Annotated in this window: 55 protein-coding genes and 4 tRNA genes (2 of these 59 only partly in view); 30 read left to right on the forward strand and 29 right to left on the reverse strand. The window is 64.8% G+C overall.

Annotation, left to right across the window (positions count from 1 at the left end; translation table 11 throughout):
• Positions 1 to 302, reverse strand: the start of a protein-coding gene (gene hemA, locus QM470_RS14145) for a glutamyl-tRNA reductase (protein WP_066540550.1). Its footprint begins 991 nt before the window's first position; only the first 302 of its 1,293 coding nucleotides appear in the window; it begins with the start codon at positions 300 to 302; its stop codon lies beyond the left edge, outside the window.
• A 72-nt stretch (positions 303 to 374) separates the two neighbouring features.
• On the opposite strand from hemA, the gene QM470_RS14150 reads away from it, so the two are divergent.
• Positions 375 to 653, forward strand: coding sequence for a hypothetical protein (locus QM470_RS14150; protein ID WP_280011671.1), 279 nt, complete (start codon positions 375 to 377; stop codon positions 651 to 653).
• A 135-nt stretch (positions 654 to 788) separates the two neighbouring features.
• Here the strand turns inward: QM470_RS14150 and QM470_RS14155 are convergent, their stop codons facing one another.
• Positions 789 to 1,721, reverse strand: a complete 933-nt coding sequence (locus QM470_RS14155) for a LysR substrate-binding domain-containing protein (RefSeq protein ID WP_283339707.1) — start codon at positions 1,719 to 1,721, stop codon at positions 789 to 791.
• 171 nt (positions 1,722 to 1,892) lie between these two features.
• On the opposite strand from QM470_RS14155, the gene QM470_RS14160 reads away from it, so the two are divergent.
• The 3 genes from QM470_RS14160 to QM470_RS14170 all read left to right on the forward strand — a co-directional run bounded on the left by QM470_RS14160 (position 1,893) and on the right by QM470_RS14170 (position 4,971).
• A complete protein-coding gene (locus QM470_RS14160; RefSeq protein ID WP_283339708.1) occupies positions 1,893 to 2,879 on the forward strand; it encodes a tripartite tricarboxylate transporter substrate binding protein BugE in 987 nt (328 codons plus the stop codon).
• Positions 2,879 to 3,784: an N-formylglutamate amidohydrolase gene (locus tag QM470_RS14165; protein WP_283339709.1), complete on the forward strand. Its 906-nt coding sequence runs from the start codon at positions 2,879 to 2,881 to the stop codon at positions 3,782 to 3,784. The genes QM470_RS14160 and QM470_RS14165 overlap by 1 nt, the downstream gene beginning before the upstream one ends.
• Positions 3,785 to 3,990: 206 nt before the next feature.
• On the forward strand, positions 3,991 to 4,971 hold the full coding sequence (locus QM470_RS14170; protein WP_283339710.1) for a Bug family tripartite tricarboxylate transporter substrate binding protein: 981 nt from the start codon (positions 3,991 to 3,993) through the stop codon (positions 4,969 to 4,971).
• A gap of 152 nt (positions 4,972 to 5,123) precedes the next feature.
• Here the strand turns inward: QM470_RS14170 and ugpQ are convergent, their stop codons facing one another.
• The 5 genes from ugpQ to ugpB all read right to left on the reverse strand — a co-directional run bounded on the left by ugpQ (position 5,124) and on the right by ugpB (position 10,315).
• On the reverse strand, positions 5,124 to 5,900 hold the full coding sequence (ugpQ, locus tag QM470_RS14175) for a glycerophosphodiester phosphodiesterase (protein ID WP_283339711.1): 777 nt from the start codon (positions 5,898 to 5,900) through the stop codon (positions 5,124 to 5,126).
• Between the two features lie 87 nt (positions 5,901 to 5,987).
• Positions 5,988 to 6,995: a sn-glycerol-3-phosphate import ATP-binding protein UgpC gene (locus tag QM470_RS14180; RefSeq protein ID WP_066540567.1), complete on the reverse strand. Its 1,008-nt coding sequence runs from the start codon at positions 6,993 to 6,995 to the stop codon at positions 5,988 to 5,990.
• A 70-nt stretch (positions 6,996 to 7,065) separates the two neighbouring features.
• Positions 7,066 to 7,914, reverse strand: coding sequence for a sn-glycerol-3-phosphate ABC transporter permease UgpE (gene ugpE, locus QM470_RS14185; protein ID WP_066540570.1), 849 nt, complete (start codon positions 7,912 to 7,914; stop codon positions 7,066 to 7,068).
• 2 nt (positions 7,915 to 7,916) lie between these two features.
• Complete coding sequence (ugpA, locus tag QM470_RS14190; protein ID WP_066540573.1) at positions 7,917 to 8,798, reverse strand: sn-glycerol-3-phosphate ABC transporter permease UgpA; 882 nt, start codon at positions 8,796 to 8,798, stop codon at positions 7,917 to 7,919.
• A gap of 203 nt (positions 8,799 to 9,001) precedes the next feature.
• Positions 9,002 to 10,315: a sn-glycerol-3-phosphate ABC transporter substrate-binding protein UgpB gene (gene ugpB / locus QM470_RS14195; RefSeq protein WP_066540576.1), complete on the reverse strand. Its 1,314-nt coding sequence runs from the start codon at positions 10,313 to 10,315 to the stop codon at positions 9,002 to 9,004.
• Positions 10,316 to 10,667: 352 nt separating this feature from the next.
• Between ugpB and QM470_RS14200 the strand changes: the two genes are divergently transcribed.
• From QM470_RS14200 to QM470_RS14285, 18 genes are all read left to right on the forward strand, one after another.
• On the forward strand, positions 10,668 to 14,567 hold the full coding sequence (locus QM470_RS14200) for a DUF3683 domain-containing protein (RefSeq protein WP_283339712.1): 3,900 nt from the start codon (positions 10,668 to 10,670) through the stop codon (positions 14,565 to 14,567).
• Positions 14,564 to 15,019 carry an HIT family protein gene (locus QM470_RS14205; RefSeq protein ID WP_283339713.1) on the forward strand — a complete coding sequence of 152 codons (456 nt, stop codon included), beginning with the start codon at positions 14,564 to 14,566 and terminating at the stop codon, positions 15,017 to 15,019. Before QM470_RS14200 ends, QM470_RS14205 begins: the two co-directional genes overlap by 4 nt.
• Positions 15,020 to 15,074: 55 nt before the next feature.
• Positions 15,075 to 15,560 (forward strand): gamma-butyrobetaine hydroxylase family protein, encoded by a 486-nt coding sequence (locus QM470_RS14210; RefSeq protein WP_283339714.1) that lies wholly within the window; start codon positions 15,075 to 15,077, stop codon positions 15,558 to 15,560.
• 200 nt (positions 15,561 to 15,760) lie between these two features.
• A complete protein-coding gene (gene ubiE / locus QM470_RS14215; RefSeq protein ID WP_066540580.1) occupies positions 15,761 to 16,492 on the forward strand; it encodes a bifunctional demethylmenaquinone methyltransferase/2-methoxy-6-polyprenyl-1,4-benzoquinol methylase UbiE in 732 nt (243 codons plus the stop codon).
• 89 nt (positions 16,493 to 16,581) lie between these two features.
• A complete protein-coding gene (locus QM470_RS14220) occupies positions 16,582 to 17,565 on the forward strand; it encodes a Tim44 domain-containing protein (RefSeq protein ID WP_283339716.1) in 984 nt (327 codons plus the stop codon).
• Between the two features lie 33 nt (positions 17,566 to 17,598).
• Positions 17,599 to 18,204: a hypothetical protein gene (locus QM470_RS14225; protein WP_280024004.1), complete on the forward strand. Its 606-nt coding sequence runs from the start codon at positions 17,599 to 17,601 to the stop codon at positions 18,202 to 18,204.
• Positions 18,201 to 19,769 (forward strand): ubiquinone biosynthesis regulatory protein kinase UbiB, encoded by a 1,569-nt coding sequence (ubiB, locus tag QM470_RS14230; RefSeq protein WP_283339717.1) that lies wholly within the window; start codon positions 18,201 to 18,203, stop codon positions 19,767 to 19,769. Before QM470_RS14225 ends, ubiB begins: the two co-directional genes overlap by 4 nt.
• Positions 19,770 to 19,803: 34 nt before the next feature.
• Positions 19,804 to 21,267, forward strand: coding sequence for a high affinity choline transporter 1 (locus tag QM470_RS14235; RefSeq protein ID WP_283339718.1), 1,464 nt, complete (start codon positions 19,804 to 19,806; stop codon positions 21,265 to 21,267).
• Between the two features lie 137 nt (positions 21,268 to 21,404).
• On the forward strand, positions 21,405 to 21,683 hold the full coding sequence (locus QM470_RS14240; protein WP_283339719.1) for an FmdB family zinc ribbon protein: 279 nt from the start codon (positions 21,405 to 21,407) through the stop codon (positions 21,681 to 21,683).
• Between the two features lie 8 nt (positions 21,684 to 21,691).
• Positions 21,692 to 22,315, forward strand: coding sequence for a DUF502 domain-containing protein (locus QM470_RS14245; protein WP_283339720.1), 624 nt, complete (start codon positions 21,692 to 21,694; stop codon positions 22,313 to 22,315).
• A gap of 48 nt (positions 22,316 to 22,363) precedes the next feature.
• On the forward strand, positions 22,364 to 24,172 hold the full coding sequence (gene aspS, locus QM470_RS14250) for an aspartate--tRNA ligase (RefSeq protein ID WP_066540609.1): 1,809 nt from the start codon (positions 22,364 to 22,366) through the stop codon (positions 24,170 to 24,172).
• 296 nt (positions 24,173 to 24,468) lie between these two features.
• A complete protein-coding gene (gene nudB / locus QM470_RS14255) occupies positions 24,469 to 24,951 on the forward strand; it encodes a dihydroneopterin triphosphate diphosphatase (protein WP_283339721.1) in 483 nt (160 codons plus the stop codon).
• Positions 24,948 to 25,748 (forward strand): endonuclease/exonuclease/phosphatase family protein, encoded by an 801-nt coding sequence (locus tag QM470_RS14260; protein ID WP_218332927.1) that lies wholly within the window; start codon positions 24,948 to 24,950, stop codon positions 25,746 to 25,748. Before nudB ends, QM470_RS14260 begins: the two co-directional genes overlap by 4 nt.
• A gap of 164 nt (positions 25,749 to 25,912) precedes the next feature.
• The gene (gene folE, locus QM470_RS14265; RefSeq protein ID WP_066540614.1) at positions 25,913 to 26,641 is read left to right on the forward strand and encodes a GTP cyclohydrolase I; all 729 of its coding nucleotides are present in this window, start codon (positions 25,913 to 25,915) and stop codon (positions 26,639 to 26,641) included.
• Positions 26,642 to 26,644: 3 nt separating this feature from the next.
• Positions 26,645 to 27,067, forward strand: coding sequence for a BLUF domain-containing protein (locus tag QM470_RS14270; protein WP_066540617.1), 423 nt, complete (start codon positions 26,645 to 26,647; stop codon positions 27,065 to 27,067).
• Between the two features lie 125 nt (positions 27,068 to 27,192).
• On the forward strand, positions 27,193 to 28,074 hold the full coding sequence (locus QM470_RS14275; protein WP_280011683.1) for an EamA family transporter: 882 nt from the start codon (positions 27,193 to 27,195) through the stop codon (positions 28,072 to 28,074).
• A gap of 71 nt (positions 28,075 to 28,145) precedes the next feature.
• Positions 28,146 to 28,421, forward strand: a complete 276-nt coding sequence (locus QM470_RS14280) for a hypothetical protein (protein ID WP_280011684.1) — start codon at positions 28,146 to 28,148, stop codon at positions 28,419 to 28,421.
• Between the two features lie 134 nt (positions 28,422 to 28,555).
• Positions 28,556 to 29,203 (forward strand): LysE family translocator, encoded by a 648-nt coding sequence (locus QM470_RS14285; RefSeq protein ID WP_066540876.1) that lies wholly within the window; start codon positions 28,556 to 28,558, stop codon positions 29,201 to 29,203.
• A 65-nt stretch (positions 29,204 to 29,268) separates the two neighbouring features.
• Here the strand turns inward: QM470_RS14285 and QM470_RS14290 are convergent, their stop codons facing one another.
• From QM470_RS14290 to QM470_RS14315, 6 genes are all read right to left on the reverse strand, one after another.
• Positions 29,269 to 30,756, reverse strand: coding sequence for an amidase (locus QM470_RS14290; protein WP_283339723.1), 1,488 nt, complete (start codon positions 30,754 to 30,756; stop codon positions 29,269 to 29,271).
• A gap of 107 nt (positions 30,757 to 30,863) precedes the next feature.
• Positions 30,864 to 32,354, reverse strand: a complete 1,491-nt coding sequence (locus QM470_RS14295; RefSeq protein ID WP_283339724.1) for an ABC transporter substrate-binding protein — start codon at positions 32,352 to 32,354, stop codon at positions 30,864 to 30,866.
• A gap of 105 nt (positions 32,355 to 32,459) precedes the next feature.
• Complete coding sequence (locus QM470_RS14300) at positions 32,460 to 33,353, reverse strand: ATP-binding cassette domain-containing protein (protein ID WP_280011687.1); 894 nt, start codon at positions 33,351 to 33,353, stop codon at positions 32,460 to 32,462.
• Entirely contained in the window at positions 33,350 to 34,378 is a 1,029-nt protein-coding gene (locus QM470_RS14305; protein ID WP_283339725.1) for an ABC transporter ATP-binding protein, read from the reverse strand. The genes QM470_RS14300 and QM470_RS14305 overlap by 4 nt, the downstream gene beginning before the upstream one ends.
• 9 nt (positions 34,379 to 34,387) lie before the next feature.
• Positions 34,388 to 35,293, reverse strand: a complete 906-nt coding sequence (locus QM470_RS14310; protein ID WP_280024001.1) for an ABC transporter permease — start codon at positions 35,291 to 35,293, stop codon at positions 34,388 to 34,390.
• Positions 35,286 to 36,248: an ABC transporter permease gene (locus QM470_RS14315; RefSeq protein ID WP_283339726.1), complete on the reverse strand. Its 963-nt coding sequence runs from the start codon at positions 36,246 to 36,248 to the stop codon at positions 35,286 to 35,288. The genes QM470_RS14310 and QM470_RS14315 overlap by 8 nt, the downstream gene beginning before the upstream one ends.
• A 178-nt stretch (positions 36,249 to 36,426) precedes the next feature.
• Here QM470_RS14315 and QM470_RS14320 point away from each other — a divergent pair, with 178 nt between their 5' ends.
• Positions 36,427 to 36,693 (forward strand): YfhL family 4Fe-4S dicluster ferredoxin, encoded by a 267-nt coding sequence (locus QM470_RS14320; RefSeq protein WP_066540635.1) that lies wholly within the window; start codon positions 36,427 to 36,429, stop codon positions 36,691 to 36,693.
• Between the two features lie 117 nt (positions 36,694 to 36,810).
• Here QM470_RS14320 and pth read toward each other — a convergent pair whose 3' ends face one another.
• From pth to QM470_RS14355, 7 genes are all read right to left on the reverse strand, one after another.
• Positions 36,811 to 37,437, reverse strand: a complete 627-nt coding sequence (gene pth / locus QM470_RS14325) for an aminoacyl-tRNA hydrolase (protein ID WP_283339727.1) — start codon at positions 37,435 to 37,437, stop codon at positions 36,811 to 36,813.
• A 122-nt stretch (positions 37,438 to 37,559) separates the two neighbouring features.
• Positions 37,560 to 38,186, reverse strand: coding sequence for a 50S ribosomal protein L25/general stress protein Ctc (locus QM470_RS14330; RefSeq protein ID WP_280011692.1), 627 nt, complete (start codon positions 38,184 to 38,186; stop codon positions 37,560 to 37,562).
• A gap of 148 nt (positions 38,187 to 38,334) precedes the next feature.
• The gene (locus tag QM470_RS14335; protein WP_066540638.1) at positions 38,335 to 39,294 is read right to left on the reverse strand and encodes a ribose-phosphate pyrophosphokinase; all 960 of its coding nucleotides are present in this window, start codon (positions 39,292 to 39,294) and stop codon (positions 38,335 to 38,337) included.
• Positions 39,295 to 39,335: 41 nt separating this feature from the next.
• Positions 39,336 to 39,412 (reverse strand) — tRNA-Gln (locus tag QM470_RS14340).
• 38 nt (positions 39,413 to 39,450) lie between these two features.
• Entirely contained in the window at positions 39,451 to 40,311 is an 861-nt protein-coding gene (gene ispE / locus QM470_RS14345; protein ID WP_283339728.1) for a 4-(cytidine 5'-diphospho)-2-C-methyl-D-erythritol kinase, read from the reverse strand.
• Positions 40,312 to 40,354: 43 nt separating this feature from the next.
• Positions 40,355 to 40,873: a lipoprotein insertase outer membrane protein LolB gene (locus tag QM470_RS14350; protein WP_283339729.1), complete on the reverse strand. Its 519-nt coding sequence runs from the start codon at positions 40,871 to 40,873 to the stop codon at positions 40,355 to 40,357.
• The gene (locus tag QM470_RS14355) at positions 40,870 to 42,606 is read right to left on the reverse strand and encodes a tetratricopeptide repeat protein (RefSeq protein ID WP_283339730.1); all 1,737 of its coding nucleotides are present in this window, start codon (positions 42,604 to 42,606) and stop codon (positions 40,870 to 40,872) included. The genes QM470_RS14350 and QM470_RS14355 overlap by 4 nt, the downstream gene beginning before the upstream one ends.
• Before the next feature lie 73 nt (positions 42,607 to 42,679).
• On the opposite strand from QM470_RS14355, the gene mutM reads away from it, so the two are divergent.
• Both mutM and mutY read left to right on the forward strand, forming a co-directional pair.
• Entirely contained in the window at positions 42,680 to 43,495 is an 816-nt protein-coding gene (gene mutM, locus QM470_RS14360) for a bifunctional DNA-formamidopyrimidine glycosylase/DNA-(apurinic or apyrimidinic site) lyase (protein WP_283339731.1), read from the forward strand.
• Between the two features lie 248 nt (positions 43,496 to 43,743).
• Positions 43,744 to 44,811 carry an A/G-specific adenine glycosylase gene (gene mutY, locus QM470_RS14365; protein WP_283339732.1) on the forward strand — a complete coding sequence of 356 codons (1,068 nt, stop codon included), beginning with the start codon at positions 43,744 to 43,746 and terminating at the stop codon, positions 44,809 to 44,811.
• Between the two features lie 64 nt (positions 44,812 to 44,875).
• On the opposite strand, the gene rapZ is transcribed toward mutY, so the two are convergent.
• The 3 genes from rapZ to QM470_RS14380 are packed head-to-tail and all read right to left on the reverse strand — an operon-like array spanning position 44,876 to position 48,349.
• Entirely contained in the window at positions 44,876 to 45,745 is an 870-nt protein-coding gene (gene rapZ, locus QM470_RS14370) for an RNase adapter RapZ (RefSeq protein WP_283339733.1), read from the reverse strand.
• A gap of 39 nt (positions 45,746 to 45,784) precedes the next feature.
• Positions 45,785 to 47,440 carry a DNA repair protein RecN gene (recN, locus tag QM470_RS14375; RefSeq protein WP_283339734.1) on the reverse strand — a complete coding sequence of 552 codons (1,656 nt, stop codon included), beginning with the start codon at positions 47,438 to 47,440 and terminating at the stop codon, positions 45,785 to 45,787.
• 3 nt (positions 47,441 to 47,443) lie between these two features.
• Entirely contained in the window at positions 47,444 to 48,349 is a 906-nt protein-coding gene (locus tag QM470_RS14380) for an NAD kinase (protein ID WP_283339735.1), read from the reverse strand.
• A gap of 29 nt (positions 48,350 to 48,378) precedes the next feature.
• On the opposite strand from QM470_RS14380, the gene hrcA reads away from it, so the two are divergent.
• On the forward strand, positions 48,379 to 49,386 hold the full coding sequence (hrcA, locus tag QM470_RS14385) for a heat-inducible transcriptional repressor HrcA (protein WP_283339736.1): 1,008 nt from the start codon (positions 48,379 to 48,381) through the stop codon (positions 49,384 to 49,386).
• A 42-nt stretch (positions 49,387 to 49,428) separates the two neighbouring features.
• Positions 49,429 to 49,505: transfer RNA gene (locus QM470_RS14390), tRNA-Ile, on the forward strand.
• Between the two features lie 202 nt (positions 49,506 to 49,707).
• Here QM470_RS14390 and QM470_RS14395 read toward each other — a convergent pair.
• From QM470_RS14395 to QM470_RS14410, 4 genes are all read right to left on the reverse strand, one after another.
• Positions 49,708 to 50,334 (reverse strand): hypothetical protein, encoded by a 627-nt coding sequence (locus tag QM470_RS14395; protein ID WP_283339737.1) that lies wholly within the window; start codon positions 50,332 to 50,334, stop codon positions 49,708 to 49,710.
• Between the two features lie 142 nt (positions 50,335 to 50,476).
• Positions 50,477 to 50,707, reverse strand: a complete 231-nt coding sequence (locus QM470_RS14400; RefSeq protein ID WP_283339738.1) for a DUF3079 domain-containing protein — start codon at positions 50,705 to 50,707, stop codon at positions 50,477 to 50,479.
• A gap of 420 nt (positions 50,708 to 51,127) precedes the next feature.
• Positions 51,128 to 51,204: transfer RNA gene (locus QM470_RS14405), tRNA-Met, on the reverse strand.
• 23 nt (positions 51,205 to 51,227) lie between these two features.
• Positions 51,228 to 51,312 (reverse strand) — tRNA-Leu (locus QM470_RS14410).
• A 39-nt stretch (positions 51,313 to 51,351) separates the two neighbouring features.
• Between QM470_RS14410 and cysM the strand changes: the two genes are divergently transcribed.
• From cysM to QM470_RS14425, 3 genes are all read left to right on the forward strand, one after another.
• Positions 51,352 to 52,257 (forward strand): cysteine synthase CysM, encoded by a 906-nt coding sequence (gene cysM / locus QM470_RS14415; protein WP_066540674.1) that lies wholly within the window; start codon positions 51,352 to 51,354, stop codon positions 52,255 to 52,257.
• A 116-nt stretch (positions 52,258 to 52,373) separates the two neighbouring features.
• The gene (locus tag QM470_RS14420; protein ID WP_280011704.1) at positions 52,374 to 52,997 is read left to right on the forward strand and encodes an NUDIX domain-containing protein; all 624 of its coding nucleotides are present in this window, start codon (positions 52,374 to 52,376) and stop codon (positions 52,995 to 52,997) included.
• 264 nt (positions 52,998 to 53,261) lie between these two features.
• Positions 53,262 to 53,489, forward strand: coding sequence for a sulfurtransferase TusA family protein (locus tag QM470_RS14425; protein ID WP_066540678.1), 228 nt, complete (start codon positions 53,262 to 53,264; stop codon positions 53,487 to 53,489).
• Between the two features lie 80 nt (positions 53,490 to 53,569).
• Here the strand turns inward: QM470_RS14425 and galU are convergent, their stop codons facing one another.
• Together galU and QM470_RS14435 are read right to left on the reverse strand one after the other, a co-directional pair.
• The gene (gene galU, locus QM470_RS14430; RefSeq protein WP_218332908.1) at positions 53,570 to 54,457 is read right to left on the reverse strand and encodes a UTP--glucose-1-phosphate uridylyltransferase GalU; all 888 of its coding nucleotides are present in this window, start codon (positions 54,455 to 54,457) and stop codon (positions 53,570 to 53,572) included.
• Positions 54,458 to 54,543: 86 nt separating this feature from the next.
• Positions 54,544 to 55,067: the 3' portion of a valine--tRNA ligase gene (locus QM470_RS14435; RefSeq protein WP_283339739.1), read on the reverse strand. Its footprint extends 2,365 nt past the window's final position; only the last 524 of its 2,889 coding nucleotides appear in the window; its start codon lies off the right edge, out of view — the gene reads right to left on this strand; its stop codon occupies positions 54,544 to 54,546.

Here is a 55,067-nt window from a genome sequence, read left to right on the forward strand (position 1 = left end):
GCGACCGAGCCGCTTTCCAGCAGATAGGAATGCTGGCGCAGCACATCGGGGGTGACGCCGCCGGACTGGGCCAGCCAGCCCAGCGTGTGGTCCAGCGCGGGGGCGTCGGCGGCGCAGTAGATCTCGGTGCGGTTGCAGGTGGAGATAATGGCCGTTTCCACCTCGGGGTGGCGGGTGGCGCTGGTCAGCGACTGGCGCAGACCGGTCAATGTCGGTGCAATCTGGTCGAGTGCGAACGCAAACCGGCCCCGTAGATCCAACGGTGCCGTGTGATGGTTGATGCCGAGAGCCCAGACTGCCATAGACCATGATTATAAAATTCAGCGGCCTTTTGCGTTGGACCACAACGCAAAGACTTGATCTGTGTCATTTTCATGCCTGCCCTGACCTTCCTCAACCACCTGCTCAATTTTCTGGCACCGGCCGTTTTTCTGGCGGTGCTGCTGGGCGTGGGAGGGCGAATCTTCTGGCGCTCGGCCACGCCGCTGGTGAACCTGTGGGAGCAGATGCTGCTCAACGCCGTTCTCGGCGCAGCGGTGCTGGGCCTGTGTTTGGCGCTATGGGGGCGTGACGGCAAGCTGGCCACCTACGCACTGCTGGTGCTGGCCATGGGCAGCTGCCAGTGGCTGCTGCTGCGCGGCTGGAAAGCCTAGCGCGGGCGGTGGAAGCGGTGGACAAGCGCTCTGGAGCGGGCCGGCTGGCCGCTCCATATATCTGCTGACCTCAGGGGTATAGCGCCGCGCGGGCGGGGGGTCTGCGGTCTTGGGATTGCTACATAAAAACCGCTTTTAGGGCGACTCGGGGGCGGCCCCGAGTGGCTGCGCCGCACGGTCCAGGGCCGCCTGCTCCAGCACCCAGTGGCGGAAATCCTGCAGCTCGGCGCTGGCGGGGCGCTGGGCCGGGCGGCAGAGAAAGTAGCCGCGCTCGATGCGGAATGCCCGTTGCACCGGCACCACAATGCGTCCGCTCGCCAGGTCCTCCTCGATCAGGCAGCGCTGCACCACGGCCACGCCCATGCCGGCGATCACGGCCTGCACCAGCAGCGTCACCTGTTCGAAGTCGGCCACCGGCGCGGGACACAGGTCCTCGCAACCCATCTTGCTGAACCAGCGGGCCCAGTTGTCAGGGTAGTTGGTATGGGCCAGCAGCGGGCGGGCCATCAGGTCTTCGGGCCTGCGTATGGCCTGTGCACCTTCCACGTCCTGGGGGCGGCAGATGGGCACCAGGTCCTGGCCCACCAGGTAGTCGGCGGCCAGCTGGTCCGGCCACGGGTCGGCGCCGATGCGCACCCAGGCATCGGTCTGGGGATCGGTCAGCGGGTCGTCGCGGCGGTAGGGGGCAAAGCTCAGCACCGTGCCGGGATGGCGGGCGGTGAAATCCGGCAGGCGCGGAATCAGCCAGTGGCTGAACAAGGTGGGCGGCACCGACAGGCGCAGCTGGCGCCCGCTGCGGCGGCGGCGCATGGCCGCGGTGGCCGATTCGATGGTGAAGATGGCCGGGCCGATGGCGTCCAGATACTGCCGGCCGGCGGTGCTCAGCACGCTGCGGCGCCCCTGGCGCTCGAACAGGGCAAAGCCCAGATGCTCTTCCAGCCGGGCGATGGCGCGGCTGATGGCGCCCTGGGTGACGCTCAGCTGCTCGGCCGCCAGCGTGTAGCTGCCCAGGCGCGCCGCCTGGGCAAAGGCATGGAGTTCGGACAGGGAAGGGGACTGGATGCGCATGGGGGGAGGAAGCGAAAGGATGCCGAGGAATACCGTCCCTGCAAGCAGCTTTTGCGCCAATTATGAGCATTGGTAATGCATGCGTGCTTTTTTGTCCCTTTTCGCCCGGTGCGCTGCAGCCAAGAATGGCCGCATTCACAACAATCCCGAATTCTGAGGAGAAGCACCCCCATGCAACTGCGCCGTACCCTGCTGGCTTCCGTGGCCGCTGCCGCCGCCCTGAGCGCCCTGACGCCTGCCGTCTTTGCGGCCGACGCCGTCTACCCCAGCCGACCGATCCGGCTGATCGTGCCGTTTGGTGCCGGCGGTTCCACCGACATGGTGGCCCGGCTGCTGGCCGAGAAGATGGGCCCCATCCTGGGCCAGGCTGTGGTGATCGAGAACAAGGGCGGTGCCGGCGGCTCGATTGGCGCTTCGGAAATCGCCAAGTCCGCACCGGACGGCTACACCATCGGCATGGCGACGGTGTCCACCCATGGCGCCAATCCGGCCATCATGACCAAGCTGCCGTATGACGCAAAGAAGGACTTTGCCCCCATCACCAATGTGATGAGCGTGCCCAGCGTGTTTGTGGTGCACCCCAGCGTGCCGGCCAAGACCATGAAGGAGTTCATTGCACTGGCCAAGGCCCATCCCGGCAAGTACACCTTCGCCTCGCCCGGCACCGGTTCGCTGGGCCACGCCAACATCGAGAACTTCATGAATCTGGCGGGCATCGAGCTGCTGCACATCCCCTACAAGGGCGCAGGCCAGGCCCTGACCGATGCGCTGGGCGGCCAGGTCAACGCCATGACGGACAACCTGCCGTCTTCGCTGTCCAACATCCAGGCCGGCAAGCTGCGTCCGCTGGCCGTGCTGGCCTTCAAGCGTGCCGAGGTGCTGCCGGATGTGCCGACCTACACCGAGCTGGGCTATGCCCAGATGGGCGACGGCGGCTGGTTCGGTCTGGTGGCTCCGGCCGGCACGCCCAAGGCCGTGATCGCCAAGCTCAACGCAGCGGCGCACAAGGCGATGCAGGACCCCGCCTACCTGGCCAAGCAAAAGGAAATCTCCGGTGAAGGCATGGCCAACACGCCCGAACAGTTTGCCAAGCAGATCGACACGGCCATTGCCCGCTACACCGCCGTGGCCCAGCGCGCCAACATCAAAATCAACTGATGACTGCAACTGCTGCCTTGCCTGATTTCCTACAACCCCTGCCCCAGCAGCCGGTGGTGGTGCGCCCGCCCCAGGGCGCGGTGCTGCCGCTGGTGTGCGATTCGCCGCACAGCGGCACCGCCTACCCGGCCGACTTCGGTGTGGCGGTGCCCCTGGCGCTGCTGCGCCGCGGGGAAGACACCCATGTGCACCGCCTGTGGGATGCCCTGCCCGATTACGGCGCCACGCTGATCGAAGCCACGTTTCCGCGCACCTACATCGACCCCAACCGCGCAGAGGGGGACATCAACCCCGCCATGCTGGATGGGGAGTGGCCCGTGGCGCTGCAGCCCGGCCCCAAGACGCTGCAGGGCCTGGGCCTGGTGTGGGAGCGCATCAGCCAGGCCGGCCAGTCCACCCCGGTGTACGACCGCAAGCTGAGCGTGGCCGAGGTGCAGCAGCGCATCGAGCGCTACTGGCGCCCCTACCATGCGGCGGTGAGCCAAGCCATCCGCTGGAGCGTGGACCGCTTTGGCGGTGTGTGGCACATCAATCTGCACTCCATGCCCAGCGATGTCTACCAGCGCCTGGGTACGCCGGACAAGCAGCTGGCCGATTTTGTGCTGGGCGACCGTGACGGCACCACCTGTGCGCCGGAGTTCATCCACCTGATCGGCGACACGCTGCAGGCCCAGGGTTACAGCGTGGCCTACAACGAACCCTACAAGGGAGTGGCGCTGCTGGCCGACATCGGCCAGCCCCATCTGCAGCGCCACAGCATGCAGATTGAGATCAACCGCCCGCTCTACATGGACGAGGCCACGCGCGAACCCAACGCTGGCTTCGAGCCGCTGCGCCAGAACCTGCAAAAAGTGATGGCCATGGTGAGCGACTACGTGCGCCAGCAGCTACCCGTACGAGGCTGATGGCCCTGCCTGAAGGCAACAGCGGCGGGGATGCCGCTGTCGCCCAGGCAGCTTGCACAGGCTGACGGCTGGGGTTGCCCCCGTCTGTCTGCACGGTCCCCGTTTCTACAATCGCGCCAACGGCCCCGGCAGGGGCCGGATTTGCGTGGGCTGTTCGCACCGGCCTGCGCAGACCTTGCATTGCCAAAAAAACGGGAGACAACACCATGCAAAAAATCGTGCGCACCAGCCTGGCCCTGGCGGCCGGCGCTCTGCTGTCCGTGGCCCAGAGCCAGGCCCTGGCCCAGACTTTTCCCAGCAAGCCCATCCGCGTGGTGGTGGGCTTTCCCGCCGGCGGCCCGCTGGACCAGCATGCCCGCCTGCTGAGCGACAAGCTGCAGGCCGTGCTGGGCCAGCCCATTGTGATGGACTACAAGCCCGGTGCCGGCGGCACCGTGGGCGCGCAGGACGTGATGAAGGCCCCGGCCGACGGTCACACCCTGATGGTGGCCAACACCGGTGTGATGGCCATCAACCCTGCGCTCTACCCCAAGCTGCCCTATGGCACGCTCAAGGACTTCACCCCCATTGCCCGCACCGCCATGCAGCCGCTGGCGCTGCTGGTCAACAACCAGGTGCCGAGCAAGACGCTGCCGGAATTCATTGCCTACGCCAAGGCCAACCCGGGCAAGGTCAACTACGGCTCGGCCGGCAACGGTGGCATCAGCCACCTGGTGCCCGAGATGTTCAAGATCGCCACCGGCACGCACATGGTGCACATCCCCTACCGCGGCAGTGCCCCGGCGTTTGCCGACCTGATGGGCGGCCAGGTGCAGTTCATGGCCGAAAGCATTCCCCAGGCCGCCAATTACCACAAGCAGGGCAAGGTGCGCGCCCTGGCGGTGACCAGCAAGACCCGCAACCCGGCGCTGCCCGATACGCCCACGGCCATCGAAAGCGGCCTGAAGGGCTTTGAGGTGGTGGGGTTCTACGGTTTCCTGGCCCCGGCCGGCACGCCCAAGGATGTGGTGGTCAAGCTGAGCGACGCCTTCCAGCAGGTGATGAACAACACCGATGTGCGCGAACGCATGGTGACCCAGGGGGCCGACCCGGCCTTCCTGGGTGCTGACGATTTCGCCAAGTTTCTGGGCGGCGAGCTGCCGCGCTGGGCGGCGGCGGTGAAGGCCTCCGGCACCAAGATGGATTGACCGCCAGGGTCCTTGCCTCTTCGCCTTTTCGTCGCTGCACCGGTGCGGCGTGGGCGCAGGGAGGGCTGGGTCCATGCCAAGGCCTGCGCACAGAAGGCCCCGCCATCAAAAAAGCCCGGGACTGCCGGGCTTTTTTGTTGACGGTGCTCTGCTTACAGCTGGCTGTGGGTCTGAGCCGGGCTGAACAGGTCCACGCGGTCGGTGATGATGCCGTCCGTGCCCAGGTCGATCAGGCGCTGGGCGGCCCATTCGTCGTTCACCGTGTAGCTGCTGCAGCGCAGGCCGGCGCCGTGCACCTTGGCCACCAGCTCGGGGGTCCACAGGGCGTGGTTCAGCACCATGGCGCTGCAATCGAGCTCCAGGGCGGTCTGCAGTTCGGCATCGCCGTTGCCATCGGCCAGCTTGTCCACCAGCAGGCCGCGCGGAATGTGGGGGGCGACTTCCCGGGCGCCGCGCAGCGAGTCCGGCTTGAACGAGGTGAACAGCGGCGGCACTTCCGCCTGGGGCCAGATGCGGTTCATCAGCACACCGCAGGCGCGGCCGGTTTCCAGCTCCTGGCCGGGCGTGGGCTTGATTTCCACATTCAGGTGCAGGTGGTTGGCCAGGCACCAGCGGGCCAGGGCTTCCAGCGTGGGCAGGGCTTCGCCTGCATAGGCGCGCGAATGCCAGCTGCCGGCGTCCAGCTCGGCGATCTGGCCCATGGTCAGCTCGCCACCGATGCCGTGGCCGTTGGTCGTGCGTTCCAGCGTGGCGTCGTGCATCAGGAACAGCACGCCGTCGCTGCTGAGCTTGGCATCGCATTCGAAGAAGCGGTAGCCGTGCAGGGCGCCCAGGCGGAAGGCGCTCAGGGTGTTTTCCGGTGCCAGCTTGCCGGCGCCGCGGTGGGCCACCCAACGGGGGTAGGGCCAGGGTTTCAATGCAGTAGTCATAGTCTTGCCAGTGCGAATGTGACAAGAGCACCACAAGCTGGGCCTGGGGTGCTCTTCTTTCAGGATTCAGTGAACCGGGGGCGGGCTTTATGCGCGCTTTCCCGTTTCGGCGTTGAACCAATGCAGCCGGTCTTCGCGGGCCGAGATGCGGGCCGTTTCGCCGGGCTTGGGGAAGGGCTTGCCTTCTTCGATGCGGACGGTGACGTCCTCATCGCCCACCTTGCCGTACAGCAGGCGCTCGGCACCCAGCAGTTCCACGGTGTGCACCTTGAATTCCACGCCGCCGGTTTCGACCAGGTCGATGTGCTCGGGGCGGATGCCCAGGATCAGGCCGGGCTTGCCATTGGGCGAGTGCTTCAGCAGGTTCATGGGGGGCGAACCGATGAAGCCGGCCACGAAAGTGGAGGCCGGGGTGTGGTAGACCTCTTCGGGCGTGCCGAACTGCTCCACATGGCCGCCGTTCATCACCACCATGCGCTGGGCCAGGGTCATGGCCTCGACCTGGTCGTGGGTCACGAACAGGCTGGTGATGCCCAGCTCGGCGTGCAGCTTCTGGATCTCCAGGCGGGTCTGGCCGCGCAGCTTGGCGTCCAGATTGGACAGGGGTTCGTCAAACAGGAACACCTGGGGCTGGCGCACGATGGCACGGCCCATGGCCACGCGCTGGCGCTGGCCGCCGGACAGCTGGCGGGGCTTGCGGTCCAGCAGGTGGCTCAGTTCCAGAATCTTGGCGGCCTTGTCGACGCGGCGCTTGATCTCGTCTTCCGGCACCTTGGCGAGCTTCAGGCCATAGGCCATGTTCTCGTAGTTGCTCATGTGCGGGTACAGCGCGTAGTTCTGGAACACCATGGCGATGTTGCGCTTGGCGGGTTCCAGGTCGTTGACCTTCTTGTCGCCGATGACCAGATCGCCATCGGTGATTTCTTCCAGGCCGGCAATCATGCGCAGCAGCGTGGACTTGCCGCAGCCCGAGGGGCCGACCAGCACGACGAACTCGCCGTCCTTGATCTCGACGTTGATGCCGTGGATGACGGGCACGGCAGTCTTGCCGATGCCGTAGCGCTTGACGATGTTCTTGAGGGAAATGGAAGCCATAACAGTCGTATTTCGTTCAATGGGTCACAAGGTGGTGGGTACAGCCAACAGGGTCAGGATTGGTCGAGATTTACTTCTCGGTATCCACCAGGCCTTTGACAAACCACTTTTGCATCAGGATCACCACGGCCGTGGGCGGCAGCATGGCGAGGATGGCGGTGGCCATCACGATATTCCAGTCCACGGCGGCTTCGCCACCGGCCAGCATGCGCTTGATACCGATCACCACGGGGTACATGTCTTCCGAGGTGGTCATCAGCAGCGGCCACAGGTACTGGTTCCAGCCATAGATGAACTGGATCACGAACAGTGCGGCAATCGAGGTCTTGGACAAGGGCACCAGGATGTCCTTGAAAAAGCGCATGGCGCCGGCGCCGTCGATGCGGGCGGCTTCCACCAGCTCGTCCGGCACCGTCAGGAAGAACTGGCGGAACAGGAAGGTGGCGGTGGCCGAGGCGATCAGCGGCAGGGTCAGGCCGGCATAGCTGTTGAGCAGGCCCAGCTCGGCGACGACCTTGTAGGTCGGCAGGATACGCACTTCCACCGGCAGCATCAGCGTCAGGAAGATGGCCCAGAAGCAGACCATCTTGAAGGGGAAGCGGAAGTAGACGATGGCGAAGGCCGACAGCAGCGAGATGGCGATCTTGCCCACGGTGATGATGATGGCCACCCAGAAGGAGACCCACATCATGTGCACGACGTTGGTGTTGGAGCCCAGCTTGCCGGAGCCCAGCAGGGCTTCGCGGTAGTTTTCCCACATGTGGGCGCCGGGCAGCAGCGGCATGGGCGACTGGACGATGGCTTCCGCGGTGTGGGTGGAGGCAATCAGTGCCAGGTACAGCGGGAAGGCCACGATGGCCACGCCGAGGATCAGCACGGCATGGGACAGGATATTCAGCCAGGGGTTGCGATCAACCATGATCAGTACTGCACTTTCTTCTCAACATAGCGGAACTGAACCACGGTCAGCACGACAACGATCAGCATCAGGATCACGGACTGGGCTGCCGAGCCGCCCAGGTCCAGCGCCTTGAAGCCGTCCTGGTAGACCTTGTAGACCAGGATGGAGGTGGACTGGCCGGGGCCGCCCTGGGTGGCTGCGTCGATGATGCCGAAGGTGTCAAAGAACGCGTAGACGATGTTGATCACCAGCAGGAAGAAGGTGGTGGGCGACAGCAGCGGCAGCTGGATGTTCCAGAAGCGGCGCCAGGGGCCGGCACCGTCGATGGAAGCGGCTTCGATCAGCGCCTTGGGAATGGACTGCAGGCCCGCCAGGAAGAACAGGAAGTTGTAGGAGATCTGTTTCCACACCGAGGCGATGACGATCAGGGTCATGGCCTGGCTGTCGTTCATCATGTGGTTCCAGTTCACGCCCAGCTTGCCCAGGTAGTAGGTCACCACGCCGATGGACGGCGAGAACAGGAACACCCACAGCACGCCGGCGATCACCGGGGCCACGGCGTAGGGCACGATCAGCAGGGTCTTGTAGACCATGGCGAAGCGCACGATGCGGTCGGCAAAGATGGCCAGGGCCAGCGACACTGCGATGCCCACGCCTGCCACCAGCACCGAGAACAGGGCGGTGCGATTAAAGGAATTCAGGTAGGTCGGGTCGGCGAGCAGGTTGCGGAAGTTATCCAGCCCCACCCATTCGGTGCTCATGCCAAAGGCGTCTTCCATCTGGAACGACTGGAGCACGGCCTGGCCTGCAGGCCAGAAAAAGAAGATGCCAATGATGAGCAGCTGGGGTGCGATCAGCAACCAGGGCAACCATTTGGACCGGAAAAGTACGCGTTTTTCCATGGGATGTACAAACTCAAAAGCCGCCGTTGCCCATGAAAGGAACTGCGGGGGGCTGGGGTCGCTGCCTCCACCGCAGCAGGTGGGGAAGCGAGTCGAAACGAAACGAAACGCTTTTTAGCGAATTTGCGCGTATTGTGCCCAGTGAAAAGCCGCTGCGCCAGAGGCTGCAGCGGCTCTACCCCCAAATCGAGGGGAATTACTTATTACTTGTAAGAGCGCTCGAAGCGTGCCAGCAGTTCGTTACCGCGCGACACGATAGCGTCCAGGGCTTGCTGACCGGTCTTCTTGCCTGCCCACACCTGTTCGAGTTCTTCGTCCTCGATGGTGCGGATCTGCACGTAGTTGCCCAGGCGGATGCCGCGCGACTTGTCGGTCACCTTGCGGATCATCTGCGTCACGGCGGTGTCCGTGCCAGGGTTCTTCTGGTAGAAGCCGGACTTGTTGGTCAGGTCATACGCGGCCATGGTCACAGGCAGGTAGCCGGTGCGCTGGTGCGAAGCGGCCTGGACCTTGGTCTGCGACAGGAATTCGAAGAACTTGGCCACGCCCTTGTACTCTTCGGACTTCTTGCCTGCCATCACCCACAGCGATGCGCCACCGATCACGGTGTTCTGGGGCGCGCCCTTCACATCGGGGTAGTAGGGCAGGGGAGCCAGTGCGTAGGCGAACTTGGCGTTCTTGGCCACGTCGCCGTAGAAACCGGACGAGGTCTGGATCATGGCGCATTCACCGGCGGTGAACGAAGCCTGGGCGGTGGAAGCGCGGCCCTTGTACACAAATTCGCCGGCCTTGGCTGCGGCAGCCAGGTTGTCGATGTGCTTGACGTGCAGAGGCGAGTTGATCTTCAGGCGGGCCTTGTGGCCGTTGGCGCTCAGACCGTTCTGCTCGGTCGCGAACTCGACGTTGTGCCAGGTGGAGAAGGATTCCAGCTGGGTCCAGCCCTGCCATGCCAGGGTCATGGGGCAGCTGTGGCCGCTGGCCTTGAGCTTCTTTGCGGCTTCGAACACTTCAGGCCAGGTGGTGGGGGCCTTGTCGGGGTTCAGGCCGGCCTTCTTGAAGGCGTCCTTGTTGTAATAGAAGATGGTGGTGGAGCTATTGAACGGGAAGCTCAGCATCTGGCCGTTGGGGGCGGTGTAGTAACCGGCCACGGCGGGGATGTAGGCCTTGGGGTCGAAGGACACGCCGGCATCGGACATCACCTTGCCCACGGGCACGGTAGCGCCCTTGGAGGCCATCATGGTGGCGGTGCCCACTTCGAACACTTGCAGGATGTGGGGAGCATTGCCCGAACGGAACGCAGCAATGGCGGCCGTCATGGACTCGTCATACACGCCCTTGAAGGTCGGGACGATCTTGTATTCCTTCTGGCTTTCGTTGAATTCCTTGGCCAGATCGTTGACCCATTCGTTGTTCACGGCGGTCATCGAGTGCCACCACTGGATTTCGGTGGCGGCGTGGGCGGTGCCGATGGCGGCTGCGGTCATTGCGGCGGACAAAGCCAGGCGCTTGAATTGCATGCAGGAACTCCTTGGATTGCTATGCGGGGAGAGATATGCCAGCCATATTAAAGGGCGAGCATGGCGTTTGTGTGACGGGCGCATGACGGGGTTTCCCCCTGGCGCGGATGCCACATGGCTCCGATTTCATGCAGTTGTCACTAAACGTTGTGGCGCATTCTATGTTCGCTTCTATTCGATGTCGTTCCTGATTTTTCCTATCTGGGGTCTTGAAGCCGTGCGCTGGATCAGAGAATGCAGTGGCGGCGCGGTGGCTTAGGGTGAACCCCGGCAGAAACCAGGGCCCTGGCATAAAATCACGCTCCCCATGGCTAAGGAGCGCCCTTCAGGGTGCCCACCCCCGGTCCACCACATGAATGCACCGATTGCGCAGGCCGCCTTGTTGGGCAAGACGGCTGAACCTGCCCGACTCCGCGAGATTCCCTATAACTACACCTCGTTTTCTGACCGGGAAATCGTGATCCGCCTGCTTGGCGCGCCCGCCTGGAGCGTGCTGGAGCTGTTGCGTAGCGAACGCCAGACTGGCCGTTCTGCCCGCATGCTCTACGAAGTGCTGGGCGACATCTGGGTGGTGCAACGCAACCCCTATCTGCAGGACGACCTGTTCCACAACCCCGACCGCCGCAAGCAGCTGGTGGAGGCGCTGGAACACCGCATGGCCGAGGTGCAAAAGCGCCGCGTCCCCGAGGCCGATGCCCAGCGCGACGCCCTGGTGGGTGAGCTGATCGAGGCGGCCAACAACGCCGTGCGCGAGTTCGACCGCACCTTCGACGAAGCCGAGAAGCTGCGCCAGCGCGTGCGCAAGACGCTGGGCAAGCTGACGCACAAGGACAACATCAAGTTCGATGGTCTGTCGCGCGTCAGCCATGTGACCGATGCCACCGACTGGCGGGTGGAATACCCCTTTGTGGTGCTGACCCCGGATTCCGAAGTGGAGATGGCCGGCCTCGTCAAAGGCTGTATCGACATCGGCCTGACCATCATTCCGCGCGGAGGCGGTACCGGCTATACCGGTGGCGCGATTCCGCTGACCTGGCGCTCGGTGGTGATCAACACCGAAAAGCTCGATGCCATCACCGAAGTCGAGATGGTGCAGCTGCCTGGCGTGAGCCACCCCGTGCCCACAGTGTGGACCGAGGCCGGCGTGGTGACCCAGCGCGTGGCCGATGCGGCCGAGCGTGGCGGCTTTGTGTTCGCCGTGGACCCGACATCGATTGAAGCCTCCTGCATCGGCGGCAACATCGCCATGAATGCCGGTGGCAAGAAGGCCGTGCTGTGGGGTACGGCGCTGGACAACCTGGCCAGCTGGCGCATGGTGACACCCGATGCGCAGTGGCTGGAAGTGACCCGCGTGGACCACAACCTGGGCAAGATCCACGACGCCGAGATGGCCAGCTTCGAGCTGAAGTACTTCGAGGCGGATGGCAAGACCCCAGTGCGCAGCGAACGCCTGGACATTCCCGGCCACAAGTTCCGCAAGGAAGGCCTGGGCAAGGACGTGACGGACAAGTTCCTCTCCGGCCTGCCCGGGGTGCAGAAGGAAGGCACGGACGGCCTGATCACCAGCGCCCGCTGGGTGGTGCACCGCATGCCGGCCCATACGCGCACGGTGTGCATGGAGTTCTTCGGCAACGCCAAGGATGCCGTGCCCTCGATCGTCGAGATCAAGGACTACATGTTCGCCGAGCAAAAGCGCAGCGGCGTGCTGCTGGCCGGCCTGGAGCATCTGGACGACCGCTATCTGCGTGCCGTGGGCTATGCCACCAAGAGCAAGAAGGGCGATGGCCATCTGCCCAAGATGGTGCTGATCGGCGACATCGTGGGCGACGACGCCGATGAGGTGGCGCGGGTGACCAGCGAAGTGGTGCGCATTGCCAATTCGCGCAACGGCGAAGGCTTCATCGCCATCAGTGCCGAAGCGCGCAAGAAGTTCTGGCTGGACCGCAAGCGCACCGCAGCCATCAGCCGCCACACCAACGCCTTCAAGATCAATGAAGACGTGGTGATCCCGCTGCCGCGCATGGCCGAGTACACCGACGGCATCGAGCGCATCAATATCGAACTCTCGCTGCGCAACAAGATCAAGCTGTGCGATGCGCTGCTGGCCTTCCTGCAGCAGGGCAATCTGCCGCTGGGCAAGCAGGACGACGCCGGCGACATTCCCACGGCCGAGCTGCTGGAAGACCGTGTGCTCCAGGCCGTGGAGCTGGTGCAGGAAGTGCGTGCCCTGTGGGCCGGCTGGCTGCGCGACGTGGCCACCCTGTTCCCGCAGCTGCAGGACCATACGCTGCGCTCCAGCTGGAAGACGCAGATCAAGGCCCCGCTGGCACAGATCTTCAACGGCGAAGCCTTCAAGCCCTTGCTGGACGAGGCGGCACAGGTCCACCAGCGCGTGCTCAAGGGCCGCGTGTGGGTGGCGCTGCACATGCACGCCGGTGACGGCAATGTGCACACCAACATCCCGGTCAACTCTGACGACTACGAGATGCTGCAGACCGCCCACGAAGCCGTGGCGCGCATCATGCAGCTGGCCCGCAGCCTGGATGGCGTGATCTCGGGTGAACACGGTATCGGCATCACCAAGCTGGAGTTCCTGAGCGACGAGGAGCTGCAGCCTTTTGCCGACTACAAGCAGCGCGTGGACCCGGAAGGCCGTTTCAACCGCGGCAAGCTGATCCGCGAGAAGAGCGGCCTGGTGCCTGCCCGCTCGCCGCGCGAAGCGCTGATGTATGCCGACCTGACCAATGCCTACACGCCATCGTTTGGCCTGATGGGGCACGAGTCGCTGATCATGCAGCAAAGCGACATCGGCGCCATTGCCGATTCGGTCAAGGACTGCCTGCGCTGCGGCAAGTGCAAGCCGGTGTGCAACACGCACGTGCCGGGCGCCAATCTGCTGTATTCGCCGCGCAACAAGATTCTGGCCACCTCGCTGCTGGTGGAAGCCTTCCTGTACGAGGAGCAGACGCGCCGCGGCGTGTCCATCAAGCACTGGCAGGAATTCGAGGATGTGGCCGACCACTGCACCGTCTGCCACAAGTGCTTCACGCCCTGCCCGGTCAAGATCGACTTCGGCGACGTGACCATGAACATGCGCAATCTGCTGCGCAAGATGGGCAAGAAGAGCTTCAATCCGGGCAACAAGATGGCCATGGCCATGCTCAATGCCACCAACCCCGACACCATCAAGCTGCTGCGCAAGGGCATGGTGGGCGTGGGCTTCAAGGCGCAGCGCATTGCGTCCGACCTGCTGCATGCGGTGGCCAAGCCGCAGCTCAAGCACCCGCCGGCTTCGGTGGGCAAGCCTGCACTCAAGGAGCAGGTGATCCACTTCGTGAACAAGAAGCTGCCCGGCGGTCTGCCCAACAAGACGGCCCGCGCGCTGCTGGACATCGAAGACAAGGAGTACGTGCCCATCATCCGCAATCCGCAGACCACCAGTGCGGACACGGAAGCGGTGTTCTACTTCCCCGGCTGCGGCTCCGAGCGCCTGTTCAGCCAGGTCGGCCTGGCCACGCAGGCCATGCTGTGGCACTCCGGCGTGCAGACCGTGATGCCTCCGGGCTATCTGTGCTGTGGCTACCCGCAGCGCGGCAGCGGCCAGTACGACGTAGCGGACAAGATGATCACCGACAACCGGGTGCAGTTCCACCGCGTGGCCAACACGCTGAACTACCTGGATATCAAGACGGTGGTGGTGTCCTGCGGGACCTGCTACGACCAGCTGCAGGGCTACCATTTCGACAAGATCTTCCCGGGCTGCCGCATCATCGACATCCACGAGTTCCTGCTGGAGAAGGGCATCACCTTGCCGCAAGGCCAGGGCGGTTACCTCTACCACGACCCCTGCCACAGCCCGATGAAGCTGCAGGACCCGATGAAGACCGTGAAGGCCCTGGTGGGCGACGGCGTGATCAAGAGCGACCGCTGCTGCGGTGAATCCGGCACGCTGGCGGTGTCGCGTCCCGATATCTCCACCCAGATCCGTTTCCGCAAGGAACAGGAAATCCTGAAGGGCGAGGCCGAGTTGCGCGCCAAGGGGGCGGTGGGTGAGAAGGGAAACGTGAAGATCCTGACCAGCTGCCCCGCCTGCCTGCAAGGGCTGAGCCGTTACGGCAATGACCTGAAGGATGGCCTGCTGGAAGCCGACTACATCGTGATCGAGATGGCCAAGCAGATCCTGGGCGAGAACTGGCTGCCCGAGTACGTGGCCCGCGCCAACAACGGCGGCATCGAACGGGTGCTGCTGTGAGCACCGCCGTGGCCCCCTCCGCACCGGCCGGCTGCCCCTTGTGCGACGGCCTGGGGGGCGCGCTGGTCTGGCAAGGGCGCAATGCCCGCGTGATCCGTGCGCAGGAAGAGGGCTTTCCCGCCTTCTACCGCGTGGTGTGGACGGCACATGCAGCCGAGTTCACCGACCTGAGCGCGCCCGAGCGCGCCGAGTGCATGGAACTGGTGGCCGCTGTGGAGCGCGTGCTGCGCGACCGGCTGGCGCCAGACAAGGTCAATCTGGCCGCCTTGGGCAATATGGTGGCCCATCTGCACTGGCACGTGATTGCGCGCTGGCGCTGGGACAGCCACTTTCCCGGTTCCGTCTGGGCCGCGGTGCAGCGCCCGCGCGATCCGGTCCAGGAGGCCGCGGTGCAGGCCCAGCTCGACGCCACGGACTGCGCGATCGCCGCGGCACTGGATGCGCGGACGTGAACACAACAGCAGCTGCATGTGCACCAGCAGCGCAGGTTTTAGATAGGTAATTGCCATGACTGACATGCCTCTTCCCCAGTCCATCACCCTGCACGGCGCCTCGCGCGTGCTGGAGCTGGGCTATGCCGACGGCGCCGTGCACCGTCTGCCGTTTGAACTGCTGCGCGTGTATTCGCCTTCGGCCGAAGTGCAGGGCCACGGCCCGGGCCAGGAAGTGCTGCAGACCGGCAAGCGCGATGTGACCATCGTCAACCTGGAGCCCGTGGGCAATTACGCGCTCAAGCCTTTCTTCAGCGACGGCCACGAAAGCGGCCTGTACACCTGGACCTATCTGTACGAGATGGGCAGCAAGCAGGAGGCGCTGTGGGCCGACTATCTGGCGCGCCTGGCGGCGGCCGGTGTGGACCGTGACACGCCCATGCCCGGCAAGGCCAGCGGCGGCAGCTGCGGCACGGGCGGTGGTTGCGGCAGCAGCAGCGCCGAGGCCCCGGCCAGCAGCGGTGGCGGCTGCGGTAGCGGTTCCTGCGGCTGCGGCGCCTGATCCCGCGCAACCTACCTTCGTGGCGACGGCAGGAACTTGGACCCCGTACGGCAGTCCAATTCTCTGCGGTGCTATAGTTAAAGTAGCTTGCGCTGCACGTGGCGCAAGCGTTTATCGCCCCTTTGGCTTGAAGTGATGCCCTGTTGCACTACGGGGTTGTCGCTGTACGAGCCGCCCGGGGCTGCTTACATTCCTGTCCTATGAGCAGCACACATTTTGGTTTCGAGACCGTTGACGAGAAAGACAAGGCCAGCCGCGTGCGCGGCGTGTTTGACTCGGTCGCGTCCAAGTACGACATCATGAATGACCTGATGTCCGGCGGTCTGCACCGTGCCTGGAAGGCCTACACCGTGATGGTGGCCAACCTCAAGGAAGGGGACCAGGTGCTGGACATCGCGGGGGGGACCGGCGATCTGTCGATGGCGTTTTCCAAGAAGGTCGGCAACAGCGGCCGCGTGGTACACACCGACATCAACGAAGCCATGCTGCGCACGGGCCGCAACCGTCTGGTGGACAAGGGCATCATCCTGCCCACCCTGGTGTGCGATGCCGAAAAGCTGCCGTTCCCCGACGCGCACTTCGATCTGGTGAGCGTGGCCTTCGGCCTGCGCAACATGACGCACAAGGATGCCGCGCTCAAGGAAATGAACCGCGTGCTCAAGCCCGGCGGCAAGCTGCTGGTGCTGGAGTTCTCCAAGGTGGCCAAGCCCCTGGAGAAGTCCTATGACTTGTACTCATTCAAGGTGCTGCCCTTCCTGGGTAAGCTGGTGGCGGGCGATGACTCCAGCTACCGCTATCTGGCGGAGTCCATCCGCATGCACCCGGGGCAGGAAGCGCTCAAGACCCTGATGCAGGACGCGGGTTTCGGGCATGTGGACTATCACAATATGACGGGCGGCATCGTGGCCCTGCATGTGGGTATCAAGTGCTGACGCTGAAAGGACAGGCACCTATGCAGTACGGATTTGCAAAAGGTTTTGGTTAGTTCGGAATTTTTTCCCATTATTAGGAGAGCAAAGCAATGATGAAGGTGTGGGCAGTGGTTTTGGTCGCAGCGTTGGCTGTGGTGCATCCCTCCGTGGAAGCCAAACGCATGGGCGGTGGCGGTTCCATGGGCAAGCAGTCGAGCAATGTGACGCAGCGTGATGCTGCGCCCCGTGCACCCCAGCAAGCACCGGCCCAGCAACAGGCCGCAACCCCCAAGCCCGCTACCCCGGCGGCCACGCCGGCAGCGCCTGCCAAGAAGCCCTGGGGCGCCATGCTGGGCGGTCTGGCCGCAGGTCTGGGTCTGGCCTGGCTGGCCCACTCGCTGGGTTTTGGTGAAGCCTTCGCCAACATGCTGATGTTCGGTCTGCTGGCACTGGCCGTGATGGTGGTGATCGGCATGGTCATGCGCGCCCGCAACAAGCCCAAGGCCGCCGCCAGCGCTGCTGCATCGCCTTTCGCCTTCCAGGGCGCGGGTGCCCCGGTCCCCGACGCCGTGGCACAGCCGCGCGACTACAACCCGAAGAATGTGGGCAACGACGCATCGGCCCGCCCCTGGGAGCAGGACCATGTGCCGGCCACCGGCGGCAGCATGATCGGCTCCGGTCTGGCCGCATCGGCACCGAACTGGAGCGTGCCGGCCGACTTTGACGCCGCAGGCTTCCTGGAAGCCGCCAAGCGCAACTTCGTGACCCTGCAGGCCGCCTGGGACCGTGGCGATGTCACCACGCTGCGTTCCATGATGACCGACGACATGCTGTCCGAGATCAAGACCCAGCTGCAAGAGCGTGAAGCCCAGAGCGGCGGCGTGCTCAACCAGACCGATGTGGTGATGATCGAAGCCCAGCTGCTGGGCATTGAAGACCTGGGCCATGCCTACATGGCCAGTGTGGAGTTCTCGGGCATGATCCGCGAAGATGCCTCCGCAGGCCCCAGCCCCTTCCGCGAAGTCTGGAATATGACCAAGCCGAAGAGCAACTCCAGCGGCTGGCTGGTGGCGGGATTGCAGGCACTGCAATAAAAATCTTTCCACTTCAGGAATAATCGGGGGACTATGGCAACACAGTCCCCTTTTTCTTTTCTCAACGGCCTGGTCGAACGCGTGGTGGAAACCGTGCAGCCGCCCCAGTGGCTGGTGCACGAAACCCAGCAGCGCGTCGTGCTCTTCCTCAACCATGTGCTGATGCAGGAGAAGGCGGCCATGGAGCGCCTGGTGCGCCAGAAAGGGCGTGTGGCCCGGGTGCAGTGGCGCAACTTCAATATGGCGCTGCTGATCACGCCGGCCGGCCTGTTCAATCTGGCCCCCGAAGGTGCCACCCCCGACCTGCTGCTGGAAATTGCCGACAGCAACCCGCTGGTGCTGGCCAAGACGGCCCTGCGCGGCGACAAGCCTGCCATCCGCATCGAAGGTGATGTGCAGCTGGCGGCCGACATCCACTGGCTGGTCGACAACGTCGAGTGGGATGTGGAAGAAGATCTGGCGCGCATCATCGGTGACACGCCCGCCCACATGATCGGCAGCGCGGCCCGCAAGCTGGCCCAGGGGCTGCGCCAGTTCGTCGGTGCCCGCATGGCCAAGGCCGATGAGGCTGCCACACCTGCCTCCGGCGCACAGAACAACCTGCCGGTGGCCGACGCCGAGCCGCGCCAGCCGCAATGAGCAAGTTTCTGCGGGGCGCCACCATCCTCTGGGTGGCCTTGCGCTATGGGCTGGACGAGCTGGTGCTCTCCGGCTTCGAGCATCCCTGGTTGCGCGGTCTGCGCCGCGTGCTGACACTGGGCCGCAAGCTGGACGCGCCGCGCGGCGTGCGCCTGCGCGAGGCGCTGGAATCGCTGGGCCCGATTTTTGTGAAGTTCGGCCAGGTGCTGTCCACGCGCAGCGACCTGATGCCGCCCGATGTGGCGGAAGAGCTGGCCAAGCTGCAGGACCGGGTGCCGCCATTCGATCCCCAGATTGCGGTGGACACCATCGAGAAGTCGTTCCGCAAGCCGCTGGACCAGGTGTTCCTGAGCTTCGAGCGCGTGCCCGTGGCCAGTGCCTCGATCGCCCAGGTGCACTTCGCCACCGTGGTGGACCGGGATGGCAAGGAGCGCGAAGTGGCCGTCAAGGTGCTGCGCCCCGGCATGAAGCGCGTGATCGACAAGGATCTGGCGCTGATGCACATGATGGCCAGCTGGGTGGAGCGGCTCTCCGCCGATGGCAAGCGCCTCAAGCCCCGCCAGGTGGTGGCCGAGTTCGACAACTACCTGCACGACGAGCTGGACCTGATCCGCGAAGCCTCCAATGCGGCGCAGCTGCGCCGCAACATGGACGGCCTGGATCTGGTGCTGATTCCCGAGGTGTACTGGGATTTCTGCCGCCCCGACGTGATGGTGATGGAGCGCATGAAGGGCGTTCCCATCAACCAGATCGAGCGTCTGCGTGAAGCCGGGGTGGACATCCCCAAGCTGGCGCGCGACGGGGTCACGATTTTCTTCACCCAGGTGTTCCGCGACGGCTTCTTCCACGCCGACATGCACCCGGGCAACATCATGGTCAGCCTGGAGCCCGAGACCTTCGGGCGCTATATCTCGCTGGACTTCGGCATCGTCGGCACGCTGACCGAGTACGACAAGGAGTATCTGGCGCAGAACTTCACGGCCTTCTTCCGGCGTGACTACAAGCGCGTGGCGGAGCTGCACATCGAAAGCGGCTGGGTGCCGCCCACCACCCGGGTGGACGAGCTAGAAGCCGCCATCCGCGCAGTGTGCGAGCCGTACTTCGACCGTCCGCTGGCCGAGATTTCGCTGGGCATGGTGCTGATGCGTCTGTTCCAGACCTCGCGCCGCTTCCAGGTGGAAATCCAGCCGCAGCTGGTGCTGCTGCAAAAGACCCTGCTCAACATCGAAGGTCTGGGCCGCCAGCTGGACCCGAATCTGGACCTGTGGAGCACGGCCAAGCCCTTCCTGGAAAAGTGGATGCTGGACCAGATGGGCCCGCAACGCCTGTGGCGCGAGCTGAAGGCCGAGGCCCCCCGCTATGCCAAGCTGCTGCCCGAGCTGCCCCGTCTGGTGCAGCAGTTCCTGCAGCAGGACCGCCACGGCAGCCAGCAGGCCATGCAGGAGCTGCTGGCCGAGCAGAAGCGCACCAACCGATTGCTGCAGATGATTCTGTACGGGGGCGTGGGCTTTGTGCTGGGCCTGGTGGTGGTGCGCATCTTGCTAGTGACGCACTTCATTTTCTGAATCTACAAAAACAACTTTCAACGGGAGAACCAGCGTGCTGCTCTTCATGGTGATTGCTTACCTGTTCGTCACCATCGGCATCGGCCTGTGGGCGGCCAGGCGGGTGAAAAACACGGCCGACTTCGCGATTGCCGGCCGGCATTTGCCGATGTACATGATCATCACCACCACGTTTGCCACGTGGTTCGGTTCGGAGATCGTGCTGGGCGTGCCGGCCAAGTTCATCGAAGGCGGCCTCCATGCCGTGGTGGAAGACCCGTTCGGCGCTGGCATGTGCCTGATCCTGGTGGGCCTGTTCTTTGCCGGCAAGCTCTACCGCATGACGCTGCTGACCATCAGCGACTACTACCGGGGCCGTTTCGGCCGCGGCATCGAAGTGGTCTGCTCGCTGATCATCATGCTCAGCTACCTGGGCTGGGTCTCGGCCCAGGTCACGGCGCTGGGCCTGGTGTTCAACCTGCTGTCCGGTGACCTGATCAGCGTGCCCTGGGGCATGGCGATCGGCGTGCTCTCCATTCTGGTCTACACCCTCTGGGGCGGCATGTGGTCGGTGGCCGTGACGGACTTCATCCAGATGATCATTCTGGTGCTGGGTCTGGTGGTGCTGGCCTTTTTTGCGGCCGACATGGCTGGCGGCGCGGACAAGGTGATCGATCTGGCCACCAGCCGCGATCTGTTCAAGTTCTGGCCCGAGCCCAGCTGGCACGAAATCCTGTTCTTCTTCGGCGCGGCTATCACCATGATGCTGGGCTCCATTCCGCAGCAGGACGTCTTCCAGCGCGTGATGTCGGCCAACAGCGAAAAGGCGGCCGTGCGCGGTACCGTGATCGGTGGCACCGCCTACATCTTCTTCGCCTTTGTGCCCATGTTCCTGGTGGCCAGCGCGCTGCTGATCATGCCGGAAGAGGCCACGGCCCTGCTGGGAGACGATCCGCAGAAGGTGCTGCCCACGCTGGTGATGGACAAGATGCCCGTGGTCATGCAGGTGCTGTTCTTCGGTGCGCTGCTGTCGGCCATCAAGTCCTGCGCATCGGCCACCTTGCTGGCCCCCAGCGTGACCTTCACCGAAAACATCTGGCGCCAGTTCCGCCCGATGACCAGCGACCGTGAAAACCTGCTCACCATGCGCATCAGCGTGCTGGTGTTTGCGGCCTGCGTGCTGACCTATTCCATCCTGATGGAAGGCACGCCCATCTACGAACTGGTGTCCAGCGCCTACCAGGTGCCGCTGGTGGGGGCCTTTGTGCCGCTGGTCTTCGGTCTGTACTGGAAGCAGGCCAGCACCCAGGGCGCCATTGCCGCGGTGACGTTGGGCATTGGTGTGTGGCTGCTGTTCATGGTGGTGCCGGGCTGGGCGGACGTGTTCCCGCAGCAGCTGGCGGGTCTGCTGGCGGCCATGACCGGCATGGTGGCGGGTTCGCTGCTGCCGCAGTGGATCACCAACCGCCGTGATGAAGTGGTGCACTACACCTCGGACACGCCGGTTGTCGGGGTCTGAGTCCCTGTCTTGTTGCGGGCCCCGCCGCCGGGTTTGGCAACGGGCGCCCGATGGGGATTGGGCCTTGCCGGGCTTCGCCAAGTCTGGCTGCCTATAATGAAGGGTTTTGCGAAATCCTTTTTTCCTCCCTCTGCGCTATGCCGATCTATGCATATAAGTGTGGCTCCTGTGGCCACGCCAAAGACGTTCTGCAGAAAATGTCGGATGCGCCGCTGACGGCCTGTCCGGCCTGCGGTGCCGAGGCCTTTTCCAAGCAGCTGACGGCCCCGGGCTTCCAGCTCAAGGGCTCGGGCTGGTATGCCACCGACTTCAAGGGCGGCTCGACCTCCCAGGCGGCCGCCGCTGCGCCTGCCTGCGACAGCGGTGGCAGCGCCTGCGCGGCTGCGGGCTGCCCATCCGCTTCGGCCGAGGTGTAAGCCGCCCTATGTCAGCACTGCGCAAATGGCTCTTCACCGGTCTGCTGGTCATCGTGCCCGGCGTCATCACCGCCTGGGTGTTGAACTGGATCATCGGCACGCTGGACCAGACCCTGCAGATCCTGCCGGAGCACTGGCAGCCCGATAGATTGCTGGGCATGCACATCCCGGGTTTCGGGGTGCTGCTGACTTTGCTGATCCTGCTGCTGGTGGGCGGTGTGGCCAGCAATTTCGTAGGCCGCAAGTTGGTGAGCTGGGGCGATGCCATCATTTCCCGCATCCCGGTGGTACGCTCCATCTACTCCAGCGTCAAGCAGGTGTCGGATACGGTGTTCTCCGACAGCGGCAACGCGTTTCGCACCGCCGTGCTGGTGCAATGGCCGCGCGAAGGCGTGTGGACGGTGGCTTTCATCACCGGCCAGCCATCGGGCGAAGTGGCCAGCTACCTGCGCGATGAATATGTGAGCGTGTTCGTTCCGACCACGCCCAACCCCACGGGCGGCTACTTTGTGCTGATGCGCAAGAGCGATTGCGTGGAGCTGGAGATGAGCGTGGACACCGCGCTCAAGTACATCGTTTCGATGGGTGTCGTGGCGCCACCGCCGCTGCCGGTGCCCGACGAGCCCAACTGATAAACAACCCAAACAGCGCGTCCCACGAGGGCGCAGGAAGATAAACCGATGGCCATGCGCTCTGAATATTGCGGTCTTGTGACCGAGGCCCTGATGGGCCAAACCGTGACCCTGTGCGGCTGGGTGAATCGCCGCCGTGACCACGGTGGTGTGATCTTCATCGACCTGCGCGACCGCGAAGGTTATGTGCAGGTGGTGTGCGACCCGGACCGTGCCGAGATGTTCAAGACCGCCGAAGGCGTGCGCAACGAATTCTGCGTGCAGGTCAAGGGCCTGGTGCGTGCACGTCCTGCAGGCACCACCAACGACAAGCTCAAGAGCGGCCAGATCGAAGTGCTGTGCCACGAACTGAACGTGCTGAACGCTTCGGTGACGCCTCCCTTCCAGCTGGACGACGACAACCTGTCCGAAACCGTGCGCCTGACCAACCGCGTGCTGGACCTGCGCCGCCCGGTGATGCAGCGCAACATGATGCTGCGCTACAAGACCGCCATCCAGGTGCGCAACTTCCTGGACAAGCAAGGCTTCATCGACATTGAAACCCCGATGCTGGGCAAGTCCACCCCCGAAGGCGCCCGCGACTATCTGGTGCCTTCGCGCGTGCACGACGGCGAATTCTTCGCGCTGCCCCAGTCGCCCCAGCTGTACAAGCAGATGCTGATGGTGGCCGGCTATGACCGCTACTACCAGATCACCAAGTGCTTCCGCGACGAAGATCTGCGCGCTGACCGCCAGCCTGAATTCACGCAGATCGACTGCGAAACTTCGTTCCTGAACGAAGAAGAAATCCGTGCCATCTTCCAGACCATGATCAAGGAAGTCTTCCAGACCCAGCTGAACGTGGATCTGGGCGAATTCCCCATCATGACCTACCAGGATGCGGCCTTCCGCTTCGGTTCGGACAAGCCCGACCTGCGCGTCAAGCTCGAATTCACCGAGCTGACCGACTGCATGGGCGATGTGGACTTCAAGGTCTTCTCCACCCCTGCGACCACCAAGGGTGGCCGTGTGGTGGCCCTGCGCGTGCCCGGCGGTGCTGCGATCTCGCGTGGCGAAATCGACGGCTACACCGAGTTCGTCAAGATTTATGGCGCCAAGGGCCTGGCCTGGATCAAGGTCAACGAAGTGGCCAAGGGCCGTGACGGCCTGCAGTCGCCCATCGTCAAGAACCTGCACGATGCAGCGATCGCCGAAATCCTGAAGCGCACCGGCGCACAGGATGGTGACCTGTTGTTCTTCGGTGCAGACAAGGAAAAGATCGTCAACGACTCCATCGGTGCGCTGCGCCTGAAGGTGGGTCACAGCGAATTCGGCAAGAAGAACGGCCTGTTCGAAGACAAGTGGGCACCGCTGTGGGTGGTGGACTTCCCCATGTTCGAATACGACGAAGAGAACGACCGCTGGGCCGCCGTGCACCACCCATTCACTTCGCCCAAGGACGGTCATGAAGACCTGATGGACACCGATCCCGGCAAGTGCATCGCCAAGGCCTACGACATGGTGCTGAACGGCTGGGAACTGGGCGGTGGCTCGGTGCGTATCCACCGCGCCGACGTGCAGGCCAAGGTGTTTGCGGCCCTGAACATCACGCCGGAAGACCAGCGTGCCAAGTTCGGCTACCTGCTGGATGCGCTGCAATACGGCGCACCTCCCCACGGTGGCCTGGCCTTCGGTCTGGACCGCCTGATCACGCTGATGACCGGCTCGGACTCCATCCGTGACGTGATCGCCTTCCCCAAGACCCAGCGTGCACAGGATCTGCTGACCCAGGCGCCTTCGCCTGTGGACGAGAAGCAGCTGCGCGAGCTGCACATCAAGCTGCGCAACGTGGCGGTGACCACCACCACGGCCGAGTAAGCCATGGCCTGATCCAGCGGTGGTGCTGCGGCGCCAGCCGCTGGTGAGCGATCCCTGCCAACGCCACCCAGCCTCCCGGCTGGGTGGCGTTTTTCATGGCTGTCGCTCCAAGGCGTGAGAGTAGGGCGGGCATCCGTTATGGCTGAAAAATGCTGTGCTGCAGCATGGTTGCGGGGCAGCTCCAGCGGCTATTCCGCGCAGGACACAGGTTTTGACCTTTTCCGGCCCGGCTGCGGCGCTACCATGAGGTGATGGCATCCATGGTTTCCTGCGCACCGGCCTCCGCCGCTGTCCCTGTGGCAGCGGTCCCGGACAGCGCATTCAAAATTCCGGAATCGGTGCTGGTCATCATCTACCGTGCAGATGGCCAGGTGCTGCTGCTGCGCCGCACCCAGGCGGCGCCCGAAGGGCAGCCCTTCTGGCAGGGGGTGACCGGCAGCAAGGACTTCGAGGGGGAAGACTGGCAGGCCACCGCGGTGCGCGAGGTGGCCGAGGAAACCGGCATCGATGCCCGGGCCCCCGGTTGCGCGCTGCAGGACTGGGCCTTGCAGAACACCTACACCATTTACCCGCACTGGCTGCACCGCTACGCCCCGGGTGTATGGTTGAACACGGAGCGGGTGTTCGGCCTGCGCGTGCCGATGGGCACCCGCGTGGTCTTGAATCCGCGCGAGCACACCGCATTTGCATGGCATGACTGGCGCGAAGCGGCCGACCGCTGCTATTCGCCCTCGAATGCCGAGGCCATTCTCCATTTGCCTGCCTACCTCACCGCATGACTGTTGAGTCCACACCTTCCCCAGAGAAGATCACCGCGTCCGGCATCGTGCTGCCGCCCGAGACCGGTTTGCTGCGCGTGGCCACCTACAACATCCACAAGGGCGTGCAGGGCCTGGGGCCGACGCGGCGCCTGGAGATCCACAACCTGGGCCATGCGGTGGAGCAGCTGGATGCCGACATCGTCTGCCTGCAGGAAGTGCGCAGGATGAACCGCAAGGAGGCAGCCTACTTCGACCGCTGGCCGGAAGTGGGCCAGGCCGAGTTTCTGGCCCCCGAAGGCTATGAATCCGTCTACCGCACCAATGCCTACACCAAGGACGGCGAGCACGGCAATGCGCTGCTGACGCGCTGGCCGGTTAAGGGCCACAACCACCTGGACATTTCGGACCACCGCTTCGAGCAGCGCGGCCTGCTGCATGTGGAGGTGGAAGTGCGGGGCCGCTCGGTGCACGCCATCGTGGTGCACCTGGGACTGATCCCCGGCAGCCGCGTGCGCCAGATCCATGCGCTGCAGCAGTTCATCGAGCACGAAGTACCGCCTGGCGCGCCGCTGGTGGTGGCAGGCGACTTCAACGACTGGGGCAACCACATCAAGCGCATGCTGGCCAGCTTCGGCCTGTACGAATTCGAGGGCGAAGACCTGAGGGCACTGACCTACCCCTCGCGCCTGCCGCTGGCCCAGCTGGACCATGTGTATGTGCGCGGCCTTACGCCCACCGGCCTGATGGTGCCCCAGGGCCGCATCTGGTGGCGCATGTCCGACCACCTGCCGCTGATCGCCGAATTCCGGCTGTGACGCGGCCGTGCGGGTGGGCACGCTGCGCATCGCCATGGGCGACGGCTGTCGCATCGGTATTGGAATGCTATCTAAAACGTAGCTTTCCGTGCGCGTGCAGACTGCGTGATCTGCCCATTTCCTTGTTGTGACTGTGCCCGGGAATCGCTGGTAACATGCCCGGCATGTTTAGTGATCTGGCTGCCAACCCCATGAATCCTGCGAACCCGGACGAGGGCACTCCCGTCTCCGTGAAGATCCGTGAACGGATCACGGCAGCCCGCAAGCGCTTCAACGCCAATGACAACATTGCCGAATTCATCGAGCCCGGCGAGCTGGAAAAGCTGCTGGACGAGGTGGAAACGAAGATGCAGGGCGTGCTCGACAGCATGGTGATCGACACCGCCAACGACCACAACACCCGCACCACCGCGCGCCGCGTGGCCAAGATGTACCTGAACGAGGTCTTCAAGGGCCGCTATGTGCAGGCGCCGGCCATCACCGAATTCCCCAACGCCGAGCACCTGAACGAGCTGATGATCGTCGGCCCCATCACCGTGCGCAGCGCCTGCAGCCACCACCTGTGCCCGGTGATCGGCAAGATCTGGATCGGGGTGCTGCCCAATGAACACACGAATGTGATCGGCCTGTCCAAATATGCCCGTCTGGTGGACTGGGTGATGGGCCGCCCGCAGATCCAGGAAGAGGCCGTGGTGCAGCTGGCCGACCTGATCATGGAAAAAACCCAGCCCGATGGCCTGGCCATCGTGATGGAGGCTTCGCATTTCTGCATGTCCTGGCGCGGTGTGCGCGAGATGGACAGCAAGATGCTGAACTCGGTGATGCGCGGCGCCTTCCTGAAGGACGCCAACCTGCGCCGCGAATTCCTGTCGCTGATTCCAGGGAGGAACTGATCCATGTTGGTGCGTCTGCTCTATGCCAGCCGCGCGGTCGATACCTCGCCCGCGGCCATCGAAGCCATTCTTTCCCAGTCGCGCGAGCACAACCCCTGCAACGGCCTGACCGGCGTGCTGTGCTACGGCGGCGGGGTGTTTCTGCAGGCCATCGAGGGCGGGCGCAGCGCCGTCAGCCACCTGTTCGGCACGCTGATGCACGACGCACGCCACAAGGACGTGGAACTGCTGCAGTTCCAGGAAATCGACGAACGCCGCTTTGGCGGCTGGACCATGGGCGTGGTCAACCTGAACAAGCTCAACCATTCCATCTTGCTCAAGTACTCCGAGAAGGCCGAGCTCGACCCCTATGCTGTCTCCGGCCAGGTGTCGTTTGCGCTGCTGGAGGAGCTGATGGCCACCGCATCCATCATCGGTCGGGCATGAAGCCGTATCGCTGACTTCACATCGCTCCAGCCCTTGCGGCTGGAACCAGGGGCCTGTCGGCCCCTTTGCTTTTCTGCTTTTGCTTTTCGCTTTTTCCTTCGCTTTTCTCGGGTCCAGTCGTTGTTATGAGTTTGCAGGCATTTGCGCTGATCATTGTGGCCGGTCTGATCCACGCGGGGTGGAACGTGGCGGCCAAGAAGGCGGGAGGCGACTCCCGCTTTGCCTTTTTCACCTCCATCATCATGATGGTCATCTGGGCGCCACTGGGCTGGTGGGTGGGCCGTGATGTGGTGCCCGGCTGGGGCCAGGCCGAATGGGCGGTGGTGGTCATCAGCGGTCTGCTGCACGTGGCCTACTACGTGACGCTGCTGCGCGGCTACCGGCACGCGGACCTGACCGTGGTCTACCCGCTGGCACGCGGCAGCGGGCCGCTCTTGAGCTCCATGGTGGCCATTGCCTTTCTGGGCGAGCACATCTCGACGCTGGGCGCGGCCGGTATTGCCGGTGTGGTGCTGGGGGTGTTCTTCATCGCCGGCGGTCCGGCGCTGCTGCGCCCGCGCAGCGATCCCGAAGCCCGGTTGCGCCTGCGCCGTGGCCTGCTGTATGGTGTGCTGACCGGCGTGTTCATTGCCAGCTACACCGTGGTGGACGGCTATGGCGTGCGCCTGCTGCTGATGTCGCCCATCCTGATCGACTACATGGGCAACTTTGTGCGTGTCTTTCTGCTGGCGCCAGTGGTGCTGCGCGATCTGCCGGAAGCGCGTCGCCTGTGGGCACAGCAATGGCGCTGGGCCGCCTTGGTGGCCCTGGTCAGCCCCGTGGCCTATGTGCTGGTGCTGTATGCCATGCAGACGGCACCCATGTCCCACGTGGCGCCGGCGCGCGAAGTGTCCATGCTGTTTGCGGCGCTGATCGGCGGCCATCTGCTGGGCGAAGGCGACCGGGCCGTGCGCATCTTCGGGGCGGTGCTGATCGCCCTGGGCGTGACGGCCCTGGGACTGGGGTGAGGAACTCTGCAGCCTGGAAGGCTTCCGATGAAGAGGGAGCCACCCGTCGCCATGTTCTCGGGAGTATGACCATGCCATATCCAACCCCCTCTGTTGCGCGCAGCCCGGTGCGCCACCGCCGCTGGCAGGCATGGCTGGCGCTGCCCGTGCTGGGTGCGCTGCTGTGGGCGGCCGCCGCCCAGGCCGCACCGGCGCCCTGGTACTGGTGGGTCAGCAAGCTGGACGGAAAGCGCGTCTGTGCGCAGCACATGCCGGCCAGTGGCTGGGAGCGGGCCGAAGGCCCGTTCACCCAGGCGGGCTGCCAGACGCAGCAGCCGCGTGCCTTGCTGGGTGGACCAGGGCGCTGACGCCAGGGCCCCAGCGCCCCAGCGCCCCAGCGCAGCGTCACCCACACGCAAGCCGCCAACGGGGTGCCCGGCGTACCATGCGGGATGGACCGGCCGCAGGAGGCCGGAATTCCGCGTTGCCCACCGAGTTGCCCATGCCTTCCCTGGAATCCCTGACCGCGTTTTTTGGCGTTGCCGTGCTGCTGGCCCTGAGCCCCGGCCCGGACAATGTGTTCGTGCTGCTGCAGTCGGCCCAGAAGGGCTGGCGAGCCGGCCTGGCCGTGGTGCTGGGGCTGTGCGGGGGGATTCTGGTGCACACCACGGCCGTGGCCCTGGGCTTGGCGGCGGTGTTTGCCGCATCGGCCGCGGCGTTCACGGCGCTCAAATGGTGCGGTGCCGCTTACCTGGCCTATCTGGCCTGGGGTGCACTGCGGGCGCCCTCCAGCGTCAGCGACGGTCCTGTGCTGCAGGCCCGCGACCAGCGCCTGCCAGTGCGCGAGGCCCTGCGCATGGTGGGCCGGGGCCTGGTGATGAACCTGACCAACCCCAAGGTGCTGATCTTCTTCCTGGCATTTCTGCCCCAGTTTGCCAACCCGGCCCATGGCCCTGTGGCGCCGCAGATTGCCGCGTTTGGCGCGGTGTTCATGGTCGCCACCTTTCTGGTGTTTGGGGCCATCGCCTGCTTCAGCGGTGTGTTCGGCACGGTGCTGCAGCGCTCGGCCCGTGCCCAGTGGTGGCTGAACCGCCTGGCAGGTGTGGTCTTTCTGGGCATGGCCGTGCGCCTGGCCACGGTGCAGCGCTGAGCGTGTCCCCGATAGGCCGCCGTCCGTGCACAGGGGAAGCAGGCCACGGCCACTGAGTGCAGGGCTTACACCGCTGTTGGCACAGGTATGGGATCTGCTGCGATCGCAGTGGTCTGCGGCGCAGCCTGGGCCATATCCATATCGCGCTGCAGTGCGGCCGGTGCCGAAGGATAGGGCGGCAGCGGGGCGCGCAGCTGCTCGAACGCGCGGGCAATCTGCAGCACGCCCAGGTCGTCAAAGCGCGGGCCGGTAATTTGCAGCCCGATGGGCAGGCCCTGGGTCGACTGCGCGCAAGGCACGGAAATGGACGGCTGCTCCGACATATTGAAGGGCACGGTGAACGCGATGTGCTCCAGCGGGCGCAGCGGGTCGTTGGTGGGCGAGGCCAGCTGCGCATCGAATGCAGTGATGGGCGCCACCGGCGACAGCACATAGTCGAACGCCGCACAGGCCTGCACCGTGGCCTGGCGCGTGCGGAAGAACTGGTGCTGGGCGGCAAACAGCGCTGCGGCGGTCAGCCCGTCGGCGCTGTCGGCCCACTGGCGGATGAAGGGCAGCACCTTGTCTTGCTGTGCCGCAGGCAGGGCCTGCAGATCCATATGGGAGCGCATGCGCCAGAAATGGTCCATGCCGTCCAGCATGTCGCGGGTCAGAAACGGAGCCATGGGCTCGACGATGGCACCGGCCTTTTCCAGCAGCGTGGCCGCCTGCTCGATGGCCTGGCGCACCTCGGGCGACACCGGCAGGCCGCAGCCCGCATCCAGCAGCAGGCCAAAACGCAGGCCGCGCAGGCGTTCCAGCCCGGTATCCAGCTGTTCCCAGGCGATGAACTGTGGCGGCAGCGCCATGCAGTCGCGTGCATCGGGCTGGGCCAGCACCATCATCATCAGCGCGGCGTCTTCCACGCTGCGTGTCATGGGGCCGGCACAGCGGCCGGTGTAGGGCGGGTCGATGGGAATGCGGCCCAGGCTGGGCTTGAAGCCCACGATGCCGCACCAGCTGGCCGGCAGGCGGATGGAGCCGCCGATGTCGGTGCCCACATGCAGCGGGCCGTAGCCGGCGGCCGCTGCGGCGCCGGCACCGGCGCTGCTGCCGCCGGGGCCTTTGGACAGGTCCCAGGGATTGCGCGCCGTGGCGTGGAAGCTCGACAGCCCGGAAGACAGCATGCCAAAGTCCGGCATGGTGGTTTTGCTCCACAGCAGCGCACCGGCTTCGCGCAGGCGGGCCGCGGGTGGGGCATCGGCCGCGGCAGGCACCAGGGCGGTGGCGGCCGTGCCCAGCGGCGTGGGGTCGCCGGCAGTGGCAATGTTGTCCTTGATGGTGGCCGGTACGCCGTCCAGCCAGCCCTGCGGCGCGCGCTGCTGCCAGCGGGCTTCGCTGGCGCGGGCCTGTTCCAGCGCGGCTTCGGGGCGCAGCAGGTAGGTGGCGTGCAGCTGGGGTTCCCAGCGTGCGGCCTGGTCCAGTACTGCCTGCATGACTTCGACCGGGGACAGCTGGCGTGCCATATAGGCCCGCAGCAGCTGGGTGGCACCCAGGGTGTGCAATTCGCTCATATCCCTCCTTTGCGGCCCCGCAGGGCGTTCAGAAATCAGATACCAGGAAAACGCGGCCGGCACAGGGTGCTGGCGGGGGGCGGGAGCCGGTGCCGCCCTTCAGGAGATCAGGCCCAGGACAGTGCGGCCAGATCGTTCACAAAGATCGGCATGTCCTTCCACAGCCCGCGCAGCCCCTTGCTGGCCACGGTGACCCACTGCGGCTGGTAGAGGAAGGCGTGCACGCTGTCCTCGGCCAGCAGGCGCTGCGCCTCGCCCAGCAGGCGGGCACGGTCGGCCGGGCGCGGGGTGTTCTTGATCTTGTCGTAGAGCTGGTTGAACTGCTCGGACTTGTAGCCCCAGTAGTAGTCCGGCTTGGCGAAGTTGCCCAGATCGAATGGCTCGACATGGGAGATCAAGGTCAGGTCGTAGCTCTTGTTGGTGTAGGTGCCCGATAGCCACTGCGCCCATTCCACGTTCTGCAGCTTGAGCTTGATGCCCACCTTGGCCAGTTCGGCGGCAATGATCTCGCCGCCCTGGCGCGCATAGGGCGCGGGTGGCAAGGTCATGGTCAGCTCCAGCGGCAGCTTGACACCGGCTTCCGCCAGCAGCTTCTTGGCCTTGTCCACGTCATGCGGATTGATGCCGGTGGTGTCCACATAGCCAAAGGCGCCGGGCACATAGTGGCTGCCGATGGGCACGCCATAGCCTTCGGCAGCGCCTTCGATCACGGTCTTGCGGTCGATGGCAGCGGCAATCGCGCGGCGCACACGGGCGTCGTCCAGCGGCTTGCGCGCGTTGTTGATGGCCACAATGGTCTTGGCCCGCGAGCCGCTGACCAGCACCTGGAAGCGGGCATTGTTCTTGAACTGCGGCACGCTGCGGGGCGTGGCGCGGGGGAAGGCATCCACGTCCCCGGCCATCAGTGCGGCCACCTGGGCAGCGGCATCGGGGATGAAGCGGAACGTGGCGCGGTGGATGCGGATCTTGGCGGCATCGCGGTACTGCGGCCAGGCCACCAGCGTGACCGAGGCGCCCTTGTTCCACATGCCCAGCTTGTAGGGGCCGGTGCCCACCGGCTTCGTGGTGTTGGTGGCGGCGCTTTTGGGCTCGACGATGATGGCCGTGGCCTGGCCCAGCACGAACAGGAAGTCGGGATCGATCTCCTGCGTGAGGATGACCAGCTGGTGCTCATCGATCACGCTGACCTTCATGCTGGCGAAGGTGCGCTTGTCCTTGTTGGTGCTCTTGTCCGAAGCCGCGCGCTCGAACGAGAACTTCACCGCCTGGGCGTTGAAGGGCTCGCCGTTCTGGAATTTCACGCCCTTGCGCAGGCGGAAGGTGTAGGTCTTGAGGTCGGGCGAGACTTCCCAGCTTTCGGCCAGCATGGGGGACACGCTGCCGTCGCTGTTGATCTTGGTGAGCGTCTCGAAGATGTTGTAGTGCACGATCTCCGCCACCGACGAGGCGGCGCTGGCCGTGGGATCCAGCATGGGCGGCTCCAGCGTCAGCGCCAGGGTGACGCTGTCCTTCTTGCCCTGTGCTAGCCCGGTCAGCGGGTGCAGCAGGGGCACGGAAGCGAGTGCGCCCGTAGTCAGAAGGTGGCGGCGGTTGATCATGGGGAGGGTCTCCGGTCGAATCTTGTTGTGGTGGTTGAATCAGGCTGCACAGCGTGCGCAGCGCACTCCGCTTTGTACACCACCCGAGGGTGCTGCCGTGTCGCCCTATGCGGCACTGGAGTCGGCGGCGCGGGCTTGGCGGCGCGCACGCGCGCGGCCGGGGGCAATGGTGGGCGAGGCCTGCACCAGCTGGCGCGTATACGGGTGCTGTGGGGCGGTGAACAGCTGCTCGGGCGTGCCGCGTTCCACGATGCGGCCCTGGTGCAGGACCACCACGTCCTGGCATAGCTGCTGCACCACGGCCAGGTCGTGGCTGATCAGCAGAAAGGTCACGCCATGGTGCTGCTGCAGGTCCTGCATCAGGTTCAGCACCTGGGCCTGCACGGACACGTCCAGCGCGCTGACCGGCTCATCGGCCACGATCAGCTGCGGCCGGGTGATCAGCGCCCGGGCTATGGCAATGCGCTGGCGCTGGCCGCCGGAAAACTCGTGCGGGTATTTGTCCAGATCGCTGTCGCGCAGTCCCACCTGGGCCAGGACCTCGGCCACACGCAGGCGGCGCTGTGCAGCGGTGCTGGGATCCAGTGCTTCCAGGGGCTCGGCGACGATGCGGGCAATGGTCTGGCGCGGGTCCAGCGATCCATAGGGGTCCTGGAACACGATCTGGAAGTGGCGCCGCAGGGCCCGCAGTTCGGACGCGGTCAGCGCGTGCAGGTCCTGCCCCCGCAAGCGGATGCTTCCGGCGCTGGGCCGGTCCAGTGCCATGACCAGGCGCGCCAGCGTGGACTTGCCCGATCCCGATTCGCCCACCACGCCCAGACTGCGGCCGGCGTGGATCTGCAGGCTGATGTCCTGCAGCGCGGCCACGGTTTCGGGCGCGCGCCACAGCTGGCGGCGCGGCAGCTGGTAGGTGCGCTGCAGATGCTCCACCTGCAGCAGCGGGGCTATGGCCGTGGTGGTCGTAGCCGTGTCCGTGGTGGCCTTGGTGGCGGTATTCATGCGGAACTCCCTGCGACCGTGCCGGCAGGGGGCAGGGCTGCCATGGCCTCGGGCCGCAGGCAGCGCGCCCAGTGCCGGTCGCTGCCGTCCTGGGGCACGGGCACGGGGCGCTGGCTGCGGCACTGCGGCTGGGTATAGCTGCAGCGGCCGCTGAAGGCGCAGCCGGCCGGCAGATCGGCCAGTTCCGGCACGGTGCCGGCAATGGTCTGCAAGGGGGGCATGCGGCCGTCGGGCAGGCGGGCTGCGCCCAGCTGCGGGCGTGCGGCCAGCAGGCCCCGGGTATAGGGGTGGGCCATGTGCCTGAACAGGGTGTCGGTGGGCCCGCTTTCCACCACGGAGCCACCGTACATGACCAGCATCTGGTCCACGTTCTGGGAGATCACGCCCAGGTCGTGGGAGATCAGGATCAGGCCCATGCCGCGCTCGTCCACCAGATCGGCAATCAGATCCAGGATCTGCTGCTGCACGGTCACGTCCAGCGCGGTGGTGGGTTCGTCGGCAATCAGCACATCGGGCTGGCAGGCCAGGGCCATGGCAATCATGATGCGCTGGCGCTGGCCGCCGGAGAACTGGTGGGGGTAGTCGCCCAGGCGCTGTGCGGCGTGCGGGATGCCCACGCGTTCCAGCAAAGACAGGGCCTCGGACTGGGCGCTGCGTGCACCCAGGCCCTGGTGGCGGCGCAGCGGCTCGGCCACCTGGCGGCCGATCGGGTGCACCGGGTTCAGGGCCGTCATGGGCTCCTGGAAAATCATGGCCATGCGGTTGCCGCGCAACTGGCTCCAGCCGGCCTCGTTCAGGTCCAGCAGGGACTGGCCGTGCAGGCGCACGCTGCCGCCGGTGCTGGCGTTGTCGGGCAGCAGGCCCATCAGTGCCAGTGCGGTGAGCGACTTGCCGCAGCCCGATTCGCCGATCAGGCCCAGCGTGCCGCCCCGCTCCAGCGTGAACGAGAGATCGCGCACGGCGCTCACCTGCCCGCGGTGGGTGTGCAGGGTGACGCAGAGGTGATCGACTTCCAGCAGCGGCATGGTGCTCCTTCAGCGGCGGCGCAGGCGCGGGTCCAGCAGGTCGCGCAGACCGTCGCCCAGCAGATTCAGGCCCAACACCGACAGCGCAATCGCCACACCGGGAAACACGGCCAGCAGCGGGGCCTGGAACATCAGGGTCTGCGCTTCGCTGAGCATGCGGCCCCAGGACGGCATGGGCGGCTGCGTGCCCAGTCCCAGGTAGGACAGGGCGGCTTCGGCCAGAATGGCAATGGCGAACTGGATGGTGGCCTGCACCACCAGCACCGACAGGATGTTGGGCAGCACATGCTGGCGGGTGATCTGCCAGCGGTTCTTGCCACAGGCACGGGCAGCCAGCACATATTCACGGGCCCACACGGCATTGGCCGAAGCGCGGGTGATGCGCGCGAAAGTGGGAATGTTGAAGATGCCGATGGCGATGATGGAGTTGACAATGCCCGCGCCGAACACGGCTGTCAGCATGATGGCCGACAGGATGGCGGGAAAGGCAAAGGTGAAGTCCGACAGCCGCATGATGGCTTCTTCCGTCCAGCCGCGGCGGGCCGAGGCCAGCAGGCCCAGCAGCGTGCCGATGGTCAGGCCGATGCCCACGGCGATCACGCCTACCCAGATGGAATTGCGCGCACCCACCAGCAGCAGCGAAGCCACGTCGCGGCCGTAGGCATCCGTGCCCAGCCAGTGCCGGGCGTCGGGCGCCTGCAGCTTGGTGTCCAGGTCCATGGCATACGGATCCCAGGGTGTCCAGACAAAGGACAGCAGGGCGCAGGCGATCAGCAGGGCGGTCAGCGTCGCTCCTGCCACAAAGCTGGGGTGGCGGCGTGCGCGCTGCCAGAAGCCGGGAGAGGCTGTGGCGGCCGATGCGGTGGCCGGGGCGGGGTGGGGGGCCACCGGGGGCGCTGCCGTGGGCTCAGACATCGCTCGCCTCCACACGGGGGTCGATCACGGCGTACAGCAGGTCCACCACAAAATTCACCACGATCACCATGGCGGCCAGTAGCATCACGCAGTTGCGCACCACGATCAGGTCGCGGTTGGCAATGGACTGGAAGATCAGCCGGCCCAGGCCGGGCAGATAGAACACGTTTTCCACCACGATGGTGCCGGCCAGCAGGTTGGCAAATTGCAGGCCCATCACGGTGATGACGGGAATCATGGCATTGCGCAGCACATGGCCCCAGAGCACGGCACGCTGGCTCAGGCCCTTGGCGCGGGCGGTGCGCACAAAATCTTCACGCAGCACTTCCAGCACGGCCGAGCGGGTGATGCGCGCCAGGATGGCGGCCTGCACCACGGCCAGGGCCACGGCGGGCAGGATCAGTGCCTGCAGGGCGGGCCACCAGCCGCCGCCGGCCTCTTCGGTCCAGCCGGGAAAGCCGCCGGCGGAAAACCACTGGAGCTTCACCGAAAACAGCAGGATCAGCAGGATGGCGAACCAGAAGTTCGGAATGGCGATGCCGATCTGCGCCAGGCCCATGGTGCCCACATCGCCCAGCTTGTTGTGGTGCGATGCGGCATAGACGCCGGCCAGCAGGGCCAGCACGGTGGTCAGCAGCATGGCCATCACCGCCAGCGGGATGGTGACGGACAGGCGCTCCAGCACCAGTTCCAGCACGGGCGTGCCGTAGGTGTAGCTGTCGCCCATCTGGCCCTGGAACAGGCCGGTGATCCAGTCGGTGTAGCGCTGCCAGGCGGGGTGGTTCAGGCCCAGCTGCTCGGCCATGGCCTGCACGGCTTCAGGGTCGGCGTCCGGGCCCAGCAGCACCTGGGCCACGTTGCCGGGCAGGATTTCCAGCACACCGAACACCACCACGGACGCACCCAGCAGGGTGGCGACCAGGGTCAGCAGTCGTTTGGCAAGGAAAATGCTCATAAAGCAATAGCGTGTGGCGCGCGCCGGGTGTGCGTGAGGGGCCAAGCTTAACGGGAAATCTTCGTTCCCGGTGGCAACTCGGCTGCAGGGGCTTGCCCGCACACCGGTCAGGTGCTTGGCGGACACCGATAATAGGTGCCATGTGCCCTATTTGTGTGTTGTTCCCGGGAGTGAAGCTATGGCGCTGATGATCACGGACGAGTGCATCAACTGCGATGTGTGCGAACCCGAGTGCCCCAACGATGCCATCTACATGGGCGAGCACATCTATGAGATCCATCCGCACAAGTGCACCGAGTGCGTGGGGCACTTTGACGAGCCCCAGTGCATGCAGGTCTGCCCGGTGTCGTGCATTCCGGTGAACCCGGAGCATGTGGAAAGCCGGGAGACGCTGATGCAGAAATACCTGCGGCTGCAAGCGGAGGCCGGCTCGGCCGCGCATTGACCACGGCCGGACCCCTGGCGGGGCGGGAGCTGCCGGCAAGGGGTTGATACCCCGCAAACCCGCGAACGAACGAACGGCCCATAACCACGCCAGCACCGCGTGCGTGGGCTGCTTTGCTCAGGACTCGGTGGTGGCCGCGGGCGGGGCCTTGCGTTCCGGCTTGGGGCGCGGCGCCTTGGTGGTGTGGATCTGCAGCGTGGCCTTGTCCATGTCGCCGGCCACCAGCTGGGGCCAGGATTTCAGGCTGTGGTCAATGCTGTCGTGGATCAGGTTCCACTGGTCCTGCGGCGGCTTCTTCAGCACCCAGCTGGAGACTTCCCCCTTGTGGCCCGGGTGGCCGATGCCCACGCGCAGGCGCCAGTACTGGTCGCTGCCCAGCTGGGCATGGATGTCGCGCAGGCCGTTGTGGCCGCCGTGGCTGCCGCCTTTTTTGAGCTTGACGATGCCGGGCGTGAAGTCCAGCTCATCGTGCACGACCAGGATTTCCTCGGGCTGGATCTTGAAAAAGCGTGCCAGCGCGCCCACCGACTTGCCCGACAGGTTCATGAAGGTCTGGGGTTGCAGCAGCCATACGGTCTGCCCTTGGACATTGGCACGGGCCATCAGGCCCCAGTAGCTGCGCTCGGGGTTGAGCTGCACTTTCAGCTCGCGTGCCAGCCCGTCGATCCACCAGAAGCCGGCGTTGTGGCGGGTGTCTTCGTATTCCGGGCCTGGATTGCCCAGGCCCACAAACAGTTTGATCATGGCGGTGATTATCCCGGTGGGGCTGCCGCCATGTCAGGCGGCCCCCAAAAACAAATGGCCCACGCAGGGTGGGCCATGTGAGGGCATGGCCCTGGCGGGCCATGCAGTGCCAGGCACAAGAATTACTTCTTGCCCTTCTTGGCAGGAGCGGCAGGAGCAGCGACAGCAGCGCTGGCATCGGGAGCCACTTCAGGCAGCTTGATGGAGATCAGGGCAGGGTTCTTGTTGGAACCGCGCACCACAGCCTTCACGCCGTTAGGCAGCTTGATGGATTGCAGACCCACCACCGACTTGGAAGTCAGGGCGCTCAGGTCCACGTTGATGAACTCGGGCAGAGCGGAAGGCATGCACACCACGTCCAGTTCATGGATCAGCTGGGTCACGGTGCAGCTTTCGCCCTTGACGGCAGGAGACTCTTCCAGGCCGGTCAGGTGCACGGGCACCTTCAGGTGGACCTTGGTGGTTTCGTCCACGCGTTGGAAGTCCACGTGCAGCACCAGGGGCTTGTAGGGGTGGAATTGCACGTCGCGCAGAACGACCTTGGTTTCCTTGCCGTCCACGTCCAGGTCCAGGATCGAAGAATGGAACACTTCCTTCTTCAGAGCGTGGAACAGGTTGTTGTGGTTCAGCTCGATCAGTTGGGCTTCAGCAGCGCCACCGTAGATGATGCCGGGGGTGTTGCCCGAATTACGCAGGCGGCGGCTCGCACCCGTACCTTGCAAAGCGCGCGAAGTTGCGGCGAATTTCATAATGAACTCCAGAGGGGGCGGACCGCGACCAGTCTCGCCCTGTTAATAAAAAGATGGGGCAGCACCTGCTGTCCCTGTCTTTGCGGTGCCCCGGAACACACCGCAGCCTCCGCGAGGGAGGCTGTGGGGTTTCGGACTTGAAAGGGGCTTAGTCCTGGAACAGGCTGCTCACCGAGTCACCCGAGGAGATGCGCTGAATGGTTTCAGCGAACAGGGGGGCGACGGAGAGCTGACGGATCTTGGTACAGGCCTGGGCGTTGGCGTTCAACGGGATGGTGTTGGTCACCACCACTTCGTCCAGTGCTTCGCCTTCGGAGATGCGCTGGATGGCCGGGCCCGAGAAAATGGGGTGCGTGCAATAGGCATACACCTTCTTGGCGCCGCGCTGCTTGAGCACTTCGGCCGCCTTCACCAGCGTACCGGCGGTGTCGATCATGTCGTCCATGATCACGCAGTTGCGGCCTTCGATGTCACCGATGACGTGCATCACTTCGGACACATTGGCCTTGGGACGGCGCTTGTCGATGATGGCCAGGTCGCAACCCAGTTGCTTGGCCAGCGCACGGGCACGCACCACACCGCCCACGTCGGGCGAGACCACGATCAGATCGTCGTAGTTCTTCTGGCGCAGATCGCCCAGCAGCACCGGTGAGGCGTAGATGTTGTCTACGGGGATGTCGAAGAAACCCTGGATCTGGTCAGCGTGCAGGTCCATGGTCAGCACGCGCGACACGCCGGCAGCCTGCAGCATGTTGGCAACCACCTTGGCGGTGATGGCCACACGGGTGGAGCGCACGCGGCGGTCCTGGCGGGCATAACCGAAGTAGGGTATGACAGCGCAGATGCTTTCAGCGGAAGCACGCTTGAGTGCGTCCACCATCACCAGCAACTCCATCAGGTTGTCGTTGGTGGGTGCGCAGGTCGGCTGCACGACGAAAACGTCACGGGTGCGAACGTTTTCCTTGATTTCGACAGTGACTTCACCGTCGGAGAAACGACCAACGTCGGCAGCGCCCAGAGTCGTGCCGAGATGCTGAGCGATCTCCGTTGCCATGGCAATGTTGGCGTTGCCGGTGAAGACCTTGAATTGAGAGTGATTGGAGTGCATGTGCGTCCCAGTTATTGGGGTTACCTGTACGCAAAGAAATCTGGCAGGGGAAGAAGGATTCGAACCTTCGCATGCCGGAATCAAAATCCGGTGCCTTAACCAACTTGGCGACTCCCCTACACTGGTCTGCTGCTGTTGCAACAAACCGGTAGTTCTTTAATCTGCTACCCACTCTTTCAGTGGATGGCGCGGCAGATTCTCGCAAATTCGGATTGTCCAGTTGCATTGCTCTGCAATTGAAAAATCTGCTTGCTTTATTTGCGCAAACACTGCACTTCCTGAGCCCGTCATTCTAGCCTGTAAACCGAGCGATTCGAGCCAATTTCTGACTTTTTTCACATCGGGGCACAAGGCCTCTGCGACAGGCTGCAAGTCGTTGTGACCAAAGTCAAAGTGATTTGCAGCAAAGTCTTCGATTGTAGCATTGTTTGTATCGCGCTGCAGCAGAGGCGAGGTGAAAATCCCCTTGGTATCCAAACCGGCGGCCGGCTTGACCACGACAAAGCGGGCGGCAGGCAGGGGATGGGCGGGCGCCAGCGGGGTGATGTGTTCGCCGATGCCTTGCACCCAGGCATTGTCTCCGCCAATGAAGAATGGGACATCGGCGCCCAGTTGCAGGCCGATGTGCGCCAGGGTGGCGCGGTTCAGCCCCAGATTCCACAGGCGGTTGAGTGCGATCAGGGTGCTGGCGGCGTCGGACGAGCCGCCACCCATGCCGGCCTGGGACGGGATGTGCTTGTCCAGCGCAATGCGGGCGCCCTGGGTGCAGCCCGTGGCCGCTTGCAGGGCCCGTGCGGCCCGCACGATCAGGTCGTCCGCCGGCAGCGCCGGGGCATCGGCGTTCAGATCCTGGCGGGTGATGGCGCCATCGCCGGTCTTCTCAAAATGCAGCCGGTCCTGCCAGTCGATGAGCATGAAGACCGATTGCAGCAGGTGGTAGCCATCGGCCCTGCGCCCGGTGATGTGCAGAAACAGGTTGAGCTTGGCCGGTGCGGGCACGTCGTAGAGCGAGTGCATGGAAATCCGAAGGTGGGAAAGAGAGGGGCGAGGCTGTGCGGCCTCAGCGGTCCAGGATCAGACGCAGGCTGGCAGCCGGTGTGGGGCTGTGGCGTGTGGCAGCAATGCGGCCATCGGCATAGCGCTCCAGGTCCACGCTCCAGCCGTCGGCTGCCTGGTTCTGGCCTTGTAGCCAGGCAAACAGGGCGGGCACGGGAATGTGGGTGCCCAGGGTGTCGCGCACCAGTTCATCCAGCGAAGCGGAGCTGCGCTGTGTCGGGCCCTGCTGCAGCAAGGCGCTGCCGGGTTGCCAGCTGATCAGCGCCACGCTGGAGCCCAGCGGGGTGAACAGCTGCAGGCTGCCTGCCTGGGGCGAGCCGCGCAGCTCGAACGAGGCGCTGAAGGACTGGGGGCCGTTGCTGTTCAGCACCGAGTCGTCCTGTAGCTGCAAGGCCATGCGGCCACTCCAGAACTGGCTGCCGGCATCCACCGTGCTGCGCGGCGGCGTGCTGCAGCCCGCCAGCCAGGCGGTGGCGCCGAGGCCCGCCACCAACAGCAGCCTGCGGGAAACCGCTAGCGTCACGGGCGCACTCCCAGGCGTTTGAGGGTGGCCCGCAGCGTGTCGTTCTGCGGATCGCGCGCCAGCGCCTGCTGCCAGATGGTCCGGGCACGGGTCTTGTCACCCAGCTGCCACAGCACTTCGCCCAGGTGGGCGGCAATGTCCACATCGTTGCGCAAGCCATAGGCTTTTTCCAGGATCGCCAGCGCTTCGGTCTTGCGGCCTTGCTGGAATTCCACCCACCCCAGGCTGTCCAGGATGAAGGGGTCATTCGGCGCCAGGTCCAGCGCCTTCTGAATCAGGGCCTTGGCTTCATCCAGTCGGATGCCGCGCTCCGCGAGGGAGTACCCCAGCGCGTTGTAGGCATGGTGGTGGGTGGGCTGGCGTTCGATGACACCGCGCAGCAGCGCTTCGGCGGTGTCGTACTTGCCGGCCTTGTCGGCCAGGATGGCCGTGTCATAGGCGATGTCGTTGTCTTCTGGCGACTGGTCCAGCAGGGTGCGCTGCAGCAGGTAGGCCTCTTGCGGCGCTCCGGCATCGCGCAGCAGCTGGATTTCGGCACGGCGCTTGAGCTTTTCCTGGGCGGGCGAGCGCGTGGGCACGGCGCGGATCAGCGCACGTGCCTGGGGCAGCTGGCCCTGGCGCGCCAGGATGGTGGCGCGCAGGCTTTGCACATTCAGGATGGCATGGCCGTCCTCGATCTTGTCCAGCCACTGGCTGGCGGCCTTGTCGTTGCGCTGCTGCAGCGCGATGCTGGCGTGCATCAGATAGGCCTGGGTCAGCACGGCCTGGCGGGTGCTGTCGTCGGGCACTTTCTCGGCCAGCGGGATGAACTGGTCCAGCGAACGCTGGGCCGCTTCCGGCTCGCCGTTCTGGAATTGCAGGCCGGCCAGGGCCAGCCAGGCATCGGCAAACTCGGGATTTTCGTTGGTGATGATCTCCAGCTGCTCCCGTGCCTGGGCATTGCGTTCATAGCCCATCAGCACCCGGGCGTAGGCCATGCGGATAGTGGCGGAAGGCGAATGCTTCAGATAGCCCTGCACCAGCGGCTCGGCTTCGGGCATGTCGGCTTCCATCAGCTCCAGGGCCAGCAGGGCGGCGGCACCGTTGTCCGGGGCCATGGCGTGCGACTTGCGCGCGGCGTCCAGCGCCAGTTCCTTTTGCCCGGCGACGATGCGCAGGTGGCCGACCGTGGCCCAGGCGGCCGGTCCGGTGTCGGGCTTGCGCAGTTCCTTGGCCAGTGCCTGCTCCACCACGGCTGCGGCCAGGGACTTGTCCGAAACCCGGCTGTACAGCTGGGCAATGGCCAGAAAGGAGGCTGGTTTGGAGGCTGCCGGGGTGAACGCGATTTCCTGCTGCAGCGGCTGCAGGCTTTCGGAGACGCGGTTCAGTGCCAGCAGCAGTTGCAGCACATAGCGGTTGGCGTCGCGGGACTGGGGGAAGGCGTGCTTCCATTCCTGCGCGGCCGACAGTGCACGGTCACCGGAGCGGGACTGCAGGCCCAGCTCGGTGGCGCGGCGGTACAGCTGTTCGCTGCCCGACTGGCGTGCCGCTTCCAGCATCAGGGCCATGGCATTGACCATGTCGCCCTGGCCTGCGGCCATTTCGCCCACCAGAATTTCGTAGAACAGCTCGGCCGACAGCTCTTCGGCACTGGTTTCGGGCTGGGCTGCGGAAGAAGCTGCCTTGGGCGTCGCTGGCCGGCCCTGGGCAAGCACGGCGTGCGACCCCAGAAGCAAGGCAAGGGCGAGGGGCAAGTGCAGAGGGCGGAAGTGAAGCTGCATCAACTCATAATAATCCAAGCCAACACCCCTTTGTCTCTATCTGCCCATGCCTGAATTGCCCGAGGTTGAAGTCACACGCCGCAGCTTTCGCGATGCCATCGTCGGGGCGCGGGTCCAGAGCGTGCGCATGGGCAAGCCTTTGCGCTGGCCTTTGGGCGTGGAACCCCAGGCACTGACCGGGCGCGTGGTGCAGGATGTGCGCCGCCGCGGCAAGTATCTGCTGGTGGATCTGGACGCCGGCATGCTGCTGCTGCACCTGGGGATGTCGGGCAGCCTGCGTTTTGCGCCAGAGCAGGGTGCAGCAGGCGTGCACGACCACTTTGACATGCAGACCGACCACGGCATGCTGCGGCTGCACGACCCGCGCCGCTTCGGCGCCGTGGTGCATGTGACCGGCGAAGACGACCCGCTGGCGCACAAGCTGCTGGACGGCCTGGGCATGGAGCCGCTGGACCCGGCGTCCTTCCGCCTCGAGCGCTTTGCTGCCGGGCTGCAGGCCAGCCGCACGCCGATCAAGCAGTTGCTGCTGGGGGGCAAGCTGGTGGTGGGGGTGGGCAATATCTATGCTTCGGAAGTGCTGTTTCTGGCGCGCATCGACCCCCAGTTGCCTGCCAGGGATGTGGGTCCGCGCAAGGTGCGGCGCCTGTTTGACGGCATCCGCGAGGTGCTGGCACTGGCCGTGGCCCAGGGGGGAACGACCTTGCGGGACTTTTCCAGTGCCGACGGCATGCCGGGCCACTTTCAGCTGCAGGCCAAGGTCTATGGACGCGACGGCCAGCCTTGTGTGGGCTGCGGCCGCCCGATTCGCATGCTGCGCCAGGGCCAGCGCAGCACCTACTTCTGCGCGCACTGCCAGAAGTAGCCAACAGCAGGCAGCCGGTAGCAAAGCGGCCCGAATGGGCCAGCCGCAGCAGCCGTGCAGCGCTTGCCGCACAATGGCTGCCGCTGTCAGCGCAGTGCCAGTGGCCCAGCACCTGCCAGGTGCAGAGTGCTCCCTCCTCCTGGGAGGGGCGCCGGTGCTGAGCCGCTACAGCCATGAACAACGGCAAGGCAGCCGGGTCCTGCTCGGGCACCGGAGCGCTGCCTGCCTACCTACCTAATTTCCCACGTGTGACCACTTCTTCTTTGTCCCTCGCCTCCGCCGTGGTGCAGTGGCAGGCCAGCCATGGCCGCAACCACCTTCCCTGGCAGCAGACCCGCGACCCCTACCGCGTGTGGCTGTCCGAAATTATGCTGCAGCAGACCCAGGTCACCACGGTGCTGGGCTACTACGAGCGGTTTTTGCAGCAGTTTCCCGATGTGGCCAGTCTGGCGGCGGCGCACGAGGATGCGGTGCTGGCGCTGTGGAGCGGCCTGGGCTATTACAGTCGGGCGCGCAATCTGCACAAATGCGCCCAGGCCGTGGTGCGCGACTTTGGCGGCCAGTTTCCGCGCACTGCGGTGCAACTGGCCACGCTGCCGGGCATAGGCCGGTCGACGGCCGCTGCCATCTCCGGTTTTTGCTTTGGGGAGCGGGCCGCCATTCTGGATGCCAACGTCAAGCGGGTGCTGACCCGGGTGCTGGCGTTTGGCGACGATCTGTCGGTGGCCCGAAACGAGAAAACCCTGTGGGCCCTGGCCGAAGACCTGCTGCCCACCGACGACCTGCAGGTGCAGATGCCGCGCTATACCCAGGGCCTGATGGACCTGGGGGCCACCGTCTGCCTGCCGCGCAGCCCCAACTGCCTGATCTGCCCTGTGCAGACGCTGTGCAAGGCCGCCGCCCAGGGCAATCCGCAGGACTATCCGGTCAAGACGCGCAAGACCAAACGCAGCACGCAGGCCTGGTGGTTGCTGGTGTTGCGGGACGCCGCAGGCCACACCTGGCTGCAGCGCCGCCCGTCCAGTGGTATCTGGGCCGGCCTGTATGCCCAGCCGGCCTGGGAAGCTGCCGTGGATGGGGTGGATGCGGCCATTGCCGGGCTGGAAGCCGTGCAGTCCCGCCAGGATCTGCCGGCCGTGCTGCATGTGCTGACCCACCGCGATCTGTTTTTGCACCCGGTGGTGGTGCAGCTGGCGGGGGACCGCCCTGCGGTGGCCGGTGACTGGGCTGCGGGCGGTGCGTGGTTCAGCCCGGAGGCATGGCCCGGCCTGGGGCTGCCGGCGCCGGTGCGGCGCTTGCTGGAAAGCCTGGAATAAGCTGGAGGCGCAGCGGGAGGGCAGTGGCGTGCAGGCCGCTGCACGCGACCTGCTGCGGCCCATCTCAATGGCGGCGCTGGTCCATTTCGCGGTGGCGGCGCAGGGTGGTCCACTGGCCCAGGTAGTGGTTGGCCAGCTGTTCCACCAGATAGACCGAGCGGTGCTGGCCGCCGGTGCAGCCAATGGCCACCGTCACATAGCTGCGGTGGTTCTGGTTCAGCATGTCCAGCCAGTGGTCCAGAAACTGGATGATGTGGGACTGCATGCGCTGCACGTCGGGTGACTGGCGCAGGTAGTCCATCACCGGCTGGTCCATGCCGGTCAGAGGGCGCAGTTCCTGTTCGTAATAGGGGTTGGGCAGCATGCGGACGTCAAACACATAGTCGGCATCCACCGGCAGGCCGTGCTTGAAGCCAAAGGACTGGAACACCAGCGTCATCTGCCCAGGCGGCACCGAGATCAGGCTCTTCACATAGCTTTGCAGCTGGGCGGAGCGCAGATTGCTGGTGTCGATCACGTGCGCGCTCTCGCGCAGCGGACCCAGCAGTTCGCGTTCGTCCTCGATGGTCTGCACCAGGGCCAGGCGTGCGCCGTCGGTGTCCTGGCGGGAAAGCGGGTGGCGGCGGCGGGTTTCGGAAAAGCGGCGCACCAGCGTGCCGGTGGAGGCGTCCAGAAAGATGGAGTGCACCACGGCGCCGCGCGCCTTGAGGGCGGTCAGCTGCTCGGGCAGCAGCGGCAGGCCCTTGGGGCTGCGCGCGTCCATGGCCACGGCCACCTTGTGTCCATAGCGGCCGGGCTCCAGCTGGGTCAGCGGGCCCAGCAGCTCGGGTGGGAGGTTGTCCACGCAGTAATAGCCCGCATCTTCCAGTGCGTGCAGGGCAACGGACTTTCCGGAGCCGGACATGCCGGTGATGAGTACAACTTCCAGGGCCATGGCGCGATACGTCTCCTTACAGCCCACCACTATAGGCGATCAGCCCACATGGGCCTGGGCCAGCATTTCTCGGGCGTGTGCCAGCGTGGTGTCGGACAGGCGCTCGCCACCCAGCATGCGGGCCACTTCCTGAACCCGGGCCTGCTGCTGCACGGGGGTGACCGAACTGGTGGTGGCGCTCTTGTCGCGCCGCTTGCTGACCACATAGTGCTGGTCGGCACAGGCGGCCACCTGGGGCAGGTGGGTGACGGCCAGCACCTGGCGGTCGCGGCCCAGGGCGCGCATCAGCTTGCCCACGGTCTCGGCCACGGCGCCGCCCACGCCGGAGTCCACCTCGTCAAAAATCAGGGTACCGGCCTGGCCCAGCTGGCTGGTGGTGACGGCAATCGCCAGCGATAGGCGGGACAGCTCGCCTCCCGAAGCCACTTTGCCAATCGGGCGCGGCGTGGCACCGGGGTGGCCGGCCACCAGAAACTGCACGCCATCCAGGCCGCTGGGCGTGGGTTCGTCCAGCTTGTCCAGCTGCACGGCAAATTTGCCGCCCTGCATGCCCAGTCCCTGCATGGCCTGGGTGATGGCACGCGAGAGCTTGGGCGCCGCCTTGGCGCGCTGCAGCGACAGGGCGCGTGCGGCGGCCTGGTAGGCCTCGTGGGCCTGCTGCTCCAGCTGGCGCAAGCGGCCCACATCGACCACGGCATCCAGCTGGCGCAGTTCGTCACGCCAGGATTGCAGCAGGCCGGGCAGCTCTTCGGGCGTGCGCTTGTAGCGGCGCGCCAGCTGCATCCACTGTGTCAAACGGCTGTCCAGTTCGGCAAGGCGTTCGGGATCCAGCTCGGTGCGGCGCAGATAGCTGTGCAGGCTGTGGCGGGCATCGTGGACCTGGGCCAGGCTGGAGGCCAGCACATCGGCAATCGCCTGGAATTCGGGTTCCAGGTGTTCCTGGTGCTGGAGCGTGCTGTGGGCGCGGGTCAGCGGGCTGGTGATGCCGGTTTCATCGTCTTCCAGCAGGTGCAGTGCGCCCAAGGCGGTTTCCAGCAGGCTCTGGGCGTGGGACAGCCGGGTGTGCTGGGTGTTCAGCTCTTCCCATTCGTCGGCGCCGGGGCTGAGCTTGTCCAGCTCGCCAATCTGCCACTGCAGTCGTTCGCGTTCGCGCTGCAGGGTGTCCTGGGCGGCCAGGGCATGTTCCAGGTTCTTGTGCGCGGCACGCCAGGCGCTCCAGTGGGTGCGCAGCGATTGGGTGTCCACGCCGGCATAGGCGTCCAGCAGCTCGCGCACCGCTTCGGGCCGGGTCAGGCTTTGCCAGGCATGCTGGCCGTGGATGTCCAGCAGTGCATCGCCCAGGTGGCGCAGCTGGGTGGCTGTGGCCGGTGCGCCATTGATCCAGGCGCGGCTGCGGCCCTGGGCATCGATCACGCGGCGCAGCAGCAGGCTGTCTTCCTGGGTAAAGCCGCCTTCGTCCAGCCACCGGGACAGGTGGGGTGGGCAGTCGAATTCGGCGGTGATATCGGCCTGGGGCGTGCCTTCGCGCACCACGCCGACATCCGCACGGCTGCCCAGCACCAGTTGCAGGGCGTCGATCAGAATGGATTTGCCGGCGCCGGTTTCACCCGTCAGCACCGTGAAGCCGGCGTGCAGGTCCAGGTCCAGCGCCTGCACAATGACAAAGTCGCGCAGCGCAATGCGTTTGAGGGCCATGGCTCAGTTGCCCCCTTCGTTCCAGCCCAGTTTCTTGCGCAGCGTGGCGTAGTAGTTCCAGCCCAGGGGGTGCAGGAAACGGATGCCATGGGGCGCACGGCGTACATAGATGCGGTCGCCATGGCGCAGCGAGGCCAGCGACTGCATGTCGAAATTGGCGCTGATGTCGCGCCCGCCCACCACTTCGATCATGACTTCGCCCTGGTCGGGCAGGACGATGGGGCGGTTGGACAGGGTATGGGGGGCAATGGGGGCCATCACCCAGGCGCCCACGGACGGGTGCAGCAGCGGACCGCCCACCGACAGCGCATAGGCGGTCGAACCGGTGGGGGTGGCCACGATCAAGCCGTCGGCACGCTGGTTGGAGACGAAGCGGCCATCCACCTCCACCCGCAACTCCACCATGCCCGAGGTGCTGCCCCGGTTGACCACCACATCGTTCATGGCCAGGGCCTCGAACACGCATTCATCGCCCCGCATCACGCGGGCTTCGATCAGCGGGCGAGTGTCTTCTTCGTAGCAGCCTTCCAGCATGGCTTGCAGCGTGGGCTGGAAGTTGTCGTCCAGCGGAATGTCGGTGACAAAGCCCAGGCGGCCCTGGTTGATGCCGATCAGCGGCGTGCCATAGCGTGACAGGTGGCGGCTGACCCCCAGCATGGTGCCGTCGCCGCCCATGACCAGGGCCAGATCGCAGGCCTGCCCCAGGGCGTCCACATCCAGACTGCGGTACTGTGCGGGCAGACCCATGTGCAAGGCGGTCTCCGCTTCCACAATCACTTCACAGCCCTGGGTGGTCAGGAAAGCTGCAATATCTTCCAGGGCCTGGCGCGGGCTGTCCTGGGGAAGGCCCGTGGGGGAAGCGACACGGTACTTTCCGATCAGGGCTACATGGCGAAACTTGGACGTCATAAGGGAAATTACATCATTAAAATCGTTCCATGCTCGATGATCGTTCCAAGTTGTTGTTGAAAGCGCTGGTCGAGCGCTACATTGCCGACGGCCAGCCTGTGGGGTCGCGCACGCTGTCGCGTGCCTCTGGCCTGGAGTTGTCCCCCGCCACCATCCGCAATGTGATGGCGGATCTGGAGGAGCTGGGCCTGATCGTCAGCCCCCACACCTCCGCAGGCCGCGTGCCCACCGCCAAGGGCTACCGGCTGTTTGTGGACACCATGCTGACCGTGAGCCGCGACATGTTGCCTGCGCAGGAACTGGTGCCGGAACAACCGCAGAAGGTGATTGCGAACGCCGCCAACATGCTGTCCAGCCTGTCGCAGTTTGTCGGCGTGGTGATGGCGCCGCGGCGCAGCTCGGTGTTCAAGCACATCGAGTTCGTGAAGCTGTCCGAGCGCCGGGTGCTGGTCATCATTGTGTCGCCGGAAGGCGATGTGCAGAACCGCGTCATCTTTACCGACCATGATTTCTCCGGCTCGCAGCTGCTGGAAGCATCCAATTTCCTGAACGCGCACTACGCCGGTCTGGCCATCGAGCAGGTGCGCGAGCGCATGCAGTCCGAAGTGGAGCGCCTGCGCACCGAGGTGGCCAATCTGATGCAGGCGGCCGTCAATGTCAGCGCCGAGGCCATGAACCCCCAGCCCCAGGAGCAGGTGATCATCTCGGGCGAGCGCAACCTGCTGTCGGTGAGCGATTTCTCCAGCGACATGGGCAATCTGCGCAAGGCATTCGATCTGTTCGAGCAAAAGACCCAGATCCTGCGGCTGCTGGATTTCTCCAGCCAGGCCGAAGGTGTGCGCATCTTCATTGGTGGAGAAAGCCAGGTCGTGCCTTTTGAGGAGCTGTCCGTGGTGAGCGCCCCTTACGAGGTGGATGGCCAAGTCGTGGGCACGCTGGGCGTGATCGGCCCCACGCGCATGCACTACGACCGGATGATCCAGATCGTGGACATCACCTCCAAGCTGGTCACCAATGCGCTGAGCAGCCGGCGCTAAGCCGTTACAATGCGTGCGCCCTGCCATGCGCCGGGCTGGCAAGGGGCGTTAGCTCAGTTGGTTAGAGCAGAGGACTCATAATCCTTTGGTCGCGGGTTCAAGTCCCTCACGCCCTACCAATGAATACAACGGGTTACGAGCAATCGTAGCCCGTTTTTCTTTGGTGCCGTCAACCGTGTGCCAACGCAAAACACGGGCTGGGTTGGCAACCCTCATGCGAAGGATTTGCGGCCTGACGGGCTCTGGCATGGTGGCTGTCAGAGTGGCTTGCTGCAGATGGTGTTGGAAAAAGAGGCGGTTGCTGCCCTGCGCACAGCTGGTCTAGAAAAAATAAAAGCCGTGACCGATATGCCGCCGTATGTAGCGCAGGCCGTTGCGTCGCTTGTCTCCAAGCAGATAACCGTCGGTGCAGTACCGTGCGTCAAAGACTTGCAGTATCTCGGAGGTGTCCTTGCGGGCGGTCAGTCTGCCCTGCTCAAAGCTCAGCATCAGGGAGTGATGAAAATCCCATGCCCTGCGATGGCCACCCCACCATGGCCCGTTGAAGATTCTGTCTGCTGCGATGAGCACATGGCCGGTATAGGACAGCGGCAGCTTCAGCCCGTCATACCGGCCCTGGAAGTCGGGGAACCTTGAGTTATCGTATTTTTCTGTTGCGCTGATGCCGTTCAGCAATGGCATGGGCAGCAGCCGCAAATCGTGCGAGCGGATGGAGCCGTCAGGATTGAACGAATGGGTGAAGTCGCCGTGGTTGATCCAGAGTGTCTGCAGAAATAGTTGGCCGTCGGATACCGAAAATTGGCATTCGAACCCCCTGTGGCATCCGGTGCTGGTTCTGACTGGCGAGAACCCATGGGCAGCGGGATCAAAAAGTGTTCCCTGCGACAGGTCCGTGACTTCAAATTTACGGCGCTCGAATTTCAGCGTGTCGTTGGATTGGGCGGTCATTGGCGATGGTCCACATGCGGTGCTGCAACAGCTGACTGTAGCGTCTGGTTCGCACCAACACACCACCGGTGGTGTCGATGATTCAGGTTCTCAAAGCCACCCCTAATTTCTGCAACCTGCGACTGAATGCGGGACAAATTTCTTATGCCGTGGCTGCAGGGGGCGCTGCGCCTGCATCTTCGGGCGCAGATGCGGTGTTTTCAGCGGGAGTGCCTTCGTCCATGGCTTGCCAGTCTTCGCCCCACAGCTCGCTGGGGTGGGGTGTGCGGTCGGAGCCATTGCCGCAGCGCAGATCGGTGGCGGGGCAGTAGAGGTCACAGCCCCAGCACAGGCGTTCGGGGTGGGGTGGGTTGCTGGGGAATTTCTTGGCCATGTTGTCGCTCGCGGCATGGGGGAGAATGCCCAGCCAGTATGCGCCGCAGTGGCTGTTGGCTGCCAGGGCAAGCGGCAGAAGATTGACCGCGGCTTGCCCTGTGTCAAGCAATGCCTGTCTGCGGGCAAGCGGATGCTCGCACGGTGCCTGCCGTACGGGGCAGTGCAAAGCCGTGGGCGACCTGGAGCAGATCCCGGTCTGCGTGGCAGGCATCTGTGCGCATGCTGGGAATCGCTGGTGGCGATATGCTGGTGAAAAACGCACAGCAAGGGGCGGGTCGGCGGCAGTGTCGGCATGCACAGCCTTTTTGCAGGGGGGGCTATCCTGGCAAGGGGCAGGCCATCGGTGGCGGATAGCCGGTCACGAAAACAAAAAAAGCCCACTTGCAGTGGGCTTTTTTTGTGGTGCGGATGCACCAATTGGTTGCGAGGGCTGGATTTGAACCAACGACCTTTGGGTTATGAGCCCAACGAGCTACCAGACTGCTCCACCTCGCGATAACTGGTTTTCTCTGATTCTGTGGTGCCCGGGGCCGGAATCGAACCGGCACGCCTTGCGGCGGCGGATTTTGAGTCCGCTGCGTCTACCAATTCCACCACCCGGGCAGCAATCAGGGAAGCGTGGATTATGGCACATTTATGCACATGCAAACGTATCCTTCGATTGAAAGCGTCATCGGCAACACGCCTCTGGTGGCACTGCAGCGCATCAACGCTGCCGCAAACGCGGAAAAAGGCAATGTGGTTCTGGGCAAGCTGGAGGGCAACAACCCTGCGGGGTCGGTGAAAGACCGCCCGGCACTGTCCATGATCCAGCGTGCCCAAGAGCGCGGCGAGATCAAGCCCGGCGACACGCTGATTGAGGCCACATCCGGCAACACCGGCATCGCGTTGGCGATGGCGGCTGCCATCAAGGGCTACCGCATGGTGCTGATCATGCCGGAGGACCTGTCCATCGAGCGCGCCCAGACCATGAAGGCCTATGGTGCCGAGCTGATCCTCACGCCCAAGAGCGGCGGCATGGAGTACGCCCGCGACCTGGCCGACCAGATGGTGGCCCAGGGCAAGGGTGTGGTGCTGGACCAGTTTGCCAATGCCGACAATCCCCGCGCCCACTACGAAACCACGGGCCCGGAACTGTGGGCGCAGACCGGCGGCAAGATTACCCACTTCGTCAGCGCCATGGGCACCACCGGCACCATCACCGGCGTGGCAAAGTACCTGAAGGAGCAGAACCCGGATGTGAAGATCATCGGTGCCCAGCCCTCCGAAGGTTCGCGCATTCCCGGCATCCGCAAGTGGCCCGAGGAATACCTGCCCAAGATCTATGACGCCAGTCTGGTCGACGAGCTGGTCTATGTGAGCCAGGATGATGCCGAGGACATGGCCCGCCGCATGGCGCGCGAGGAAGGCATCTTCGCCGGCATTTCTGCCGCCGGTGCGTTGTGGGTGGCCCAGGAAATCGCCAAGCGCGAAACCAATGCCACCATCGTCTTCATCGTCTGCGACCGCGGCGACCGCTACCTGTCCACCGGCGTGTTCCCTGCGTAACAGCAGGCCTCCTGCCTGGCGGCTACACTGGCCGGGTTGATGCTCAAGATCGCAGTCTGCGCATGCTGCAAGCGTGCAGGCTGCTATCAAAAACTCAAACTCGCACCGGAACTTCCATGGCATTCGAAACCCGTTTTTGCTCGAACTGCGCCACGCCGCTGGAATGGATCACCCAGGCGGAAGACAGCGGCGATGTCAGCCGTCTGCGTTGCCCGGCCTGTGGCTTCACGCACTGGGGTAACCCCACGCCCGTGCTGGCGGCGGTGGTGGAAAACGACCGCGGCCAGGCCTTGCTGGCGCGCAATGCACTGTGGCAGGAAGGCGTGTTCGGCCTGATCACCGGTTTCATGGAAGCCGGCGAATCGCCGGAAACCGGCATCTGCCGCGAGGTGCTGGAAGAAACCGGTCTGCAGGTCAAAGCCCTGCGCCTGCTGGGCAGCTGGGAATTTTTGCGCATGAACCAGGTGCTGATCGCCTACCACGTGCGCGTGGCGGGCAATCCCGACGATGTGCGCCTGTCCCCCGAGCTGCTGGAATACCGCTGGGTGACCCCCGAAGCCGCGCGCTGCTGGCCGGCGGGCACGGGCTATGCCCTGGCCCACTGGATCCGCGATAAGGGCGTGGAGCCGCAATTCGGGGCCTTCCGCCCCGGCCAAAGCCCGGAACCGGATCCCGCCAAGTGGCCGCTGCGCCCCTGGGGCGAAGATGCGCGGTTTCAGCTACCGCCCACCCTGGCGTAACGCCCCCTGAGCCGCGATGCGGCTTCCTCTGTTCCCGTCTTCCCCCGTGGGCTGCCCCAGAGGGGCCGTGTGCACGATGGATGGCCCTTGTGCGTCGTGTGCGTCGCCCACAGGCGTCGTGGTGCACTCACGCTTCGGAAGACAGTGGTATGGAGCGTCACCCGTGGGGGCAGGTCGGTACCGCTGTCCGTCACAAGGCTGCTGCAGGCTTTCTACAATGGCCCTCCAGAGCAGCCCCCAAGGCTGCACTTTTGCGAGAACCCCATGCAGATTGACCAAGAAATCGACACCCGCGGCATGAACTGCCCTTTGCCCATCCTCAAGGCCAAAAAAGCCCTGTCGGGCATGGAGAGTGGCCAGTTGCTGAAAGTGGTGGCCACCGACACCGGTTCGCTGCGCGACTTCCAGGCGTTTGCCAAGCAGACGGGCAACGAACTGGTGCACCAGGAAACCGTGGGCGACGAATTCATCCACGTGCTGCGCCGCCGCTGATGCGTTAAAGGCGGGCTTCTGATCACAAAAGGCCTGCAACAGCAGGCCTTTTGTTCATTGTGCCCAGGCAGGGCGTGCTGTCAGATGTCCAGGGTCTGGAGGTAGGCGCGGAACGAGGCGCCCACTTCCGGGTGCTGCAGTGCCAGTTCCACCGTGGCTTGCAGAAAGCCTTCCTTGCTGCCGCAGTCATAGCGCTTGCCGCTGTACTGGTAGGCATAGACGGTTTCATGCTGCATCAGGCGCTCGATGGCATCGGTGAGCTGGATTTCTCCGCCCACGCCCTTGGGCTGGCTGCGGATCTCGTCAAAGATGCGTGGTGTTAGCACATAGCGGCCGGCCACGCCCATACGTGAAGGGGCCACTTCCGGTGCCGGTTTTTCCACGATTTCATCCACGCGCAGCAGCGGGCCGCCAGCGGGCTCGCCTTTGACAATGCCGTAGCGTTTGGTGTGTTCCAGCGGCACTTCCTGTACGGCCAGCAGCGAGCGGCCTTGCTTCAGGAAAGCGGCGGTCATCTGTGCCATCACGCCGGGGCCGCCGGGCAATCCGGTCATCAGGTCATCGGCCAGGATGACGGCGAAGGGTTCGTTACCCACCAGGGGCTCGGCGCACAGCACCGCATGGCCCAGGCCCAGCGACCGCGGCTGGCGAACGAACAGACAGTTCATGTCGGCCGGGCTGACGGCGCGCACCAGATCTAGCATGGCCTGTTTGCCGGCACGTTCCAGCTCGTTCTCCAGTTCGTAGGCGGTGTCGAAATGGTCTTCGATGGCGCGCTTGCTGCGGCCGGTGACAAAGATCATGTCGCGGATACCGGCTTCATAGGCTTCCTCGACGGCGTACTGGATCAGCGGCTTGTCCACCACGGGCAGCATTTCCTTGGGAGATGCCTTGGTGGCAGGCAAGAAACGGGTGCCCAGGCCGGCGACAGGGAACACGGCTTTGCGCACGCGGTTCGGGTTGGTCATGACAAAACCTCAACAAATCCTCTACAAAAGGGAAAAAGGCGCTGTGACCGAAGCCGCAGCGCCTTCTGAGCTCAGCTTACCAGCGATCAGCCCAGGCGGGCCAGTTGTTCCTGGATGCGGGTCAGCGTGGCGCCAAAGTCGGCAACGCGCTTTTTCTCCTGCTCCAGCACCGCAGCGGGTGCCTTGGCGCAGAAGGCTTCGTTGCCCAGCTTGCCGTTGGCCTTGGCGATTTCGCCTTCCAGGCGCTTGGCTTCCTTGGACAGGCGGGCCTTTTCGGCTTCCACGTCCACCTCCACGAACAGCGCCAGGCGGGCATCACCGACCACGGACACGGGGGCGTTCTGCGCCTCGGAGGCCCAGGCGGCTTCGTCGTCGAACACCTTGACTTCGCTGAGCTTGGCCAGGTTCTTCAACACGTCGGCATTGGCGCGCAGGAAGGCGGCGCCGTCGGCCGAGCCGGCCACCGTCAGCAGCGGCAGGCGCTGGGCGGGCGACACGCCCATCTCGCCGCGCAGGGCACGGCAGGCGTCCACCATCTGCTTGATGCGCGCCACGTAGGCGATGGCGGCTTCGTCGATCTTCTCGGGCTGTGCTTCGGGGTAGGCGGCGA

Source organism: Comamonas sp. 17RB, from assembly GCF_030056555.1.
In the GTDB taxonomy this organism is placed as follows: domain Bacteria; phylum Pseudomonadota; class Gammaproteobacteria; order Burkholderiales; family Burkholderiaceae_C; genus Comamonas; species Comamonas terrigena.

What these genes read in the sequence shown, in the direction of transcription:
- QM470_RS14335 (WP_066540638.1), bottom strand. Translation starts at nt 39,294, where the DNA reads ATGCACTCCAATCACTCTCAATTCAAGGTCTTCACCGGCAACGCCAAC.
- QM470_RS14320 (WP_066540635.1), top strand. Translation starts at nt 36,427, where the DNA reads ATGGCGCTGATGATCACGGACGAGTGCATCAACTGCGATGTGTGCGAA.
- QM470_RS14180 (WP_066540567.1), bottom strand. Translation starts at nt 6,995, where the DNA reads ATGGCTTCCATTTCCCTCAAGAACATCGTCAAGCGCTACGGCATCGGC.
- cysM (WP_066540674.1), top strand. Translation starts at nt 51,352, where the DNA reads ATGCAAACGTATCCTTCGATTGAAAGCGTCATCGGCAACACGCCTCTG.
- QM470_RS14245 (WP_283339720.1), top strand. Translation starts at nt 21,692, where the DNA reads ATGTCAGCACTGCGCAAATGGCTCTTCACCGGTCTGCTGGTCATCGTG.
- QM470_RS14160 (WP_283339708.1), top strand. Translation starts at nt 1,893, where the DNA reads ATGCAACTGCGCCGTACCCTGCTGGCTTCCGTGGCCGCTGCCGCCGCC.
- rapZ (WP_283339733.1), bottom strand. Translation starts at nt 45,745, where the DNA reads ATGGCCCTGGAAGTTGTACTCATCACCGGCATGTCCGGCTCCGGAAAG.
- QM470_RS14315 (WP_283339726.1), bottom strand. Translation starts at nt 36,248, where the DNA reads ATGAGCATTTTCCTTGCCAAACGACTGCTGACCCTGGTCGCCACCCTG.
- QM470_RS14260 (WP_218332927.1), top strand. Translation starts at nt 24,948, where the DNA reads ATGACTGTTGAGTCCACACCTTCCCCAGAGAAGATCACCGCGTCCGGC.
- QM470_RS14220 (WP_283339716.1), top strand. Translation starts at nt 16,582, where the DNA reads ATGATGAAGGTGTGGGCAGTGGTTTTGGTCGCAGCGTTGGCTGTGGTG.
- mutM (WP_283339731.1), top strand. Translation starts at nt 42,680, where the DNA reads ATGCCTGAATTGCCCGAGGTTGAAGTCACACGCCGCAGCTTTCGCGAT.
- QM470_RS14395 (WP_283339737.1), bottom strand. Translation starts at nt 50,334, where the DNA reads ATGACCGCCCAATCCAACGACACGCTGAAATTCGAGCGCCGTAAATTT.
- QM470_RS14310 (WP_280024001.1), bottom strand. Translation starts at nt 35,293, where the DNA reads ATGTCTGAGCCCACGGCAGCGCCCCCGGTGGCCCCCCACCCCGCCCCG.
- QM470_RS14290 (WP_283339723.1), bottom strand. Translation starts at nt 30,756, where the DNA reads ATGAGCGAATTGCACACCCTGGGTGCCACCCAGCTGCTGCGGGCCTAT.
- QM470_RS14210 (WP_283339714.1), top strand. Translation starts at nt 15,075, where the DNA reads ATGACTGACATGCCTCTTCCCCAGTCCATCACCCTGCACGGCGCCTCG.
- folE (WP_066540614.1), top strand. Translation starts at nt 25,913, where the DNA reads ATGTTTAGTGATCTGGCTGCCAACCCCATGAATCCTGCGAACCCGGAC.
- QM470_RS14380 (WP_283339735.1), bottom strand. Translation starts at nt 48,349, where the DNA reads ATGACGTCCAAGTTTCGCCATGTAGCCCTGATCGGAAAGTACCGTGTC.
- QM470_RS14300 (WP_280011687.1), bottom strand. Translation starts at nt 33,353, where the DNA reads ATGAATACCGCCACCAAGGCCACCACGGACACGGCTACGACCACCACG.
- QM470_RS14165 (WP_283339709.1), top strand. Translation starts at nt 2,879, where the DNA reads ATGACTGCAACTGCTGCCTTGCCTGATTTCCTACAACCCCTGCCCCAG.
- QM470_RS14275 (WP_280011683.1), top strand. Translation starts at nt 27,193, where the DNA reads ATGAGTTTGCAGGCATTTGCGCTGATCATTGTGGCCGGTCTGATCCAC.
- ubiE (WP_066540580.1), top strand. Translation starts at nt 15,761, where the DNA reads ATGAGCAGCACACATTTTGGTTTCGAGACCGTTGACGAGAAAGACAAG.
- ugpE (WP_066540570.1), bottom strand. Translation starts at nt 7,914, where the DNA reads ATGGTTGATCGCAACCCCTGGCTGAATATCCTGTCCCATGCCGTGCTG.
- QM470_RS14305 (WP_283339725.1), bottom strand. Translation starts at nt 34,378, where the DNA reads ATGCCGCTGCTGGAAGTCGATCACCTCTGCGTCACCCTGCACACCCAC.
- QM470_RS14280 (WP_280011684.1), top strand. Translation starts at nt 28,146, where the DNA reads ATGCCATATCCAACCCCCTCTGTTGCGCGCAGCCCGGTGCGCCACCGC.
- ugpB (WP_066540576.1), bottom strand. Translation starts at nt 10,315, where the DNA reads ATGCAATTCAAGCGCCTGGCTTTGTCCGCCGCAATGACCGCAGCCGCC.
- ugpQ (WP_283339711.1), bottom strand. Translation starts at nt 5,900, where the DNA reads ATGACTACTGCATTGAAACCCTGGCCCTACCCCCGTTGGGTGGCCCAC.
- QM470_RS14295 (WP_283339724.1), bottom strand. Translation starts at nt 32,354, where the DNA reads ATGATCAACCGCCGCCACCTTCTGACTACGGGCGCACTCGCTTCCGTG.
- QM470_RS14400 (WP_283339738.1), bottom strand. Translation starts at nt 50,707, where the DNA reads ATGGCCAAGAAATTCCCCAGCAACCCACCCCACCCCGAACGCCTGTGC.
- galU (WP_218332908.1), bottom strand. Translation starts at nt 54,457, where the DNA reads ATGACCAACCCGAACCGCGTGCGCAAAGCCGTGTTCCCTGTCGCCGGC.
- aspS (WP_066540609.1), top strand. Translation starts at nt 22,364, where the DNA reads ATGGCCATGCGCTCTGAATATTGCGGTCTTGTGACCGAGGCCCTGATG.
- QM470_RS14170 (WP_283339710.1), top strand. Translation starts at nt 3,991, where the DNA reads ATGCAAAAAATCGTGCGCACCAGCCTGGCCCTGGCGGCCGGCGCTCTG.
- pth (WP_283339727.1), bottom strand. Translation starts at nt 37,437, where the DNA reads ATGATCAAACTGTTTGTGGGCCTGGGCAATCCAGGCCCGGAATACGAA.
- QM470_RS14200 (WP_283339712.1), top strand. Translation starts at nt 10,668, where the DNA reads ATGAATGCACCGATTGCGCAGGCCGCCTTGTTGGGCAAGACGGCTGAA.
- ispE (WP_283339728.1), bottom strand. Translation starts at nt 40,311, where the DNA reads ATGCACTCGCTCTACGACGTGCCCGCACCGGCCAAGCTCAACCTGTTT.
- QM470_RS14240 (WP_283339719.1), top strand. Translation starts at nt 21,405, where the DNA reads ATGCCGATCTATGCATATAAGTGTGGCTCCTGTGGCCACGCCAAAGAC.
- QM470_RS14150 (WP_280011671.1), top strand. Translation starts at nt 375, where the DNA reads ATGCCTGCCCTGACCTTCCTCAACCACCTGCTCAATTTTCTGGCACCG.
- QM470_RS14285 (WP_066540876.1), top strand. Translation starts at nt 28,556, where the DNA reads ATGCCTTCCCTGGAATCCCTGACCGCGTTTTTTGGCGTTGCCGTGCTG.
- QM470_RS14155 (WP_283339707.1), bottom strand. Translation starts at nt 1,721, where the DNA reads ATGCGCATCCAGTCCCCTTCCCTGTCCGAACTCCATGCCTTTGCCCAG.
- QM470_RS14330 (WP_280011692.1), bottom strand. Translation starts at nt 38,186, where the DNA reads ATGAAATTCGCCGCAACTTCGCGCGCTTTGCAAGGTACGGGTGCGAGC.
- ugpA (WP_066540573.1), bottom strand. Translation starts at nt 8,798, where the DNA reads ATGGAAAAACGCGTACTTTTCCGGTCCAAATGGTTGCCCTGGTTGCTG.
- hrcA (WP_283339736.1), top strand. Translation starts at nt 48,379, where the DNA reads ATGCTCGATGATCGTTCCAAGTTGTTGTTGAAAGCGCTGGTCGAGCGC.
- QM470_RS14425 (WP_066540678.1), top strand. Translation starts at nt 53,262, where the DNA reads ATGCAGATTGACCAAGAAATCGACACCCGCGGCATGAACTGCCCTTTG.
- ubiB (WP_283339717.1), top strand. Translation starts at nt 18,201, where the DNA reads ATGAGCAAGTTTCTGCGGGGCGCCACCATCCTCTGGGTGGCCTTGCGC.
- QM470_RS14270 (WP_066540617.1), top strand. Translation starts at nt 26,645, where the DNA reads ATGTTGGTGCGTCTGCTCTATGCCAGCCGCGCGGTCGATACCTCGCCC.
- QM470_RS14225 (WP_280024004.1), top strand. Translation starts at nt 17,599, where the DNA reads ATGGCAACACAGTCCCCTTTTTCTTTTCTCAACGGCCTGGTCGAACGC.
- QM470_RS14420 (WP_280011704.1), top strand. Translation starts at nt 52,374, where the DNA reads ATGGCATTCGAAACCCGTTTTTGCTCGAACTGCGCCACGCCGCTGGAA.
- recN (WP_283339734.1), bottom strand. Translation starts at nt 47,440, where the DNA reads ATGGCCCTCAAACGCATTGCGCTGCGCGACTTTGTCATTGTGCAGGCG.